This window comes from Nocardia jinanensis, from assembly GCF_014645735.1.
Lineage (GTDB): Bacteria > Actinomycetota > Actinomycetes > Mycobacteriales > Mycobacteriaceae > Nocardia > Nocardia jinanensis.
The window spans coordinates 1-57,671 of sequence record NZ_BMMH01000023.1; the positions used below are offsets into that span (position 1 = coordinate 1).

Here is a 57,671-nt window from a genome sequence, read left to right on the forward strand (position 1 = left end):
CCGCCGTTCAGGCCTCGAAAGCGCATGCGCCGAAGGCGCGAGTCTCGAGGCCTGAACGGCGGGACTGAGGGGGCCTCAACCCCGCGACGCCGCAGGCGGCGCCAAAAACACAGCACCTTCACGAGTGGGCCCGCATCACCACCTTTGCGACAACTCCACCCCTGGCCCCGCATTGCCCACAACTCCACCCCTGGCCCCGCATTGCCCACAACTCCACCCCTGGCCCCGCTTTACCCACAACTCCACCCCCGACCCCGCATGAACAGCCGACCTACCCTCCTCCCACCAGCGCACCTCTCGACGCTGTCCACCCATCAGCGGTTGTGGCCTGTTGCTCTCCCCCGCCCCACCCCGTTGAATGCAGGACATGTCAGAGAGCGTGGTCCGGGAGTTCGATATCTGTGTCGTGGGACTGGGTCCCTCCGGCCGGGCCCTCGCCTACCGCGCTATCGTGGCCGGGCTGCGCGTGGCCGCCGTGGACCCCCGCCCCGACCGCCTCTGGCCGCCGACCTTCTCCTGCTGGATCGATGAACTTCCGGATTGGTTGCCGCACAGTGTGATCGCGAGCCGGATCCCCACCCCCGTGGTCTGGACGACCTCCGAGATCAAGATCGAGCGCCCCTACTGTGTGCTGTCGAAGCCGCTGCTGCGTGACGCGCTGCCGCTGGACGACGCCCGGGTCTATGCGGGGCGGGCGACCCGGGTGGACGCGCGCGAGGTCGAGCTGGCCGACGGGACGGTGATCCGCGCGGCGGTGGTGGCGGATTCGCGCGGTATGCCGGCGCTCGGCAACCGGCGCGCGGCCAGTGCGCACGGGATCTTCGTGAACGCCGAAACCGCGGCGCCCATGGTGGGCGACGGTGAGGGACTGCTGCTGGATTGGCGGCCGGAGAACGGCGCCGGCCCCGATGAGCCGCCCTCGTTCCTGTACTCGGTGCCGCTCGGCGACGGCACCGTGATCTTCGAGGAGACCAGCCTCGGGTTGCGGGGCGGGATGCCGCAGCACGAGCTGCGTAAACGCACCCTCGCGCGACTGGCCGCGCACGGTATCGAGCTGACCGGCGAGGAGCCGAGCGAGGCCGCCCACTATCCGCTGGACACCCCGCCCCCGAAGAACGGCGTGGGCCGGGTGGTGCCCTACGGATCGCGCGGCGGGATGATGCATCCGTGCACCGGCTACAGCGTGGCCGATTCCTTCGCGCTGGCCGATACCGCGGTCACCGCGATACTGGCCGGGGAAGATCCGATCGGCGCGCTGTGGCCGTGGCAGGCCCGCCTCACCTACTGGATGCGGTCGCGCGGACTGTGGGGGCTGGGCAGGCTGACGACCGAGCAGTCGATCGCCATGTTCGATTCCTTCTTCTCCGCGTCACCGCGCGCGCAGCGCGCCCTGCTGTCGTCACACGACGACTACACGGCGCTGGGCGCGGTGCTGTTCAACACGGTCTCCCATACCTGGCCGTTCCGCTGGCGCTACGACCTGGTCGGCTGGACCAATCGCGACCGCTGGGCCGGCTACCCGTTCGCACCGGCTACTTCCGAGACCAGATCCTCCGGATCCCGGAAGTAGCCGACCACGGTCAGCCGCTGTTCTCGGCGGACTTCCGGTAACCGCGGATCGCGGGATAGCCGAACACCACGATGGCCCCGGCCACCCATAGCAGCGTGTCGACGAGCGGTTCGGCGACCGGGCCGCCGTAGGACAGCCCCTTCATCGCCTCGATGGCGCAACTCATCGGCTGGTTCTCCACGGTCGACCGCAACCAGCTCGGGTAGGCGAGCACCGGGACGAACCCGGAGTTGAAGAACAGCAGCAGGTTCATGACGATCCCGACCAGCTGGACCAGCAGCGGACCCTGGGTGATGGTCGCGATCGCGGTGATGAACACCGCGAAAGCGATACCGAACAGGATCGGGATTCCCATGAGGCCGAGCGCGGCCCACGGGCCCTGATCGAAGCGGAATCCGAGGGCGAAACCCACGGCGATGATGATGATCGTGGTGATCGCGATCCGGATGGCCTCGGCGAACAGCCGGCCGGTCAGGCCCGCCGCACGATGGATCGGCATGGTCCAGAACCGGCCGAGCAACCCGGTGGCCTTCTCGACCTTGAAGCCCAGGGCGCTGACCACCGCACCCGTCATCGCCGCGACGAGGGTGATCATCGGGACGGTGCCGTAGATGGCGGGCTTACCCGTGAAACCGGAGATGGAGTCGTCGAGCACGATCCAGAACATGACCAGGGTCAGTGCCGGGTAGACGATGGTCTGGATGGTGGTGGCCGGATCACGCAGCCAGGCTGTCAGCAGGCGTTTGCACTGGATGGAACTGTGCACCGCCCACACCACCGGAGACCGCTCGGACCGTGCGGTCACCCGCGGCAGGTCGAGCGCGGCGATATGCGGCGATTCATCGGTTCCGGTATCCACGGGTCGTTCGATAACGCTCATGCCCGCCTCACACTCGCCCAGACCGCGAACGGCGTGAACACCGCGGCGGCACCGATCAGCCAGAACAACCCCACTCGCAGCACATCCCAGGTCACGCCGTCACCGGCCATATCGCGCAGCGCGTAGGCGAACTGGGTGATGGGCTGGTTGCGCACGAACGGCCGGACCCATTCGGGAAAGCCGGTCTCCGGAACGAAACCGCACGACATCATGCCGAAGATCAACGTCGGCAACGTGAGCGCCTGGCTCAGCGACGCCGGGCTCTTGGTCAGACTGCCCAGCCCGTCCGCGCCGACCGCCAGCACGGTCCCGACGGCGATCGCGAAGGCACAGAACCCCACGGTCTGCCCCCAACCCCCGGTGAACTCGAAACCGATGATGTGGCCGTAGATCAGGGCCGCGATCAGGGAGACGGTCGAGCGGACCAGGCCCGCGGCGATTCGCGAGGTCAGCGGTACCAGCAGGCCGATCGGCATGGTCTGCAACCGGGTACTGAACCCGGTGAGCGCCTCGACCGCGGCCAGCTGCGCGTTGGACATCATGGTGAACGCCATGGTCTGCAGCACCACGATCGGCATGACGAACTGCGCGTAGTCGATGCCCTGGAACTGCATCACATAGCGCAGCGGCAGATAGAAACCGACGGTGAAGACGAGCGGCATCACGATCGCGGCGATCAGTTCGCCCTTGGTCGCCATGGTCCAGACGACGCGGCCGGTGAGCGCCCGCCACTGCGCGAACGAGGACACCCGCGTACGCGAGGACTCGCCGAACAGGTCCGGCCGCGATAGCGCGGGAGCGCGCACGAGGTGCCCTTCGGGCATGGGCGAGGGCCCTGCGTGGTCACGCGTCGCTACCGCCTCACGACCCGACTCGCTCATGCCGGGTCGCCCGGCTGTTCGGCACGGCCCGGATGGCCGGTGATCGACAGGAACACATCGTCGAGCGAGGGGCGGCGCAGGCCGATATCGGCCAGCGCGATATCGGCGGCGTCCAGGCGGCGCAGCGCCTCGGCCAGCGTGGCCGCGCCCTCGGGGGCCGGGATGGACAATCGTTCGGCACCGCCGAGGCTCAGCGCGAGCGCGGGCGGAACCAGATCCCCCAGGGCTGTGGCGGCCCGGCCCACCTGGGTCGGGTCCAGCGGTACCACCTCGCAGTAGCTGCCGCCGGTCTTCTCCTTGAGCTCGTCGGCGGTGCCCTCCGCGATCACCGTGCCCTTGTCGATCACGATGATGTTGTCCGACAGCACATCGGCTTCTTCCAGGTACTGGGTGGTGAGCAGGACGGTGATGCCCTGCTCTTTCAGCGCGCTCACCAGATCCCACACACCCTGGCGGCTGCGCGGGTCGAGACCGGTGGTCGGTTCGTCGAGGAACACCACCTCCGGCCGGACCACCAGGCCGCAGGCGATATCCACCCGCCGCCGCATACCGCCGGAGTACTGGCGCACCGGACGGCGACCGGAGGCCACGAGATCGAATTCGGCCAGCAGCGCGTCTGCGCGCTTACGGGCCGCCGATTTGCCCAGACCCATCAGCCGGCCGAACAGCTCCAGGTTTTCCCGGCCGGACAGATTCTCGTCGAGGGCGGCGTACTGGCCGGTCATCATGATCGACCGGCGCACCCCCGCGGGATCCTTACGAATATCGTGACCGGCCACGACGGCAGTCCCGGAATCGGGGCGCAGCAGGGTGGACAGGATCTTCACAGCGGTGGTCTTGCCCGCGCCGTTGGGACCGAGGATCCCGAGCACGGTGCCGCGCGCGGCGGCGAAGCTCACCCCGCGCAACGCGTGCACATCGCCGAAGGATTTGGTGATGTTCTCGACGCGGACGGCGTGGGTGGAAGCGGTCGCGGCGGGGCCGGAGCCGTTGGTGTGGGCGTACGCGGAAGCCGCTGGTGCGCGGCCGGTCCCGGACTCCGATACGTCCCCGATCCGGGGTTCCGGTGTATCCCCACCGGGCGGGCGGGAATCCACCGAACGAGTCGGCGGGGCATTCTCGCCGGTGACTGTCCCGGCTTCGTTCGAACTCGGCATCAACTCTCCACTTCGGCCGGATGGGGCTGCGGGGTGACCGGCGCACCGGTATCCCCGTGGATGATCCCTGGCGCCGGGCGCGATGTTACCGACTGGGATACGGTGCGCTGGAGCGCCGCCACTACCCCGAGCCGGGTCGAATCAATTGTGCCTTTGCTCACAGCAGCGCTGTGGCCGGTCATCCACCCTGGTCGGCGGTGCAAGGACAGTCGAGGGGCAGTACCGGTGTCTTGTCGGCGCTACGTCACCACCATAATCTGAGTTCCATGGCCGATACCGCGCAGCCCGAGGTGGCGGCGCGTTCGGGAGGATCCGGCCGACCGAGCGTGCTCACATCCCACGACCCCCGCACCGGCGAGGTCGTGGGCAGCTATGCCGTCGCCGGACCCAGCGACCTCGAACGCGCGGTCCACTCCGCACGAACGGTCGAGAACTGGTGGTCGACAGCGGGTTTCGGAACCCGTAAACGATTGCTCTTGGAGTGGAAACGGATAATCGCGCGCCGCGCCGCGCAATTGGTGGAGATCCTCCGCGAGGAGACCGGCAAACCCGAGGCCGACGCCGCGATCGAGGTCATGCTCGCCGTGGAGAATCTGGATTGGGCGGCCCGGAACGCGAACCGGGCGCTGGGCAGGCGCTCGATCGCCTCCAACTGGCTCACCCGTAATCAGCGGGCCTCGGTCGGCTATCTGCCGCTCGGCGTGATCGGCGTCCTGGGCCCCTGGCAGAACCCGGTTTTCACCCCCATGGGTTCGATCGCCTACGCCATGGCGGCGGGTAACACGGTGGTCTTCAAACCGCACGAGGTGACCAGCGGCACCGGACTGTGGCTGGCCGACACCTGGCGTGAGGTCGCCCCGGACCGCCCGGTCCTCACGGCGCTCACCGGCGACGATTCCACCGCGGCCGCGCTGTGCCGGTCCGGGGTCGACAAGATCGCGTACGCGGGGCCGGAAGCCGAAGGCCGCGAGGTGATCTCACTGTGCGCCCAGACCATGACCCCCGTGGTGATCGAGAACTCCGGCAAGGGCGCGATGATCGTGCACGTCGACGCGAAACTCGACGACGCCGCCGACGCCGCGGTGTTCGGGGCGATGGCCAACGCCGGGCAGAACGCGACCGGTGTCCAGCGAGCCTATGTCGCCGCCTCGGTCTACGACCAGTTCCTCGGCCTCGTCACCGCCCGGGCACGCGCGCTCAAACCGGGCGCGGACCGGCGCTCGTCCTATGGGCCGATGATCCTGGAATCGCAGACCGAGGTGGTGCGCAAACAGGTCCGTGACGCGCTGGCGCGCGGTGGCCGCGCGGTCGTCGGCGGGCTGGATTCGATCCGCGAACCGTATGTCGAGCCGATCGTGCTGGTCGACGTACCGGAGGAGAGCACCGCCATCACCGAGGAGGGGATCGGCCCGGTCCTCATCGTGAACAAGGTGCGCGATCTCGACGACGCGGTGACCCGGATCAACGACGCGGGCCGCGGTATCGCGGTTTCGGTGTTCACCCGCGATATCGCCGAGGTCGAGATCTATGCCGAACGCCTGCGCGCCGGGGTGGTCACGGTCAATACGGCCACCACCTATGCCAGTATCCCGGCACTGCCGTTCGGCGGGATCGGTGAGTACGGTCAGGGACACAGCCACGGCGTACACGGTCTACGCGAATTCAGCCGGACCCTGTCGATCGCGCGCAACCGGTACGGGGAACCATTGGGCCTGTCCAGTCTCAACCGCAATGTGCGGCGGTTGCGGCTGGCGCGCACTGTTTTCCGGTTCCGGCACGGCTGACCGCGATCGTCCCGGTCGCTCCCGTATCACGCCTTGCAACAGTGCTGTCCGCCGTCACACATCGGAGCTTCGAGCAAGCCGGGTGAGCCGATCCCAGGCGGGTGAAGTGATACCGATCGAGCCGGTGACCAGACGGAGGAGTTCCGGATCCAGCGGCGGCGGCGTACTGCCCGCCTCACCACTCCGGCCGGCCGTCCAGCACGCGGTACGCTCCGCCAGGTCCGGCAGTCGCGGATCATCGGGCGACCAGTCGAACGCGAGATCGTAATCGAGATACAGAGCGGCGAATTCCGGATCACCGAGGGCATCCAGCTTGTCGGCGACCCAGCCCGCAGCCTGCTCCGGCGCCACCGATTGCAGCAGGATCCAGATATCTCGCTCCATTCGAACGGCTCGCGCGCTCGCGCCCAGTCCTCGCAGCCGATCGAGATATCCGGCGACCTCCGCGGAGACGAAGAGCCGGTCGCCTTTTTCCAACTCGGCGATCCGGGCGCGGGTACGCCGGATCTCCTCGGCGCGTTCGACGAGCGCGGCGTCGATCTCGGCGACCGCGGCGGCGAACTCGCCGGGACCTGCGGCGAGCAACTCCTTGATACGGGCCAGCGGTACACCCGCCTGCGCCAGGGTCCTGATCCTGACCAGCTCGACGGCGTCCTCGGCCCGGTAACGCCGGTAGCCGGAGGAGTCGCGCGGCGGCTCGGGAAGCAGGCCGCGCTCGTGATAGACACGTACGGCCTTGGTCGTGACGCCGGCGTATCGCGCGAGCTGACCGATGGTGATCACGTTGTTCCCTTCCGACGATTCGCCGCGCGATCCGTATCCGTCACCGGGCGCGGGCGAATATCCGGCCGGCGAGGTCGATGGCCACCACCGCACCGGATGCGTCCCGGGTAAAGTACCCGCGCTGTCCGATCAGGCCACCGGCCGTCACGATGTATTCGTCGGCGTCGCCGGGGAGCAGGCCGAGAGCCGCGGGCGGCAGATCGGGCGGCAGCTCGGTATCCGCGGCCGCGCGGACCTCCGGTTTGATGGCACATCCGATCGCCATCGCCGACCCGTCGGTTTCGAGGGTGAGCCGCATCATCTCGTTCTCGTAGCGACCGGTGATCTCCGCCGCCCGCGCCGCGTCGTAGGGCAGCGGTTCCGGATCGTGGTCCACCACACCGAGAAAATGCCGCAGCGCCCACCGCACCGCGCCGCGATCGAATTCCAGGCCCGCGTCCGGCCCCGCGTTGGACATCACGATCACGGCGAAATCCCGCTCGGGCACGATCAGCAGATCGGCGAACTGGCCATTACCCGACCCCCCGTGCCCGATGGTCGCCACACCGTCGATCTCGCGCAGGAACCAGCAGATACCGAATGCGTCGCCCAGCGTGCTCCCACGCAGTTCCACCGTCTGCTGCCGCATCCGGTGCAGCGCTGCGGTGGATATGAGCCGATCGCCGTCGGCGGTACGGCCGTCACCGAGGTGGAACCGCGCCCACCGCAGCAGATCACCGACCGAGGACACCGCACCGCCGCCGGGGTTGTTCGAACGGTTGTCCTTCCACTGCGTGGCCACGGCCGACGTGCCGTCCGCACCGGTGTTGTGGCCCACCGCGAACCGGCGGGTCATCACCTCGTTGTGGGAGTAGCAGCTGCCCGTCATGCCCACGGGTTCGAAGAGCAAGGTGCGCACGGCTCGTTCGAAGGTCTCCCCGGTGATGTTCTCGATGATCCGGCCCGCCAGGTTGAAACCGGCCTGGCTGTAGGACGCCCGGGCGCCCGGTTCGGCCAGCAGCGGTGCCGCCGCGAGCAGCTCGGCGTGCCGGGCCAGAGCATCGTCGCCCTCGCCGGTGTCGGCACCGAGTTTCCATTCCAGTCCCGCGGTGTGATTCAGCAGCTGCGATACGGTGATATCGCGCGCCGCCACACCGGGCGCGGCGAATTCCGGAACATAGCGCCGCACCGGCGCGTCCAGCTCCACGAGTCCCTGATCGACGAGTCGCACGAGTGCGGTCGCGGTGAAGGTCTTGCTCACGGACCCGAGCACGAAGCCGGTGTCCCGATCGACCGGGAGGGGGTTCTCCATACTGGTCACACCGTGGCATGCGAAGTACTCGCGGCCGTCGGCCCAGACGCCCACCGCCACACCCGGCACCCCGAGTTCCGTCGCCGACGCCGCCACGAACTCCGTCAGTTTCTGTTCCATCTCGTTCATGGGCCGATCGTCGAACCTTGCCCCTAGGGCAAGGTCAAGCCCCTGCCCCGAACTTCCAGAACCGATGGGCCGTGATCGGAATACGACGAGGTCACCGACGCGGGCGAATGGACGGTTCGAGCCGAGTCCGGGCCGGCACCCGTTCGGCGACGGGCGGACATCGGACCGTGCGGAGCGGCTCGGCAAGTACCGATCAGACGGCCGAAGGCCCAAGCAGCGTGGCCATCATGAGGGCGTGTACCCGGGCCATGTGCTGGGGCCGGGAATCGAAGCGGATCAACCGGCCCACATCGATGACCTGGCCGATCGCCGAATGCACCCGGAAACGGGCCTCGATCGGATCACCGTCGAGCAGATTGGCCCATTCGTGCACGTTCTGCCGCTGGATGGCCCGGAGTTTGTGCTGTTCGGCCGGGGGCAGATTCGAGAACTCCGCGTAGTACACCGACATGATCTCCGGTGTCGTGAAACTGAGCCGGACATACCGGTCGGCGATCTTGTCCACCGCGTCGGCGCGGCCGCTGGCCTCGGCCAGCGCCTCGGTGATGGCGAACGCCAGCCGGTCACCGGTGCGATGGAAGGCCGCGGCCAGCAGATCGGATTTACTGCTGAAGTACCGGTAGACGCTGGATGCGTTGATCCCGACGGCGGCGCCGATCTCCTCGATACTGGCCTCGTGGTAGCCCCGGCGGCCGAAGATCCGGATCGCCTCGGTGAGCAACTGTTCGCGTTTGGAGGTCACCGGCAGACCCCGCGGGGTGTTGTCCGGTTCACCGGCTCCGGGCGCGGGCGGCAGTTCGGCGCGCACGATCGACCAGGCCATATCGCGCAGCAGCGGAAGGAGTTTGACACTGGACAGCGCGGTGCGATGCGCTGAGATACTGCCGATCACACTGAGTACGGCCGCGGCCAGCAGGGCGATGTCCTCCGGCGGGGCGTCCGGGCGCAGTTGCTCGATCGGCGCGGCGAAGGCGTTGTTGATCTCGTTGTACAGGGTGCGGATCCGGGCCCGATCGGGCTGCTCCAGATATCGGCCCTCCCACCGGTACAGGCCGGCTTCGCGCCGGATCTCGATCGTGTGCTCGGAGACTGCCCGGATCACGGCGTCGAGGCGTTCGTCCGGACTCGCCCCGGGCTCGTCCGCGGCGCGCGCGGCCTCGAGCAGCTGCCGCGCGCCTTCCTCGGCAGCGGCGACCAGCAGGGCGTACTTGTTGGCGAAATGTCGGTACAGTGCGGGACCCGAGATCCCGACCTCGGCGGCGATCTCGTCCACGCCGACCGGGTAGTACCCACGTTCGCTGAAGGCCCGGGCCGCGGCACGCATGATCTGTACCTTGCGGTCCTTGGGCCGGCGCCGCCCGCCCTGGCCGTTGCCACGGTCGGCCGGACGCACGCGCACCGGGTCCACCCGGCTGCTATCCGCGACCATGCATTCTCCGTTCCGTCGGCGGCGCCGCCGGTGTTGACAGCGCGCGACAAGTCAACCTAAGTTAACCACAATTCGCAACGTTAACCGCTATTCGCCACCCGGTTGGCACCGGACCGCACCCGATGGAGCGCGCATGGTCGACACAGATTCCCCCACAACGCAGCCGGCGGGTTTCTCCGCCGTGCAGGACGGTCGTGTTCTGCGGGTAACCCTCACCAAGCCCAAACGCAAGAACGCGCTCGACTACGACTCCATGGTCGCATTGGGCGATACCTTCCTCGCCGCCGCACAGGACAAGGCCGTGCGAGTGGTCGTGCTCACCGGTGAGGGCGGCGATTTCTGCACCGGCGCCGACCTCGCCGCCAGCGCCGCGGAAGGCGCCCGCGGGATCACCCCCGACCAAGTGATGGATGCCGCCAACCGGCTCGTCCGCGCCATTGTCGACCTACCGGTGCCGGTGATCGTCCGCCTGCGCGGCGCGACCGCCGGGGTGGGTGTCGGGATCGCGCTGGCCGCCGACCTGGTCTACGCCGAAGCCGATTCCTACCTGCTGCTGGCCTTCATCAATATCGGCCTGATGCCCGACGGCGGGGCCGCCGCCCTGGTCGCCGCGGCAGCCGGTCGCCCGCTGGCGGCCCGGATGGCACTACTCGGCGAACGCCTGCCCGCCCCTGCGGCGCATGCGGAGGGACTGTTCACCGAGGTCCTGGCGAACACCGAGGACCTGGACACCGCCGTCGAGGCCGCCGCCGAGAAGATCTCGCACGGTCCGCGCCGCGCCCTCGAACTCACCAAGAAGGCGCTCAACCGGGCCACCCTGACCGCCCTCGACGCGGCGCTGGCCGACGAGAAGGCCGGGCAGGTCGAACTGCTGCAATCCCCCGATTTCTTCGAGGGCGCCGGCGCCATGCTCGGCAAACGCAAAGCGGTCTTCGCGGAGTAGCCACGAACACCCGCGGCACTCCCGACCGGGCAGGATCGGACTTGCGCGAGGACCTTTCGGCCCGAATGATCATCGGGTCGAAAGGTTGCGCCGATGACCCAGATACTCAGCCGCCGCGCGCTCAACCGCGCCACCCTCGAACGCCAGTTGCTGCTGCGGCGCAGCGAGCTACCGGTCGCCGACGCGGTGGAACATCTGGTCGGGCTACAGGCGCAGACCCCGCACAGCTGGTACGTGGGTTTGTGGTCACGCCTGGCCGGATTCGTGCCCGGCCGGGCGGGCGGCCCGCTCACCGAGCGGACCCTGATCCGGATCGCCCTGATGCGTTCGACGATCCATCTGGTAACCCCACGGGACGCGCGCGCACTACGCCCCCTGATCCAGCCGGTGCTCGATCGCGACCTGTATCGCAACCACACCCACGGCAAACCCATCGCGGACCTGGATATGGCGAAGCTGGTCGCCGACGGGATCGAACTGCTCGCGCCGCGTCCGCTGACCAACAAACAACTGGCAGAACTGCTGGGGCCGCGCTGGCCGGGCCGCTCCCCCGCCTCGCTGGTCTACGCGATCCGCAACCAGGTGCCGCTGGTCCAGGTGCCGCCGCGCGGTGTCTGGGGCCGCAGCGGGCCGATCGCCCACACCAGCATCGACGCATGGCTCGGGCCGGCGGCTACCGAGCCGGTATCGCTCGAGCAGATGATTCTGCGCTACCTGGCCGCCTTCGGACCGGCCGATGTGAAAGACGTGCAGATGTGGTCGGGACTGACACGGCTGCGCGAGATCGTCGAACCGATGCGGCCGGACCTTGTGGTCCTCACCGACACCGACGGCCGGGAACTGTTCGACCTGCCCGACGCCCCGCGCCCCGACCCCGAGACCCCTGCTCCGCCCAGGTTCCTCTACGACTTCGACAACCTGTTGCTCTCGCACGCGGACCGGAGCCGGGTGCTCACTGAGGCACACGGCAGACAGGGCTATCGCACCCAGCGCCCGGCTCCGCAGATCCTGCTGGTCGACGGGTTCACCGCAGGTGACTGGACCATCGACCGGGCCGGTGCGTCGGTGACGATCACAGTGCGCCCCTACGATCGGCCGCTGTCCGCCCGCGATGCCGAAGCGGTCGCCGCGGAGGCGAGCGCGCTGCTGCAATTCACGGACCCCGGCAGCGAGAAAGCGGATGTCGTCTTCGCCGCGCCCGCATCCGGCGCGTGAAGCGCGGGGTGTGAAAACGCCCGTGCCAGGGCGGCACATGGCCGCCCCGGCACGGGCGTGCGAGAAACGGGCGGGATCAGACTCCCAGACCACCGGCCAGGACCGGCCAGGAAGCCTTGAACTCGTCTTCCCAGTAGCCCCAGGAGTGGGTGCCGGAATCACGGAAGTTGAAGGTGGCCGGGATACCGAGGGAATCCAGCCGGGTCTTCAGGTTGTGTGTGCAGTAGTTGGTGCCCGCTTCGATGACACCGCCGACGAGGACCTGGTTGGCGAGGCCGTAGGCGCCGGGCAGGGTGTGCGGGCCGTTCAGGGTGTCCCAGCGGCCGGGCAGGCCGTTACCGGTGGAGACGTAGAGGCCGAGACCGCGCAAACCCTCGGCGTTGACGTATGGATCGTTCTCGACCCATTCCGGCGAGCCCTGCGGACCCCACATGTTGTCGGTGTTGCCGCCGCCCCACGTGTTGACGGTGAGCTTCACGAACTCCGAACCGACCGGGTCGCTGGTCTGGGCGCAGCCGCTGTAGGCGGCGGCGGCCTTGTAGAGACCGGGCTTGGCGATCGGCAGGGCCAGCACCGTGGTGCCCGAGGTGGACAGACCGGCGATGGCGTTCACACCGTTGGTGCCCAGCGCGCCGTCGACCAGCGGCGGAAGCTCCTCGGTGAAGAAGGTCTTCCACTTGTTGCGGCCCAGGGCCGGGTCGTCCTTGATCCAGTCGGTGTAGTAGCTCCAGGAACCGCCGATGGGCTGAACGACATTGACGTTCTTGTCGGACAGGAAATCGAGGGTGTTGGTCTGTGCCTGCCAGGAGGCCGAGTCCTCGCCGCCACCCGCGCCGTTGAGCAGGTAGAGCGTCGGCCGCGGCACCGAAGCATCGGCGGGGCGCTGGACATCGACCACGATGTCCTTGTCCATTGCCACCGAGTAGACGTAGAGACGCAGGCTGCGGTCGTCCTTGTACTCGGCCTTGACGATGCGTGACCCGTCGGGCGCGGTGGGATCGGCCAGCAGGGTCTTGGATTCGATGATCGGGTCCGCTCCCGCGGTACTACCGCCGAGCCCCGTCATCACACCGGTCAGCACTGCTGTGGCCGCGACCATCGCCGCGGCGCGCCTACCGCCACGCCGGGTGAGTCGACGTATCAATTTCGCACCTTCGCTTCGTCTCGAATTTTCATCCGGGTTCATTCCCCGCCGCAATTACCGGCGCCAGGACCCGAACGCCTCACAGTAGCCGGGCAGGTTTCACCCACCCCGGCGGTTCTGTACCTGTAGTCGTACTTTGCGGACATATCGTTACCGTAGCGTTGCCCGCGCATCTCGTTCCGGTCGAGTGGATCGCGGCGACGCGGTACGAACGCGCGCCCGCTCGGTGATTCCGAACGCTCCGGTCCGGGTTCAATCATGCCCGGCCCGGCGGGAGCCGCTCATGAGCGACCCGCCGACGCGCTCGACACGCCCGACATATTCCAACACACCGTCCCGTCGGCGGACGAGGTCGCCCGTCCGGTACAACCGTTTGCCGCCACCGGTGGCGACGAACCGCGCCGCCGTCTCTCCGGCGGCGGCGTGATAGCCGCGGGCCAGCTGCGGACCGCCGATGTACATCTCCCCGACCGTGCCCGGCGGAACCGGGCGCAATTGCTCGTCCAGCAGGTGAACCCGGTCGTTGGTCACCGGCCGCCCACCGACCGAGCCCACGGTGATGACACCGGTCTCGTTGTGGCCGTACCAGATGACCAGTTCCGCGCCGGGCAACAGCGTCATGAACCGTTCGACGCCGCCGGGCGGGAGCGCCGCACCGTCCACGACCAACCGGCGCAGGCTCGGATGCGCGGCACGGCCGCCACCGTCGGTCACCGAATCCAGGAAGCGGTCGAGCAGCGACGGGACGACGTGCACGATCGTCACCCTGTTCGCGGCGATCGAACGGGACAGATCGGCGGCCCGGCCCGGATGATCGGGCATCAGGATCTGGGCGCCGTGGTGCAGCGGCCGGAACAGCTCCCACAGTGTGATATCGGCGACGGTCGGCGCCGCGTGCAGCACCAGATCGGCCGAATCGTAGGGATGACTGCGCTGGGCCCGCCGCAATCGCTCGACCAATTGCCGGTGCGTACTCGTGACACCGGCCACCCCGCCGGGGACATACCGGATATCGGCGAGATCGTCGGCGACGACGAACGGGTCCGCGGCGGGATCGGTGGGCAGGTCCAGATACAGCAGATCGATGGCGACGACCGAGATACCGGTGCCGGTGGTGACCCCCTCGTCCGAGGTGCTCAGGACGCAGATCGGTGCCGCCGTTGCCAGCAACTCGTCGAGTTCCCCGGCCGGACGACCGGGATCGACCGGTACATATGCGCCACCGGCGCGCAGTATCGCGCAGACCGCGACCACCAGGTCGATACCGGGACGCATGGCCACGGCGACCGCGGTCTGCGCCCCGACACCGAAGCGGATCAGCTCCGCGGCCAGTGCCCGGGACTTACGGTCCAGTTCGCTGTAACTGAGTACCCGCGCGCCCTGGCGCACCGCCGGGACCGCGGGCGTGCGAGTCACCTGTTCGTCGAACAGCGACAGCAGCGTGCTCTGGTCATCGCGTGATCCGACGTCGACGACCGGCGACATGTACGCGGTGGTCTCCACATCGGGGATCGGCCGCAGCAAGGTGGTGGGCTCCGGATCGGCGGTGAGTTCCGGCTCCGGCGGTACCGCGGGCTGCGAACGCTTCAGGGTCCAGTCCCGGGGTCCGTCCGACGCCGTCTCGTCCCGGAGAGGTTTCGGACGACGCCGCGGCAGCGCCGCCGGCATCGACTCCGCCACGGGCTCCGGATCCGTCTCGCCACGGGTCCCGCGCGGTGGCAGCGGAACGGGACTCGGGTCGCGTACGAGGTCGGCGGGATCATCGGCTTCGGCCGTGGGGCGGGGTTCGCGGCGCGGCAGGCCCGGCGCCACCGAATCGGAACCGAGGCCGGTGGCCGCGACGGGCGGGGCCGGATCCCGCCGCGGTAGCGGATCCGCGGGCTCCGATGTGGTCGCCGGGGGTTCGGTATCGCGCTGCTCACCGAGCCGCGACCGCCGCTGCGGCAGCGATACCGGCGAGGGATCGGCGGCCTGCGGCGACGGCTCAGCGGCGGACCCGCTGTCGAGCCGGGAACGGCGCTGCGGTAGCACACCCGGCGTCGCGGCGGGGGCCTCGGCCGACTCCGCGTCCGTACCGGCCGGCTCCGTGACTCCGGAAGTGCCGAAGCGGTGCCGGGGCAACTCGGCCGGCGACCGCTCGGCGGTGGCCGGCGGCTCCGATATCGAGCCGCCCTCGCCCCCGGCGCGCGGCCGGGACGCCGGGATACCGGGGCCCTCCGCCGGAACCGGATCGGCCGCGGACCCGCCGTCGTACCGCGGCCGGCGCCGCGGCAGCACGCCGCCCGACGCCGATGGCTCCTCGGCCGCGGGGACCGGAGCCGAATGCGATTCGGGCTGCGGACGGCGCTGCGGCAGCGAGACCGGGCCCGGATCCGATACGGGGGCTGGGTGAGTCTCGGGTCGCGGATGGCGCTGCGGCAGCGACGGCGTCGCGAGTGAATTCACCTCGAGCTCACCCAGGGCCGCCGCCGGGGCCGTGGTGCCGTGTGACGGGAGCGAGCGCGCTTCGGGCCGTGCCCGCGCATCCGGTTCTGCGGGCGATCCCGCCGGGTCGGTGGGCCCACGCTGTGGCAGACCGGTGGAAGCGGACGCACCGGCCTCGGACTCCGTGGCCGGAGCGGACTCGGCGGACCAGGACCGGCGCTGCGGCAATCCACCGGCGGCAGGAGCACCCGTGGCGCCCGGAAGCCGATCTCCGGCTGCTCCACGCTGCGGTAGCGCGCCCGACGCGGAACCCGCCGCATCCGGAAGCGAACCTCCAGCGGATCCGCGCCCCGGCGACGTACCGGGCACAGAACCCGCTACATCGGAATGCGAATCTCCGGCGGATGAGCGCCGCGGTAGCGCGCCGCGTTCCGGCGCGGGCTCGGCGGCACCGGGTAAGTCGGTGACCGGACGGAGTAGTGAGGTGACTTCCGCGTCCGGGACCGGCTCGGGTTCAGGCGCCGGCGCGGGCGCCGGTTCCGCGCGACCGATCCCCGGGCGCAGCCCGTGTTCGGCGAGACCACCCAGAGCGCGGACCCAGTGCTCGGCGAAGGTCTTCACATCCTCGCTGGCGAACATCTCCGTCGCGTAGTCGAATCGGCACAGCAGGCCGTCGTCGGTGGAGTCGACGGTGAGCACCAGCGGTACACCATCGGCCGGGCCGTCGGTATGGACCCGGGCGGGGCGCAGATCCCGGTAACGCAGAGTGAACCGGCCCGATTCGGCGGCGGCGAATTCGGCGGTGGTCTCCGGGTTCAGGTATCGCAGCAGCGCGTAACCCGCGCCACCATCGGGGACGGAACGATACAGATCGCGGATCTGCTCCAGTGCGGCTCCCGCCGCGGGACCACCGACCAGCGCTTCGGCGGTATCGATATCGAGAATTCGAACCGACAGGGGAAACTCGGTCGCGAAACCGCCCACCAGATCGCCGGTTCCGCTGGTGAACGAGCGGGCGTCGGCGACGCAGCGCACCAGCGACCCGATCGCGCGGGCCACCCTGCCCTGTTCCCCGGTGCGCAATGCGATGGCGACGGCGGTCAGCAGCACTTCGGGCACGGTGGCCTGATAGGCGTCGGCCGCGACGGTCACGGCGGAGGTGCCCTCGGCGGTGATGGCCAGCGAGACCCGGCGCCGGGGCCGCAGATCGGCGGTCCCGAGCGGGGTGGCGATCTGCGCGCCGGCCAGATTGCGCCGCCACCAACCGGACTCGTCCAGCAATTCGATGGAGCGGGCGCGCGCGTCCAGAGCGTGCGCCAGCTGTGGCAATTTACTCTCCGGCGCGGCCGCGCCGAGTTCGGTGGCGGTCCAGCCGGCGACCAGTTCGTCGACGACGATCCGCCACGACCGGTCGTCGACCGCCAGCCCATTGGCCACCACTACGAGCCGGCGCTCCGGCTCGGTACCGGTGACGACGAAATGGATATTGCGACCGGACGCCGGGTCGAGCGCGTCGGCCGCCGCCTGCACCACATCGTCGGTGGCGACCGTGTTCTCCCCGGATTCCGGTCCGAGCCACCAGTACTGGCGTTCACCCCGCTGGTCCCGTGGCGGGATCCGCAGGATGAGCGGCCGATCGCCGGGGTCGAGCCGGGCCGATAGCATCGGATGCCGGGCGACCAGGGACCGCACCGCCGCCTCAGTACGGCTCAAGGGCTGGTCGGCGGGCAGATCGAGGACGACCGACCGGATCTCGACACCGGGTACAGGATTGTCCAGCAGCCGAGCAGCGGTCGGAGTCGCGGGAATTTCACCGGCGGCCTCCGCTGCGATACCGGCGAACGATTCCACCGGGGCACTGCTGGAGATCCCGGTCGAGGAGGTAGCGGCCATCGCCGGATCCGCGGGCGGCGCGGACTCCCCGGCGTCCACGGCAGCGGTGGGCCCGGCGGGAATGTCCCCGGCCCACGGGCCCGGGTCCGGTGGCAGCGGCGCGACGCTGTCGGGATCCGGTAGCTGCGTGCGGTCGGGTTCACCGGTGCCGGTCAGCGGGATCCGCTCGACCGCGCGGAAAGCCGCGGGCACCGACTGCACGGATATCGTCCGCGCGAGCGCGGCGCGGGTTGCGGTGAGATCCGGCTCGATCCCGGCCTGCTCCGGCACCACATAGGCGACCAGGCGCGCGCCGGGGCGCGCGGCTGACGATACGGCCGGACCCGTGCTGCGGGTGAGGACCGCGGCCTCGGCGATACCGGGCAGGGCGCGCAGGGCGGCCGCGATCGCGGCCGGCCGGACCCGATGACCCCGGTACCCGAACTGGTCGTCGGTACGGCCCAGGTGATCGAGTCGCTGCGGTGTGGTGGCGGTGGCCTCGTGCCACAGCACCATGTCCCCGGTGCGGTACATGCGCTGGCCGTACCCGAACGGATTGGCCACGAACCGGTCCGCGGTGGCACCCGGCCGGCCCGCGTACCCGCGGGCGAGCTGGTCACCGGCCAGATACAACTCACCGGGTACCCCGGGCGGGACCGGCCGCAGTCGCGAATCCAATACGTACACTCGGGTGTTCCACTGCGGCAGCCCGATCGGGACCGAACGTTCCGCCGATCCGGCGGCGGGCCATGATGTCGCCGATACGGCGATCTCGCAGGCGCCGTACAGATTCTGCGCTCGCGCACCGCACCGTTGCCGCACCGTCGCGGCCGTATCCGGTGCCAGCGGCCCACCGGTCACGAACACCTCGCGCAGACTGCGCACCGGACCCGGGTCGGCATGACCCGCGAAGGCGGCGAGTTCATCGGGTCCGAAATCGGTGACCGTGACCGCGCGCGCGGCGATCGTCTCCGCGATCCGCTCCGGATCCCGGGTTCCGGCCGGGGCCAGTGCCAGTTCCGCACCCGCGCGCAGCGGTAGGAAGGTCCCCCACAGCGAGGTGTCGAGGGTCGGCGGGTTCTGCTGGAGGTAGACGTCGGTGAAACCCATCGGGTGCTGGGCGAGCATCAGGGTTACCTGATTGTTGATCGCACTGTGCGAGAGCACGGCCAGCTCCGGCCCGTCCGGCGAGACCGATGCGCACAGCAGGTAAGCGGCATTACCCGGGCGCACGGGACGGAGCAGTTCCTCAGGGCGCACCGGGTCGGCCGAGTACTCGGCGAGATCATCGGCGTCGATCACCAGAGTCGGTATCGTCCGTTGCGGCCCGGTCGTCTTCGACGCCGCCGCCGCCAGTCGCTGTTCGTCCGCCCGGCCCACCAGGACACAGGCGGGGTCGGCGGTGTCCATGACCCGCGCGTTCCAACCGGCCGGATCGTCCGGGTCCAGCGGCAGGCATGCCCCACCGGCGGTCAGCACCGCGTAGATCGCCACCAGCAGGTCGGGCGAGTTCCGGATCGCTATGCCCACCGGCGTTTCGGTTCCGACACCAGCGGCGACGAGTCGCCGGGCCACCCGGTTGACCCGAGCGTCGAATGCCTGATAGGTCAGCTCCGATTCCGCGTCGGCCACCGCCACCGTATCGGGGCGGGTGGCGACGGTGCGGCGGTAACCGTCGAGCAGCAGATCGGGCGCCACCGGGTACCGGGTGTCGTTCCAGACCACGAGTAACCGGTCGAGATCAGCCCGCGACAGCAGATCGATATCCCCGACCGGCCCGTCCGGGTCACCGCCGGCGACGGTGAGCACCCGCTGCAACCGGCGCGCGATTTCGGCGACGGCGGTGGCGTCGAACCGATCGGCGGCGTAGTGGAATGCCGCCGCGATCCCGTCCGGCGAGCCGTCGGGCGCACGATGCGGGTCGATGACCAACCGCAGCAGGCACTCCGCGGACGCGCTCGCCGTATCGATCGGCTCGGTGGCCAGGCTCGGCATCTCCAACCGCGGAATATCGTTGTGCCGCAGCGATATCGCCATATCGAACAGCGGCGCACCGGCACCGATCGCCGCGTCCAGGATCTCGAAGGGCAGATCCGCGTGGGCGAAGGCCGCGCGATCGGATTCCGCCACCCGCGCCACCAGGTCGAGGAAGGATTCCGCCGGGTCGATCCGGGTACGCAGCACCACGGTGTTGGCGTAGGGCCCGATCGCATCGTCGAGTTCGCGTTCGTCGTGGCCGCGCACCGAGCTGCCGAGCACGATATCGGTGACCGCCGCCGAGCGGGCCAGCAGCACCGCGAACGCCGCGCGGACCACGATGAACTCCGATACCTCGCCGCGGCGGGCGATATCGGCGATCCGCCGATGGGTCCGGGTGCCGATCTCGAAACCGTGCACGCCGTAACCCGTGGCGCCGGAGCGCGGGGCCGCGGCGGGAATTTCCAGCCGCGGCGGCAATCCGGCCAGGTATTCCCGCCAGAACACCAGCCGCCGGGCGGCGAGCGAGTCCGGTTCGGTGACCTCGCCGAGTTCGGCCCGGCGGCGCAGGAAATAGTCCAGGTACTGCACCGACAGCGGCTGCCACAGCGGCCGCGAGCGGTTACGACGGCCCAGGAACGCGCGCAACAGATCCCGCAGCAGCAGCCCGGCCGATACCTCGTCGGCGAGGATGCGGTGCACGACCACCGCGACAACGTGTTCCCGCGGACCCGTTTCGGCGAGCGCGAACCGCACCGGCACCTGTTCCGGGTCGGCGGCGTCGAAGTCGGTCTGCGACAGCGCGGCCAGCCATCCCGCCAGTTCGGCGGGGCCGACCGGTTCGGCGACCACTTCCGGCACGGCTTGTTCGCGTGGCAGGACGACCTGATGGGGTACGCCGCCGACCTCCGGATACACAGTGCGCAGCGTTTCGTGCCGGTCGACCACATCGGCGACGGCGGCCTGCATGGCCGCCGCGTCGAGAGTGCCGGTCAGCGTCATCGCGGCGGTGACGGTATCGGAGCCTTCTTCGGGGGTGAACCGGTTGCGTTCCCACAGCCGCAACTGCCCCGGGGAGAGCGGGATGGATTCGGGGCGTTGTACCGCTGCCGTGTGCTCGCTCGGTGCCGGATCCGGCACTGGAGATTCATCCGCCCCGGCCACAGGGCCGCCGGGACGCGGCCACAGCGGGCTCGGGGAGTTGGTTTCCCGGGCGCCGAACGGGAAGTCGGAGGCGTGCGATTCCTCCGGGCGCACGGCGGGCCGCGGTGCCCGGTTGACGGCCCCCGGCGACTCCGGGCTTTTCGGCGTGTTCTCGTAGAACGCCAGCGCGTCACCACCGACCGGCGGGAGCGAACCCCCACGAGTGGTCTGTGAATCGCCCGGTGACGGCAACTGGTAGCCGCCGCTGAGCCACGCGTCGGCGGCGGGCTCCCGAGACCGCCTCGCTTCCGGTTCCGCCGCGGCGGGCGCGGGCGGCGCCGGTGGTGGTTCCGCGGTCCGGCCGCCGCGACCGCCCAGCGGCTGCTGGCGGTCGGGCATTTCCAGGTAACCGCGGCCGGGCAGCTCCATATCGCGCTGTTCGGAGGCGAGTCGGCTGTTGGTCACGGGACGGGCGGGTAGCCCGGCTACGGCATCGGGGCGTCCGGATTCCTGCGGGGACAGGGCGTAGCCGCCGAAGGTATCGTCGCCGGCCGGCCGCTCCGGTTCGGTGGCAGTGGGGCCCGGCTGTTCGGCAGGCGTCTCGCGGATCGGCAGACTCTGTTCGAAGTCGGCCGGTGGTTCGGCCGGCACCGCCGCCGATTCGGCGACGAGCTCCTCAGCGGGCGTGTCCGCGGTCCCGGCCCGCCACAACGCGACATCCGGTGGTACCGGCTGCGTGGCCGGCAGTTCTATCCGCCCCACGTATTCCATCTCGCCCTCGCCGCCCCCGGTGCGGCACACCAGGTCACCGGTGCGGAAGAGCCGGGACCCGTCGTCGGCGTACGGATCCGCGATCAGCAGTTGCGCGGTCAGCCCGGGCCGGCGGTGATAGCCGCGCGCGAGCTGCGGCCCACCGAGGTAGAGCTCACCCACCGCGCCATCGGGTACCTGCGCGAGTTGTTCGTCCAGGATATGCGCCGTCACGCCGCGGATCGGGGCACCGATGGTCGCGGGCATACCGGGGGCCAGCGCGGTGCTGATACTGGTCATGACGGTGGACTCGGCCGGACCGTAACCCTGGTACAGAACCCTGGTCGAGCCCTCACCGACGGGAATCGCCCAGCGCGACACCAGTTCGGGCGGGCACGGCCGGCGCCCGGTGATCACGATGCCCAGCTCGTCCAGCCCAGCCGGATCGATCACCTGCAGGGCATCGGGAGTCAGATAGGCGTGGGTGACCCCGGTGCGGCGCAGCAGTTCGGTCAGTTCGTCCGCCGTGGAGACCAGCGGCGACACCACCACCATGGTCGCGGCGCCACCGAGCGCGAGCAACAGCTCCAGTACGGACGAATCCGAGGGAAGCGGCGCGAAGTTCAGGGTGCGGTCCTCGGGTTCGACCCGATAGCGACCCTGCTGTTCAGAGCACAGACCGGACAGACCGGCCTGAGTGACGACGACGCCGTCCGGTGAGCTCTCCCCGTCGCTGGCGTAGCTGACGTAGGCAGGATGTTCGGCCCGCAGCGGGCGGATCCGATCGGCGTAGGTGACGGGCTCGGCGGAGAACTGTTCCAGCGCACGGGCGGCGCCGACCGTGTCGACCTGTAGCCATTCGATCTCGTCGGGGAGTTCGTTGCGGACCCAGGAGACCGCCAGGCCATAGACGGCGCCGATATCGACCAGCAGATGCGCGATCCAGTTGGGCGGATAGGCGGGATCGATCGGTACGAAACCCGCGCCGGTCTTGGCGACCGCCCAGACCGCCAGCACCGCGTCCAGCGAACGCGGGATGGCCACGGCCACCAGGTCCTCCGGACCGATACCGCGCGCCATGAGCGACCGGGCCAACCGGCTGGACCAGGCATCCAGATCGGCGTAGCTGACCTGTTCCAGCGGGCCGGTGCCGTCGGCGAGGACGAGTGCCGCACCGTCGGGATTGGTCTCGACAGCGTTCGCGATCAGCTGCGGAAGGGTGGTCACGCGGGGCCGCCGGGTTCGGTTGGGCCGGGTCCGGACTGGCCGCGTCATACCGACTTCGCCCTCCGGAGGTGGTCATACCGCTGACCGACTACCGCATCCATCTGTCCGCCTCGCCTGCCTGTCGCACTTCACCGCCGCGCCCTACCGTGGCCGCAGCTTGGACAGCAGCCTGCCACAATGCGCCGGTACCCGGTATGGCACCCGGCAGGTTACCGGGCGGGGACGCGCACAGCTACATTCCGCGGAACTCGGCAGTAGTTCGATGCCGGTTCCTCAGCCCAGCAGCGTGGGCAGATCCAGCACTGTTCCGATTCCCGCCCAGGCCGCGCCCGGTTGCCCGTGCTCGTCCAGGACGAGCGCGAGCAGATCCTCCAGCGCATCCGGGTCGAGCGCGTCCAGGCTCACGCTGTCGGACCACAGATGAGTGACCCATTCCCCGGCTGGGGTCGCGTCCGGTTCGGCCTCGGGAATCAGCACCATGGAAGCACCCGCGGCGCCGGCCGCCACGGTTTCCAGCAGCCCCGCCGGACTGTCGCCGCGGCCGGCCCGGTAGGTCCGTGCCTCGTAGGTCAGGTCCGTGGCGGAGTGCACCCGGGTCACCGCGGCGGCCAACTGGTCGTAACTCACCAGGCTTCCGGTGCCGTCCACCACCGCGAGATCGCTGCCGCGCAGCGGTCGTGCCCGATCCGCGTAGGTGACCGGGCGCGGGGATTCGGCGGCGACCTCCCCGGCGACCACCGGATCGTCGAGCAGCAGCCACTTCACCGGTGGCGCGTCCGGTGCCGGACCGACGATCAGCCCGGCCTCGACCACCAGGTCCGCGGCCGCCGCGACATCCAGGGCGTCGGCGGGCACCAGTGTGGCTCCGGCCTTGAGTACCGCCCAGACGGCCACCACCGCGTCGACACCGCGATCCAGTGCGCTCACCACGCCGGTGCCCGGCCCGTAGCCGCGAGCGATCAGTACTCGCGCCAGTCGCGAGGACCGGGCGTCGAGATCCTGATAGGTCACCGCCGCCTCGCCCCACACCACCGCCGGGCCGTCCGGATCGTCCTCCACCGATGCGCTCAGGCTCTGTGTCAGCGCGGTGCCCGCCGTGGCGGCCGGCGCGACCCGGTCGGTGGGAACGGCTCCACGCTCGCGCACGGCGATCTCCGGGATATCCAGACCGCCCACCGGAAGTCGGGGATCCGCGGCGACGGCGGTGAGGATCCGGGCCAGCCGCCGGCCGAACAGCCGCACGGTCGGCTCATCGAAGAGGTCGGTGGCGAAGGTCAGCGTGATACGCAGATCACCGGGTGCGTCGTCGGCGTCGCGACGGGGGTCGATATCGATCCGCAGATCCGATTTCGCCGCGAGCGCACCGGGATACGGTGCCCGCACGGTGAGCCCGGGCAGGTTCAGGGTGGCCTGCTCGGTGTTCCGCACCGTCAGCACCACACCGAACAGCGCATCGTGCGCGACCGCCCGGTCCGGTGCCGCGATCTGCACTACCTGTTCGAACGGGATATCGGCGTTCGCGAACGCGTCCAGGTCGATTTCCCTTGCCCGGTCGAGCAATTCGGCGAACGACAGGCTCGGTTCGATCCGGGTTCGCAGCGTGATCGTATCGGCGAACATACCGACCAGCTCGTCGAGCGCTCGCTCCGCACGGCGGGCGACCGGGGTCCCCACAGCGATATCGTCGGCACCGGTCACCTGGTGCAGGAGCACGCTCACCGCGGCGTGCAGGACCATGAAAAGGGTCGCGCCGCGGTCGCGCGCCAGCCGGTCCAGTGCCTCGTGCACCTCACCGGATACCGCGAAACCGGTGGTGTCGCCACGCATCGAGGGCCGGGCCGGGCGCGGGCGGTCCAGCGGGAGTCCGGGTTCCCCGGGCAGGTCCCGGAGGCGATCCCGCCAGTACGCCGATTGCGTTGCCGCGACGGAGTTCTCGTCGGTCTCCGCACCGACCACCGCGCGCTGCCAGATCGCGTAGTCCGAGTACTGCACCGACAGCGGCGACCAGCGCGGCGACTCCCCACCGACCCGGGCCCGGTACGCGATCATCAGGTCCCGTGTCAGCGGCGCCAGGGACGCCTCGTCGGCGGCGATATTGTGGACGACCAGCGCCAGCACGTGTTCGTCGGTATCGGTGGTGAGCAGCAGGCCCCGAATCGGCGCCTGGGCGACGATATCGAAACCGGCCGACAGCATTTCCCCGATCCGGCCGGGCACATCGCCGGTGGTCACCGATTCCAGTCCGCCGCGCAGCGCCTGCGCCACCGGCAGGCTCTCCTGGTACGGCATTCCGTCCGGATCCGCCGGGTAGCGGGTGCGCAGCGGCTCGTGGCGTTCCAATACATCGAAGAGGGCGTAGCGCAGTGCGGAGATATCCAGCGCACCGGTGAGTCCGATGGTGAGCACTACATTGTCGACCGCGGAATCCGGATCGGTCCGGTGGCGCAGCCACATCCGATACTGGGCCGGCGACAGCGGAATCCGTTCCGGCCGGTCGGCGCGTACCAGCGCGGGCCGCTCCACCTCGGCAGGGACCCCGGGCACCACCCGGGCGGCCAGCGCGGCGACCGCCGGTGCGTCGAACATGGTGCGCACCGTGATCTCCGCGGCCAGCGCGGCATTGATCCGGGCCACCGCGCGGACGGCGAGCAGCGAGTTCCCGCCGAGGGCGAAGAAATCGTGGTCGGCACCGACGCGTTCGGCGCCGAGCAGATCGGCGAAAACCTCGGCCACGACCTTCGCGACCCGGCCCGTCGGCGCGGTGTAGGGCACCTCGCCGGCCCCGGCCGGATCGGGCAGCGCGAGCCGGTCGAGTTTCCCGTTGGGAGTCAGCGGCAGCGCGTCGAGGACGACGACGGTATCGGGAACCATGTAACCGGTGAGGAATTCCGCGACCTGCGCGCGCAGCCGCTCCGGTTCGGGCGCCACGTCGGGATCCGCGGCGGGCACCACATAGCCGAGCAGCCGATCGCCGGTCACCCCGTCGCTGCGCACCAGCGCGACTGCGCCGCCCACCCCCGGACAGCGCAGCAGGGCGGCTTCGATCTCGCCGAGTTCGATCCGGAGCCCGCGCACCTGCACCTGTGTGTCGCCGCGTCCGGCGTATTCCAGACTCGCGCGACCCCCGAAACCGGCCCAGCGGCCGATATCGCCGGACCGGTACATCCGCGATCCCGGGGGGCCGAACGGGTCGGCCACGAACCGGGTCGCCGTGAGGCCCGGGCAGGCGGGATAGCCACGGGTCAGTTGTGCTCCCGCCACATAGATCTCGCCCGGTACGCCGACCGGCGCGGGATGCAGCCGCTCGTCCAGCACGAACGCGTCCAGACCGGGGATCGCCCGGCCGATCACACTGGCCGGGCTGTCCACCAGCTGTTCGTCGAGCGCCAGGAACGAGGCGTGCACCGTGGTCTCGGTGATGCCGTACATGTTCACCAGCCACGGCGAATCGGCCGTGGCACCGCCGTGCCGCTCGTACCAGTGTCCCAACCGGCGCAGATCGAGCGCTTCGCCTCCGAACACCACATAGCGCAGGGCGAGCGCGTCCGCGCCGTCGGGCACGGCGACGCGATCGGCCTCGGCGAGTTCATAGAACGCCGACGGTGTCAGGCCGAGCACTGTGACCTGTTCGCGGATGAGCAGTTCGCGCAGCGATTCGGGCGAGCGGGTGGCCGGATGGCCGACCACCACCACCGAACCGCCGCTGGCCAGCGCGCACCACAGCTCCCACACCGAGAAGTCGAAGGTGAAGGAGTGGAACAGGGTCCACACATCGGCGTCGTCGAATTCGAACAGCAACTGGGTGTTGGCGAACAGTTCCACCACGTTCCGGTGGGCGGCGCCCACACCTTTGGGGACGCCGGTGGAACCGGAGGTGTAGAGGACGTATGCCAGGTTGTCCGGACGCAGCCGACCGCGGCGCTCGGCATCGGTGACCGGCTCGGCGAAGTTGTGCGCGGTGTCCTCGAGCAGGACCACCGGCACGTTCACGACCGGTACCGCGTTCTGTTCGCTACCGGTGGTGAGGACAGCGACCGGGCGGGCGTCGGCGAGGACGAATTCCAGTCGCTGCCGTGGGTGAGTGGTGTCGATCGGTAGGTAGCCGGCGCCGGACAGCAGTACGCCGAGCAGTGCGACCGGCAACTCCGCGGTGCGCGGTATCGCCACAGCCACCAGGCTTTCCGGACCCGCACCGGCTGCGATCAGCGCACGCGCCACTCGATAGGAGCGGCGCAACAGTTCTTCGAAGCTCAGGGTGGTCCCGCCGGATCGCACGGCGGGGGCCCGCGGCCGCAACCGCGCCTGGGCCTCGATGAGATCGACCAGTGTCACCGCCGGCACCCGGACACCGCCGCTGTTCCATTCCCGCAGGACCAGATCGCGCTCCCCCGGGGCGAGCAGATCGATATCGCCGACGACCAGTCCGGGATCGGCGACCACGGCGTGCAGGACCCGCAGCAGCCGGTCCGCGTGGTCACCGATGGTGGGCGCGTCGAACAGATCGCGGGCGTAGGTGAAGGTCAGTCGCGCGTCGACACCGGTGTCGATCAGGTTCACGCGCAGATCCAGGGTGTCCGGCAGTTTCGCGGGTGCGTCGCCGGAAGCCAGCAGTACCCGGAAGGGCGGCCGCCCGGCCGCGGTACGCACCGTACCGATCAGATGTCCGAGCTGTTCGTCCCCACGACCCGTCGGCGCCATTCCACCGGCGGCCCGGGCGGTGGCGAGCAGCGCGCCGAAGCACAGTGCCGGATCGATTCCCGTACGCAGCACCGACAGGCCGGGGGCGGATTCGTGGGTGCTGAACGCGCCGACCGCGATATCCCGGTTCCCGGAGAGCCGGGCCAGCAGAATCGCCAGTGCCGTCTGCACCACCGTGAACGACGTCACATTCTGTTGTGCCGCAATATGATTGAGCGAATCGAGCATATCGAGCGACAGTTCCCGCGACACCTGACCGACGCGACCGGACGCGGTGGCCGGGCGCGGCCGATCAGCGGGCAACTCGCTGTACCCGCCGGGTTGGACGGAGCCCTGCCACCAGCCCTTGGACGGTGCCGACGACGCCGGTGCCCAGGGCACGGCCAGCAACTGTCCCACGAGAGCGTGCAGCAGCACGGACAGGGCCCGGGCGGCCGGTTCGGCCACGAGATCGCGCCGGTACCACAGTCGCAGCACCAGCCGGTCCGCCGATTCCACCGCCAGGGTCACCGGATAGTGACTGAAGGTGCGCGAGATCAGATCCACCACTTCCAGGCCGTCGACTCCCCCGGCCGCTGCGCGCAGTACCTCGGCGCCCACCGGACGGTCCTGGTAGATCACGAGAGTGTCGAAGAGTCCTGCCGCGCCGGGCGCGAGATCGGCCAGGCCCAGATAGTGGTGTTCGACCAGGGCATCCTGTTCGGACCGGAGACGGGTCAGCAGGTCCCGCACGGTCCATTCGGCCTCGAATCGCACCCGCACCGGAATCGTGTTGGCCAACAGACCGGTCATCTCGCCGGCCCCGTTCAGTCCGGACGGACGCCCGGGGACCACAGCCCCGAATACCACATCCTCGGCGCCGGTCAAGCCCGCCAGCAGCACCGCCCACAAGGCCTGCACCACGGTATCGGCCGTCACCCCGGTCGCGGCCGCATAGGCGGCCATGGCGGCGGCCTCGGTCTCGCCCAGCGCGAGTTCGACTTCTCCGATACCGGTTTCCGGTTGTTCGGGCGGCGCCAGCACCAGCGCCAGTTCGGTCGGCCGGGCGCCGAGCAGTACCTCCGACCAGCGGGCCCGGGAGTCCGCACTGTCCCCCTGCGACACCCGGTGCAGATAATCGCGGTAGGCGGGAGCCGGAGGCAGCGCCGACAGATCCCCGTGCCGGGCGTAACCGGTCAGCAGATCCCGCATGAGGATCGGCAACGACCAGCTGTCGAAGAGCAGATGGTGGGCGGCCAGTACCAGATGGGTGCGCCCGGAAACCGTGCGGTACAACGTGATCCGCAACAGCGGCGCGGTGTCGAGGGGGAACAGGGTGAGCCGCTCGGTTTCCAGCAGTTCCGGGATCTCGTAGTCGCCGACATCGGCGACCACTCGCCACGGCACCTCGACGGCCTCGATCACCAACTGCACCGGCGACCCGTCCGAGGCCGTCACGAACGCGGTGCGCAGCACCGGATGCCGATCGAGAAGACTCTGTGCGGCGAGGTGCAGCCGATCCGGATCGATGACGCCGCCGAGTTCGGCGGTGAAGAGCATCACATACTCGCCGGGCTCGTCCGCGGTGAACTGCGAACGGAAGTACAGCCCTTCGCCCAGCGGCGACAGCGGCAGTACCTCGGTCAGGCCCGGGTAGTCGGTGCGCCAGGTATCGAGCTCGGGCTGCCCGACCCGGACCAGCGGCAGATCCGACGGCGTCAGACCGCCCGCCGCGGGATCGGTGGTGTGCCGGGCGATGGCGTTGACGGCGGCCAGCCATTCGTCGGCCAGTTCCCGGACCGCCGGCTCGTCGAGGATATCGGTGGCGTAGGAGAACGACAGGGTGATCCCGCCGTCGGGCCGGGCGGCGGCGCCGGTATCCACCACCATCTCGGCCGGCATGTCCCGGTCGAACTCGGTATCGAATCCACCCAGCTCACCTGCGGGGAGCCAGGACGCCTCGCCGGTTCCGGCGGGCGAACCGGCGAACGCCCGATCCAGGTAGTCGAATCCTATCTGCGCCACGGTGCCGTCGAGTTCCGCGGCGATTTCCGGTGTCTGCCGGCGCAGCAGCCCGAAACCGACGCCCCGGCCGGGCACGGCGGCGAGTTGTTCTTTCACCGAACGCAACAGCGCGGCAGTCACCGGGCCCGCGGCCAGCGCGGCGCGAGGGTCGATGGCGGCGAGATCCAGGGCCACCGGGTAGGCCGAGGTGAACGAACCGACAGTACGGGTGAGGTCCGCCCCGGGCAGTACCGATTCCGTGCGCCCTCCGCCGTGGACCCGGATTCGGGTGGTCGCACAGTCCACGCCGCGCCGGGACCGCCAGTTGCGCACCGCCAGGGCGAGGGCGGCCAGCAGCGGTTCACCGGCGCCCGTCCGGTACAACGCGGGGACCTCGGTGAGCACGACCTCGGCGATATCCGCCGGAATCTCCACCGTGAACCCGCGCACCGAGGCACGGGTATCGGTGGTGGGATCGAGCGCGCGCGATCCGAGCAGCGGGTCCGGGGTGGCCAGTACGCCACGCCAGTGGCCGAGTTCGTTCTCGGATTGCGCCGCGGCTTCGGTCACCGCGTGCGCCCACCGGCGGAACGAGGTGGCGACAGCGGGTAGTTCGGGGCGCCGCCCCTGGATCACCTGGGACCAGGCCAGCGTCAGATCGGCGAGGATGATGCGCCAGGACGCGCTGTCCACCACATAGTGGTGCACAGCGAGCAGCAGCGCGTCACGAGTGTCCGGGCGGCGCAGCCAGGTCGCCGCGAGCATACGACCACCCAGCGGATCGAGTTGCGCCACAGTGGATTTCATGGCAGATCCGGTGACCGCGGTGAGTTCCGCCGGTCGCGCACCCACCGGCGCCTCCACCTCCGAGACCCGCACTCCCCCCGCGACAGGTCCGGTATCGGGAACCTCGAGCCGGAACCGCCCGTCCTCGGCCACCAGCTGAGCTCGCAACATATCGTGGCGGCTCACCACCGCACCCAGCGTGGCGGCCAGAGCGGCGCGATCGATTCCCGTCGGCAGCGCCAGCGCGACGGTCTGCGCGAAACCGGAATGCACTCCCCCGGCCAGGTACTCGGTGAGGATCGAAGTCGGCGGGACCTCGCCGATACCACCCCCGGGCAACTCCGCCGGAACTGCCGCGGCGGCAGCCCCGAACACCGCGACCTCGGCGAGCCCGGCGACGGTCCGGCACTCGAACACATCGCGCGGGGTGAACCGGATCCCCGCCGCACGAGCCCGCTCCACGAGTCGGACCGACAGTGCGGTATCACCCCCGAGGGCGACGAACGAATCGTCGGCACCGATATGGTCGAGCCCGAGTACCTCCGCGAACAACGCGGCCAGCCGGACCTCCGGCTCCCCGGACGGCGGCCGCGAACCGGCCCGCTCGAACACCGGTTCCGGCGAGATTTCGCGATCTCCCCCGACGGGGCCCACCGCCCTGCCCCCACGCGGCAGCACATCGGACACCGGGCCGGGCGGGACCGGTGTCCGATGAAGCGCGACCGAGCGGTCCACGGCGGGGTACCGGGTGAGTGATTCGTCGACCGCGAAGGGTCGCGTACCGGAACCACGCACCTGCACAGGCGAATCGGCGCGGCCGAGATATTCGATCTCTTCACCGCGCGATGTCCGGATCCGGCGCACCAGAACACCGGTGCGGTACATCCGGGTCCCCGGCCGGCCCGGATCCGTGCCGAAGGGTCCGGCCACGAAACGTTGCGCCGTAAGTCCGCGCCGATCGAGGTAACCGTGCGCCAGCGCCGGCCCGGACAGATAGAGCTCTCCCGCCGTACCGGGGGGCACCGGCCGCAGCCGGGTGTCGAGTACGAAGGCTCCGACCCCGTTCAGCGCGGCACCCACGGTGATCGTCTCCCCCGGGCTCATCGTGCCGGTACCGGTCGCGATGATGGTGGTCTCGGTGGAACCGTAGGAGATGAAAACGCTGCGCCCGTGCGCCCAGCGGCGGACCAGTTCCGGGTCGAATTCGGCGGCGATCGCCGCGACGCCCTCCAGATCGGTGAGTCCCACCGGGTCCACGGATTCCAGCGCGGCCGGGGTGGTGATCATATGGGTCACTCGCTCCCGGGCCAGTAGCTCGGCGACGCCGTGCCCGCCGAGCGCGCCCGCGGGGACTATCACCAGGGTCGCGCCGGTGGTGAAGGTCAGCAGCAGTTCCAGAACCGAGATATCGGAGTCCGGGGAACACATATGAGTCACCCGGGAATCGCTGGTGATCCCGTAGAGGTCGGTGGCCGCGGCGACCACCGGGGCCAGCCCGCTGTGGGCGACCACCACGCCCACCGGCTCACCGGCCGAGCACGAGGTGTGAACGATATAGGCGGGGTGACGCTCGTCGAGCATCCGGACCCGGTCGGCGTAGGAGATCGGATGCCGCGGCCGTCGCGCGATCCGGGCGGACTGCACGGGGTCGTCCAATTCCATCCAGTACAGGGACCGCCCGAGCGCGGACCGGTGCTTCGAGGTGGTCAGGCCGAGCGTGGCAGCGGAATCGGCGGCGATGCGGTCGATCCGGTCGGCGGGGAGTGCGGGGTCGATAGGCACATGGGCGGCGCCGGTTTTCGCGATTGCCCACACCGCCAGCACCGATTCCGGGCTGCGCGCGAGCCCGATCGCCACCACATCGCCCGGTCCGATTCCGCGTTCGATCAGTTCACGCGCGAGCTGGGAGGATGCTTCGTCGAGCTCCTGGTAGGTCATTTCCCGCTGGTCGCCGGGCCGGCCCGTCGGGTTGTAGCGGATCGCCACCTCGGCGGCCGCGGATTCGACCGCGGATGTCAGCAGCTGTGCGAACAGCGGACTGCCCGAACGGCGCCGTCGGGTGACACTGAAAGGACGGCGGGCAGTTTGCATTCGGGTGGGTTCACCTCTCGCATCGAGCCGGGACCCGGCCTTCTGCGTGCCCTATGGGGGCGGAAGGGCATATCGATCGGGCCGGCGCGGTGTGGCCATCATATTCGGGAGTGCCCCGGACCGCCGCCCGGGCAGCGAGCCCGGCCGGTACCGCCCACACCTCCTGCGGAACTGCCACCGGATCGGGTCCGGGTTACCCCCGGCGAACCGGCGCGGGCGTCGCCACCCGCGCCGGGCGCGCGCACCACTTCACAGCCAGCCGCGACGGATCGCCTGCACACCGGCCTGGAACCGGGTACTGGCCCCGAGCCGCTCCAGCAGCCGAGCCGTACGCCGGACCACGGTGCGCCGCGACATGCCCAGCCGGCGGGCGATCGTATCGTCGGTCGCCCCCATTCCCATCATGGTGAGGATCGCGCGGTCGCGTTCGTCGAGTTCGTCGGCTTCCGGCTGCACCGAAATCGGCGCGGACAGCGTCCACAACACATCGAAACTGCGGATCAACATATCCAGCAGCGGCGACCCGTTGATCCGCAGCGCCATCGGATCGGGACGACGTTCGTCGGTATGCAGCACCAGGCTGGCACGTTCGTTGTCGGCGATGATGAGTTTGAACGGCGGATCGGGCAGCGTTCGCGCCTGCGCACCACGGGCGTTGGTGGCCAAGGTGTGGCGCAGACGGTCGGCGTCCTGGTAGATCGTGTCCTGGTAGAGGATCCGATATCGCACGCCCTCGGCCATCCGGGCCTGTTTGAGCTCGGAGATGCGGCTGTCGCGTTCTGGGTCGCTCAGGTGTGGGCTGCGCTCGACCATTTTCACCGAGCCGTCGGCGTTCGCGTGCAGCGATTCGAAATCGGCGAGCAGTTCGGCGCGTTCGAACACCGGGGAGATCAGGCCGTTCCAGCCCTGCGAGCGCCGTACGGAACGGAAGGTCTCGCTGAGCCGCGCCGCGGCCGCGTGCATGGTGCTGATCTCCTGGCGCCGACGCCGTGCCTCGGCTTCGGACAGCGATTCGGGTGCGTGCGCGTCCCAGCGCGGGGTGCCGTCCGGGTCGGTGAGCCGGATGACGGCACGCAATCCGCACAGTTCGTCGAGCGCGTTCTCGACCTCGGTCTCGGACAGGCCGGTGTGCCGCGCGATATCGGCGAGACCCGAACGCGGTCGATGCACCAGAGCCGCGTAGACGCGACCGTGGATCGACTCGGGTTCGAAGATATCGGCCAATTCGGTCACCCCGGACGCCCGCAGTTCTCCCTGCAACCCAGCAGGGGTGGCAAGGATCGGACGGTCGATCGATTCTGTCGATCTCAGTGCGAGGGTCCCCACTCCAGTGGCACCCCCTTGGACACCATCCAGGTCATCGGATCGATTTTGTTGCCACCCTGATCCCAGATTTCCAGATGCAGGTGGGGACCCGTGGATTGACCACGGTTGCCCACGGTGGCGATCACATCACCCGCGTTCACCCGTTGTCCTTCGCTGACGTAGATATCGTTGACGTGCCCGTAGACGCCGGTGGTGCCGTCGTCGTGCAGCACCCGGACCCACATTCCGAATCCGGAGGCGGGACCGGCCTCGATCACCGTGCCGGAGGCGACGGATTTGATCGGCGCGCCGAGTGTATCGGCGAAGTCGATACCGTAGTGCATGGCGCCCCATCGGCTGCCATAGGTGGAGCTCACGACACCGGCCACCGGCCGGACCGCGGCCGCCGGGGCGAACTGCTGATGCAGTTGTTCGAGAGTCTGCTCGGCCTGGGTCAGTGGGGCGGCGACCTCGGGCGGCAGATTCTGGAGACCGAACGGCGCGGCGACGGGCGCCGGCGCGGCGATCGGCGCGGCCTGCACCGGGGCGGGCCGCGGATCGGCGATCGGCGCGGCCTGCGCCATCCGCTCGGCGACCGTGGCCACCGCACCGGAAACAGGAGCGACCGGCTCGGCCTTCACCGCTTCGTCGTTTCCGTTGCCGGGCAGCAGTGGTGCGGCGTAGGCGATGGCGGGGGCGATCTGGGAGGCGGTACCGATCAGCGCGCCGGCCGCGACGGCGGCTCCGGCGGCGGCGCGGACCTTTTCGGCCGCGGTGGCTTCTGCGCGATGGCGCCGGGGGCGGACCTGCACCTCGTCACCGATCAGGCTCATAACGGTGATGGAGCTGGGGCCTAATCGATGGTGCGCCAAAGGTCCGTCCTCGCTATCCGATCATCAGGTTCACGAACGCCGCACGCGGATCCAGCTACTCGAGCCGGGTAAACGTAACGTTTCGGCATCCGTTGTGACGGTAACTCTACCGGCCCGTGACCATATCGCAACCTTTTCGGTAAATGCCCAGTTCAAACGGGTAATACAGTTCGCCGGCCAGGTTGTGAACACTGCCTTTTTCGTAATATTCACGAGCCGCCCGAGTGAACCGCGCATCACCGGGACACGCCCCGGCAACCTCGCACCACAGCGACAGGACGGCAGCGAGAGCAGTTGCTCCGCCCCCGGCCATCGCTCCCCCCGATCACCGGAGCAATGGGCCCGCTATTCCGAAACCTTCGCGCTTCGAACGGCTTTCACGGCCAATCCACTGCTATTGACAACCAATTTCGATTAGACTCGGCCCGGCAGATCTGCACGCGGGTTTCCGCACCATCAGCCGAAGACGAAGTTGACCTCAGGAGGTCGCCGTGTCCTTAGATGTCCCCACCGCTCTGCTGGAACGTGCCGAACGCGGTGATGTCACCGACGCAGAATTCGTCGAATGTGTCCGTACCTCGCTGCCCTACGCCTGGGAGGTCGTGAGCCGGGTCGCGAGCGAACTGGGTTCCGGCACCGCTGAATTCGCCGACAACGAGGAGGCCCCGCCCGACGAGACGGCGCGCGGTCAGCTGCTGCGCGCCTTGGCCTCGGATGCCATCCGGGGCGGTCTGGAACGGCATTTCAGCGTGAAACTGGCCTTCCAGAACTGCCACCGGGTGGCGGCGTTCCCGCTGTCGTCGGTCGGCGGCGAGACCTACAGCCGGTTCATCAGCCCCCGAAACCAGTTGCTCAACCAGAGCCCGGAACTGCGCAACTGCTGATCGGTGCGATCCCCGGCGCGATACGCGCCGGGGATCGCCCGCCGGCGGATATCAGCCGACGACCGTCACATCCAGTTCACCGTCCGCGTGCTGCGCCCGCAGACGCTTCTTGTCGAACTTGCCGACACTGGTCTTGGGCACCTCCGCGATGAAGGTCCAGTATTCGGGCAGTTGCCATTTCGCGAAGCGGTCCGCGAGGAATTCCCGCAGTTCCTCCGGTGCCACCGTCGCGCCCTCGGCCACTACGATCGCCACCAGCGGGCGTTCGTCCCATTTCTCGTCCGGGATACCGATCACGGCGGCCTCGGCCACGGCCGGATGCCCCATCACCGCGTTCTCCAGGTCCACCGAGGAGATCCATTCGCCGCCGGACTTGATCACATCCTTGGACCGATCCACCAGGGTCAGATAACCGTCCGGGCTGATCTTGCCCACATCCCCGGTACGCAGCCAGCCGTCGTCGAACTTGCTCGGGTCCACCTCCGCACCGTCGGGCGAATAGTAGGAGCCGGTGATCCACGGCCCCCGGACCTCGACCTCACCCAGCGAATTACCGTCGTTGGGCACCACTTTGCCGTCGTCACCGACCAGACGGGCCCGGACCCCGGCCGGGAACCGTCCCTGCGTCACGCGGTAGGCCCAGGCCGCCTCGCCGGTGACTCCCTGCGGCGGCTGCGCCACGCTGCCCAGCGGGGAGGTCTCGGTCATCCCCCAGGCGTGGATCACCTGCACACCGTGCTTCTCGTCGAAGGCCTTCATCATCGCCGGCGGCGCGGCCGCACCGCCCACGACCACCGAACGCAGATGAGTGATGTCCTGTGGACTGGCGTTCAGGGCGGCCAGCACCCCGCCCCATATCGTCGGTACCGCCGCCGCGAACGTGGGCTTCACCGCGGCCATTATCTCCAGCAGGGGCACCGGCTGCAGGAACCGGTCCGGCATGAGCATATTCGCGCCGGACAGCAGCGCCGCGTACGGCAGACCCCAGGCGTTGGCGTGGAACAGCGGGACGATGGCGAGCATGGTGTCGTCGTTGGTGATCCCCATCGACGAAGGGGTGGTGGCCTGCATGGCGTGCAGCCAGTTGGACCGGTGGGAGTAGACGACACCCTTCGGATCACCGGTGGTGCCGGAGGTGTAGCACATCGAAGACGCCGTGCGCTCGTCGAGCACCGGGAAGTCGTATTCGGCAGGGTATTTCGCCAGCAGCTCGGCATAGTCGTGCACGGTCACGCCCTCGGGAGCGGACAGTGCCGCGACGTCACCGTTGACCACGATCACGTGCCGGACCGTTTTCAGATGCGGCAGATACTGAGCGAACATCGGCAGCAGGCTGCCGTCCACCAGCACCACCTGATCCTCGGCATGGTCGGCCACGAAGATCAGCTGCTCGGCCGACAGCCGGATGTTCAACGCGTGCAGCACCGCCCCCATGGCCGGAATCGCGATATAGGCCAGGAAATGCTCGTTGTTGTTCCACATGAAGGTGCCGACCCGGTCGCCCTCTGCGATCCCGAGGTCGGTCAGCGCGTTGGCCAGCCGCGCGGAATCCGCGCCGACCTCGCGATAGGTCATGGTGCGTACCCCGTCCCCGGTCCAGGTGGACACCGTGGAATCACCGACGAAGGTGGACGCGTAGCGCAGCAGCGTGGCCAAGGACAGCTGGTCGTCCATCATGGTGCTCAACATCGGAAATACCCCTAACTCATCTGGCGGCGGGACGGTCGTGCCGTGGCCGGTCACACCCTGTGAGACACAGGAACGGACATGACTCACATCACACCGCCGAACACTACCGTGGAGTAGGCAGGCGCGGGGCGGGTCGCGGGAAACCGCCGGGCGGCCAACCACACACAGGCCGGCGGGATCACGCGGTACCGGGCTCGGGCCGGCTCGTGATCGGGTTCAGGAGGAGTGACCGAGGCGGTCGGTGAGGTCGGCGGGTTCTCACGGGAGCCGGCCCAGCCGCGCGTTGTGCGGGTCGGCCGGTTCGAGGCGCTCGCCGAGTCCGGCGCAGCGGGACGACGGTTCGCTCTCGATCGGCGGCCGCCGAACCGAAGCGGCGGCGCGGTCGGCAGAGGAGGAACCGGCCGACCCCTCCCCTCCGGATCCGGGATACGACGGGAAGCGACGTCGCCCGGCGGTCTCGGACGGCGGGACGGGACGCAATGCCCGCGACGCCCCCTGCGGGCCACCGGCACTGCGCCATCGCCGCCGAGCACATCACCGTGATAGCGGGAAATCCGGCCCGCCGCCAAGTCAGATAACGAAATGACATCCAAACGAGACACGAGCCGGGTTCGTGACCCATTGATCGGACGAGAATTCGCGGCTCCGGAGCCCGCAGACCACCGGTTATGACCCATCCGGACCGATGCCCCGGAAAGGGCGAGCACTCGCTTACATATGCACGCGCACCGCCTCCGGAGTCCGGATTTCGTGGCCGAAAATATCGATTCCCTGTCCGCCGTTCCCTGTGGAGCCAGAGATCACCGCCCCTACTCTGAGAACATGACATCGCCATCGCCGTCGATCATCATCATCGGGGCCGGGTTCGGTGGACTCGGTATGGGACTGGAACTGCTGCGTTCGGGCGTGGAGGATTTCACCATCGTCGAACGCGCCCAGGACTTCGGCGGCGTATGGCGGGAGAACACCTACCCCGGCGCGGCGTGTGATGTGCCGTCCCCGCTGTACTCCTGGTCCTTCGAACCGCGCTCCGATTGGCCCCGCCGCTTCTCCGAGCAGGCCGATATCCACGACTATATGCGCCGCGTGGTCGGCAAATACGATCTCGAACGCAAGATCCGCTTCGGCACCGAGATCAGCGACGCCGAATACGACGAGGCAGGCGCGAAGTGGCAGATCCGCACCACCGACGGTGACCGGCTCACCGCCGACGTCCTGATCTCCGCCGTCGGCCAACTCTCCCGGCCGGCCACGCCGAACCTCCCCGGTATCGACACCTTCACCGGCCCCGCCTTTCACTCGGCCGAATGGGACCATTCCGTCGACCTCACCGGAAAACGCGTCGCCTGTATCGGCACCGGCGCCAGCGCCATCCAGTACATCCCCCGCATCCAACCGATCGCCGAACACCTCACCCTGTTCCAGCGTTCCGCCGCCTGGGTCCTACCCAAAGCCGACGCCGCCTATGAACCCCGCCACCACGCCGTGTTCAAGTACCTCCCGCCGGTCCGCTGGGCCGAACGTTTCGGCTGGTGGATGTTCTTCGAGGTGATGGCCCTGGCCCTCACCGATATCCAGAGCATCCAGAAACCCGTGGTGAAGGTCGCCGACGGCCACCGCGCCCGGCAGATCCCGGACCCGGTCCTGCGCGAGAAGCTCACCCCCGACTACGCCCCCGGCTGCAAACGCGCCCTCTTCTCCAACGACTACTTCCCGGCCCTCGCCCGGCCGAACGTCACAGTCGAGACCAACGCCATCACCGAGATCACTCCCACGGGCGTCCGCACCGCCGACGGTATCCACCACGAAGTAGACGTCATCGTCTACGGCACCGGTTTCAAGGGCACGGAATTCCTCGCCCCCATGAACATCTACGGCACCGACGGCCGCAAACTCGCCGACACCTGGGCCGCCGAAGGCGCCCGCGCCTTCCTCGGTGTCTCGGTACCGAAGTTCCCCAACCTGTTCATGATGTACGGGCCGAACACCAATGTCGGGTCCGGCTCCATCGTCTACATGCTGGAATCACAGGCCCGCTACATCCGCCAGGCCATCGACTACCTGCGCGTCAACCCCGGCCGCGGTGTCTCCGCCCGCGCGGAAGCCGAACAGCACTGGGACGATTGGCTGCAAAAACGCCTGAAGGACACCCCCTGGAACTTCTGCTCCAGCTGGTACCGCAATGCCTCGGGTCGCATCACCAACAACTGGCCGGGGGCCACGATCCTCTACCGCTGGAAAACCCGCCGCTTCGACCCCACCGACTACGAACAGTCCCGCGCGGCCTGACGCTCACCGGGGCCGTTCCCCACGATGCGGCCCCGGGCCGGCCGACCCGGTAGACTCCTGCCCACCGGCCACGGCCCGGCCCTCGTAGCTCAGGGGATAGAGCACCGCTCTCCTAAAGCGGGTGTCGCAGGTTCGAATCCTGCCGAGGGCACAAACCTGCGCATCATTTGCGCAGTTCAGGGCCATTTTGACAAGAGACGAAAACCGGGCAAGACTAAGAGGTTTTCTTACGTGGGTGTAAGGCACACAGTGGAGACCGGCTCGGCCTCCGCACACCGAGGTGCCGAGCTCGACCCACGCCGAGAACTCATCCTCGGGTAGCCCACGCCGGGATTTCGAGGAATGCAAGGGTCTCGGAGAATGGTCACTTCAACCGATCGGCTGTATCGAGTCCGCCCACAGTAGTACCCGTAGACGGCTTCCGGGCGTCGGGTACTGCGGTACCACTCCTGCCGACGGGAGTGTTCTGGCTCGGCCTTCAGTAGATCAGCCTGCTTTCGAGCCAGTTCTGCCATATGCGGTGATGCCTCGACCGCTTGCATCTGGATGTCCGCGAGTACCTGCCGACCTCGACGTGCCCTGCGGGAACTTCGACCAATATCTGAATGTTCGAATACGCCGCCGGCCAGTCACCTTCCCGGTCAGGTTCACCGACCCGAGCAAGCAAAGATCATCGGCGAGACAGAGCTTCGCATGCGGTCGCGGGCACAACGCGATATGCAGCCGTTGACAGAACGCTCCCCTGGCACCGGAGTTCGATGCCAGGCAAGTGCGGATAGGCGGTCATCGGAGCGGCTGAGAGACCCGGGGTGAAGGGGGGGCGGTGGCCGTCGCCATGACGTGTTCGAGCAGGCGCACCAGCACGAACTTCGCAGACTGTCGGTCCCGGACATCGCACAGCACGATGGATACGTCATCGCCGAGATCGAGCGCGCCGCGGACCTCCTCCTCCTCGTAAACATCGGCGCCGTCGAAGCAATTGACGGCGATGATGAACGGGATATGTCGCGACTCGAAATAGTCCACCGCCGCGAAACTGTCCTCGAGGCGGCGGGTATCGGCGAGGACGATCGCGCCGAGAGCACCGACCGACAGTTCCCTCCACATGAACCAGAACCGGTCCTGGCCGGGGGTGCCGAACAGGTAGAGCACCACTTGCGGGTTGATGGTGATTCGGCCGAAGTCCAGCGCGACGGTGGTGGTGGTCTTGCCCTCGACCCCGGTGAGGTCGTCGACATCGGCGCCGATTTCGGAAAGCAACTCCTCGGTGCGCAGCGGGGTGATCTCGCTGACCGTGCTCACCAGCGTGGTTTTACCGACACCGAACCCACCGGCGACCAATAATTTGACGGCCTGCATCGAATCGAAGTTGAGGCTGCCGGGCGCGTCAGAGTTTACGAATGCCATCGAGTACCGCCTGTAGAAGCATGGGGTCTGGTCCGCTCACCGGCGGTGGCGGAGATCGGAAGATAACGTGGCCGGACTCGATCAAATCACTGACCAGCACCTTGACCGCAGCGATGAGGAGCTTCAGATGGGCGGCCAGCTCGACCAGCGATATCGGCCGGCTCCGGCACAATCTCATGATCTCGCTGTACTCGCGATCGAGGGTGGCCATATCGGCATCGGTCCGCACGGCCACCACCAGCGTGAGGATATCCAGCTTGTGCAGATCCTTGCCGACCCGCCCGCGGGTGACCGCGAAGGGCCGGACCAGCGGACCGGGATCGTCCTCGTAGCCCCAGGGCGGCTCGTTGTCGTGGTAACTCATGGCGTGTAGCGGGGCTGGGCGCCCGGTGCCGTTCTGGGCATCGCCGCGAGCTGGTCGCGGACCTGGCCGACAATGACATTCATTTCGTAGGCGACCAGGCCGAGATCGGCATCGATCTTGGTGAGCACCGCCAGGCAGGCGCCCTGACCGGCCTCGGTGACTATCAGGTAGCCGCCGGCGAGTTCGATCACGGTCTGCCGCAACTGGCCCTTGTCGAACCGGCTGCCGACCCCGCGGGCGAGACTGTGCAGTGCCGACGCGATGGCGGCCAGATGTTCGGCGTCCTCACGGGACAGACCGGAGGATCGGCCCACGGCCAGGCCGTCGGCGGACAGCACCACCGCGCGTTCCGAACCGGGGACCCGGTTGATGAGACCGTCGAGCAGCCAGTCCAGGGTGGTGCGGTTGGGCTCGACCGACGCTTTATTGTTCATGTTCCGATCGTCCATTCTCAGTAATCATCATGGGGGCCGGCTTCGCGGCCCTGGCGCGTTCCCCGCTGGAAGGAACTCATGGAGCTGCGGATATCGTCAACGGGCCGGGCGACTTCCGCGAGGCCTTCCGGTTCCACCGCCCTTTGCTCATCGTCGATTCGCAACTCCGGCACCAGGTGCGTCTGCCGGTGGCGCTGCGGCAGTGGTGCGCGGGTGCGCGACGGCGTACGTTGCCGCCAGCCTGCGCGGGTGTGTGGACCGCTGCCACCACCGGTATCGCTGTGCTGGCCGGGGAGTTCGCCCAGCTCGAGCGATCCGGTCAGGGGCTGCGCGGCGGGCTCGGTGCCCGGCCACGGGGGCAGCTGGAGATTCCGGTCGGCATTGGGCCGGGGCACCGGGCGCCCGGTGACAGCCTGGAATTCCTCTATGGTGCGATGGCGTCCGGTTGTCGTTGCATCGAAGGAGCCGTCGTCGCCCCGGGGGTCCAGCAGCGTGGTTGGGATCAAAACGATGGCCTTGACGCCGCCGTAGGCCGAATCTTGCAGGCTCACTGTGATGCCGTGCCGACCGGACAGCTGCGCGACCACGAACAGGCCCAGGTTACGCTGGCCGGCCAAGGCCATCTGCTGGAAGTCCGGCGGATTGCTCAGCAGGCTGTTGAGTCGTTCACGTTCGTCGGCGCGAATACCGAGCCCCTGGTCCTCGACCTCGACGACCACGCCCCGTCCGACCAGATTGCCGTGTACCGAAACCAGGGACTGCGGCGGCGAATACACCTGCGCGTTCTCGATCAGCTCGGCGAGCAGGTGGATGAGGTCGGCGACCGCGTTTCCGACTACACGGGTTTCGGGCACCCGGATCGCGCTCACCCGGGTCAGATCCTCGGTTTCGGAGACGGCGCTGCGGACGAGCTCTTCCAGGGAGACCGATTCGCGCCAGCGTCGGCCCGGCTGCCCGCCACCGAGAATCAAGAGATTCTCCGCATTGCGGCGGGCGCGGGTGGCCAGGTGATCCAGCTGGAAGAGAAGTTCGAGATGTTCCGGATCTTCCTGTTTGCTCTCCGCGAGATCGAGAACATCCATCTGTCTGCGTACGACAACCTGACTCCGATAGGCGATATCGAGAAAGACCTTGTTGAAACCGGCCCGGGTGCGCGCCTCGGCAGCGGCCTCAGTCATGGCCACTCGCTGCGCGACGCCGAACGCCTCGGCGACCTGCCCGATTTCGTCCTGGTGATCGTCGAGCATCGCCGTTTCGGTGTCGATGTCGACCTCCTCGCCTTCGTGGATCCGCTGGACGATGGACGGCAGGGTGTTGTTGGCGAGTTCGAGACTGTGCGACCGCAACCTCCGCAACCGGTTGACGAGCAAGTTGGCCTGCAGCACGGCCAGCGCCAGCGCGATGAGCGTAGTGGTAGCCACGCCGATACCGGCCCAGGTGGCGCGGTCCGACGAGCGGCCGGCGGCCTGGGTGGCCAGCGTATTCGCGTACCCCATATGGTCTTTGACGATACCGAGCAGTTCGGTGCCCACATGTTTCTCGGCCGCTTGCCAGTCGGTCAGCGGCATCGGCAGCGTGCCGGAGAGACCGAGCTCGTCCTCCGCGCGCACGATCATCTGCCATTCGCGGCTGCTGGTGAGCGCATCCATCCGCGCGGTTCCGCCTTCGGTCAGCCGGGCCGACAGCGCGCTCACCTGGTTGCGGTAGGAACCGACCAGTTGGGCGACATCCCGGCGATCCTCAGGCCGCAGCTGCCCGTCGTCGCTCCGCATCAGGGCACCCGAAGCGAGACCCAGTGCGCGGGATTGGAGATCGGCCATACGCATCAGGTCCGCCGCGGACACCTGCTCCGCGGCGACCTGGGAGTCCGGGGTGTAGAGCGCGAGACCTTCAAGGCCCATGGCTATAACACCCGCGAGCTGCGTGTAGAAGGCGTCCACCTCGGGGAAGGTGGCACGGCGCAGATCCACACCCTGACGGATCAGCGGAGCCTGCGGCGCGAGCACAGCGAAGGCGGGATTGGATTTCGCGACGGCGTCGGGATGGAGTTCGCCCATCTCCGGAGCCAGTACGGCGATCTGACCGAGTGAGGCGTCGGTCGCGCTGCGGGCAGTTTGCAGCTCGGCCACCGCAGCCGGATTACCGGACAGTGCCATCAGACTGGCCGTCCGCTCGTTCTGCGCCGCAGTGACCAGTGTGACCAGCGGGTCCAGCTGCTTGTTCAGGAACACCGACCAGCGCTCCGCGTATCGAGCATCGTTGAACAGGATCACGAAAGTCGTCACACCGGTGACGAGGAGAGCGAGCGTCGGAATGAGCGCGATGGCCAGAACGCGGGTACGGATTGTGCTGCTGCCTCGCCGATGCAGCAGTGCGGGCCACCGGATCCGGCCGGAACCGGTGCTCGCGGGCGATCTTCCGCTCCGCCGTGTCGCCTCGCCGGTCGGCGGGGCCCCCGGTTGCGTGTTCGTCGGTTGTGCCGGGTGCGCATTCGGAGGCTGCGCAGGGTACGAGTGGCTGCCGTTCTGCTGTTTTGTCGTTGGATGCACCGAAGAGCCCTTCTCAGATGTGCAGGAGGAGCCGGAGGGCAGGTTTTGCGCGCTGGATGGTTTCGACGTACGACATCGGAAAACCCCATTGCGCCCACGGGATGGGCGACGCGATCTGTGGTGTTGCGGACCGCCCGGACAGGTGGCGAATCAATCGTGCTTCCTCGACTAGAGGTTCGACCGTGCGGTGACTGCCGCACAGTCGATCCGTGGCATGCTGGGAACGAACGGCTACCAGCGAATCTGTTTGCCAGCGTGCGAATTCACCGGTGAACTCCGCGTGCGAACGCACGGTAGCGACCACCTTCCTTGCTGTCAATCGTGAAACCAACCAATGCGGATCCGATAGAGGCTGCGACTTTCCCGGACCATGAAGTGGCCGCGGTGCCGAGCCGGGGCACGCGGCCCGCGCCGCCCGTTCAGGCGAGAACAGTGACGGTTCCGGCGTTGCCGTCGAGACGAATTCGGGCACCGTCAGCTATCCTATGGCTACCGTTTTCGGTGCCGCAGACACACGGTATTCCAAGTTCGCGGGCGACGATCGGGCCGTGGCTGAGCAGGCCGCCGTGATCGGTGACCACACCGCCGGCCACCAGGAACAGCGGCACCCAGCTCGGATCGGTGACCTCGCAGACGAGGATGTCGCCCTCGTCCAACTCGGTTTCCGCCGGATCCCGGACCACCCGCGCCCGGCCCTCGACCACACCGGAACTGGCGGCCACCCCGGTGACCGTACCGTTCACCGGGAGCGTCTGCGCACCGTGCCCGTCGGCCTTGATCAGTTCGGGCATCCCGCTCCAGGCCTGTGGCAACCGGTAGCCCAGGCGTTCGTTGTAGGCCGCCCGGCGTTCGGCAATCAGATCCCGCTGGTCGCCGGTGATTCCGGCGCACAGTTGATCGTAGGAGAGGTGGAAGATGTCCTCGGCATCGTCGAGCACACCGTCGGTAGCGAGCAGCGCACCCTCCCGGCGCATGGCGGCGCGGGCCACATCGTAGGTCAGCAGGTATCCGGCCTTGCCCTGTTCGCGCAGCGCTAGCCAGCGGCCCACCATCCGCACCTGCCAGCCGGTGATACGTCGCTTGTATCCCGGTAGTGCACGCAGGAATTGGGCCAGGGCCTTGTCCCGGGCCTCGACCTGTGCGCGACTCCGGTTCCGCGGCGCGCGCGGGCTCTCCGCGGGGATCGTGCGGTAATGGTCGAGCCGCTCCAGGATCGGCGCCGGGTTCTCGCGCCAGGAGACACCGGACAGCTGGCCCTCTTCGACACCGTGGTATCCGTGCCGGTCGATGAATTCCCGGAGGCCGAACTCCTCATGCGCGAGCGCCCACAGATCATGGGCCACCTCGTTCTCGTCCGAGCCCACACCGGAGAGGATATCGGCCTCGAGGCCGCCCAAGTCCAGTGCTTTCAGCGTGGTGGAAACGCCCTCGGCCAGAGCGGAACTGACGAACGCGACGATCAGATGTTTGATCATGATGCTCTGGAACCGGTCCCGGGCGTCACCGAGCAGCGCGACCAGGCCGTCGTGGTCGAGTGTGTCGATCTCGGCCAGCCGGTCCAGACGCCAGCGGCGCAGTTCGGCGAACTCCGCGTCGTGGCGACCGGGCAGCTGCAGCACAAGGCCCGGCGCCTTGGTGAGGATCGCCGGGTAGCGGCGCACGCTGTTCTCATCCACCGTCTCCGGACGCACATAGCCGAACAGTTGCTGTTCGATGGCGGTGGCCGAGGTGCCGGGGGTGATACTGGCGATCTCGCGGAACCGGTCGATATTGGCGGCTGCCCGGCCGGCGAATAGGGTCCAGAACATGTCCTCGACCTGATCCGGTATATATACTTGTCTACGCGTATATACCCCCATACTGAGAAACATCTTCCGGAATGCAAACTCCATCGGCTCGCTCATATAGGTGAAGCCGAGGGTGGTGAACACACCCGGAAACGCCTCGGCGACATTGCCGGTCGTCCAGGTGAGCGCCGAATCGATATCGGCGTTGTCGAGTGTCTCCTCGACGGCTGTACGGCTACTCAACGAATTTCCTCCACAGTGGATCGGCACAGCATCTCCAGGAGGGAATCCGAAACGTTCTCCCTGGATTCGGCTTGCGCCCATTGGTTCAGTTGTATGAGATCCGGATCGTCCGGGGCGGCAGCGGGCAGGATGTCGACAGCGCCCGGATAGACTGCACCGCGTGCGGCGTCCACGGTGACGGTGCGCCCGGCCAGCGGCATGAGCGTTCCGGTACCGCATCCCACCACGCAGGGCACCGCCATCTCCCGGCAGACGACGGCGGCATGCGAGGTGGACCCGCCGAGTTCGGTGATCACCGCGGCCGCGATCGCCATGGCCGCGACATCATCGGGATCGGTGGTGGGCCGGGCCAGGATCACCGCCTCGCCGCGGTCCGCTCGGGCCTCGGCATCATCGGCGTCGACGGCTACGACGCCGGTCGCGATGCCCGGGCAGGCCGGTTTACCGGAGACCAGTGGTGCGGTCACGCCGGCGGGGTCGAGGCGCGGCGACAGCATGGCCCGGATATGTTCCGGCTGCACCCGGGCCAGCGCCTCACCGGCGGTGATAATTCCCGCACGCTGCAATGTCACTGCATGGCGGACGACCGCTTCGGGGGCACGGGTGGCCACCCGCGCCTGGAGCAACCACAGCACACCACCCTGCACCGTGTACTCGATGTCCTGCACATCGCGGGCATCGGCCTCCAACCGGGCCGCCGCCGCCAGCAGCTCGGTATACACCTCGGGCAACGCCACGGCCAGCTCGGACAGCGGACGCGCGTCGGCACGGCCGGACACCACATCCTCACCCTGACCGCGCGGCAGCCATTCGCCGTACGGTTCGGGAGCACCGGTGAGGGGGTTGCGGCTGAACAGCACGCCGGTGCCGGAATTGTCGTCGCGATTGCCGAAAACCATGGCCTGCACGGTCACCGCCGTACCACCGTCGTGAGGCAGGCCGCGGCTGTCGCGGTAGGAACGTGCGCGCGGCGAGTTCCACGAATCGAGAACGGCCAGCATCGCGCAGCGCAGCTGCTCCCACGGGTCGGCAGGGGGCGGGTAACCGACGACCTTCTCGAACTGTTCGAGGAAGCGGCGGCGGGTGTCGGCGGCGTAGGCCGGGTCACCGCTCTCCGCGGCGAGCGCCTTTTCGACCTCATCGGTCATTCCGAGGTCGAGAACGGTGTCCATCATGCCCGGCATACTGGTCGCCGCGCCGGAACGCACCGAAACGAGTAGCGGGCGCTGTGCCACTCCGAAGCGGCGGCCGGTGGCCGATTCCAGTTCCGCCATGGCGGCGGGGATTCCGTCCCAGATCCCGGCGGGCAGGGCGCGGTCGGCCGAATGGTATCGACGGCAGACCTCGGTGGTGAGCACGAAGGCCGGCGGCACCGGGATCTGCAGAGTGCGCATCCGCTGGATGCTCCACGCCTTACCGCCCAGCACCTCTCGTCCAGCGGCGGTACGGCCGTCCAGCACCAGAATCGACGGATCTGCCGGTGTGGTCACTCTGCCCTCCCGGCGGCCGCTTCCTGCGCCCGGGACAGGCCCGACAGGCCGATCAGCTCCTCGTGCAGTTCGAACCAGACCGTGTGATAGCTGTCGACCATCGGCCGGGCCAGCCAGGAATGATCCCCGGCCCGCACCTTGCACAGGGCCGCACCGAACCGTTCGCGATAGCCGGACAGACGCGAGGCGAAACCGACCAACCGATCGAGCAAGGGAACCAGCTGCTGATGCAGCTCACCGAGCCGGAAGACGATCGCCGCGTCGTAGGCCGTATCGCTGTGATCGTTGGGGCGGGTGCCGTCGATCAGCTGCCAGTCGGTGACCAGCTGTTTGAACGTGGTGTTCAGCGCGTCGAATGCCTCGTGGTAAACGCCTTTCAGCGCTTCCTGATCGACAGTTGCGCGTTCGGCGGCCAGCAGTCTGTCCAGTTCGGCACGGCCGGGAGGGGTGAGTTTCAGCCGGGATCCGGCGCGGTCGAGGGCACCGGAGTCGACGAGTGCCGCGACGGTCGCGGCGGCATCGAGACCGCCGGCGGCGAGCAGATCGGCTTCGCTCGGCCGGCCCTTCAACTTGGCAGTCTGCAGAAGGATCAGGAGATCGGATGACTCGGATGACTCGGATGACATTGAAGAGATCTCGTACTTTCGATGAACTGGACGGCGGGTATTTCGCATACTCAAGCGACGCGGTGGACGACGCCCTGCTCGGTGAAGCCACCGCCACGGGCACCGTCATCGCTTTCGAGTGTCAAGAAATCGTCGTAGGCGCCGAAGGCCGGGCCCTCGGTCTCGGCCGGGCCCATCGGCACCCAGAATCCGCCGTGTCGCTCCCGGGTGTGCAGAGTGCGGATGCTGCCGTCGGCGAGGTCGAAGCGGATCCACAGCAATTGGGCGGCGGCATTGCGCGCGAGGTGCAGATCGGTGATCGGGGTGGCGGTTGTCTCCTCGACGAGGAAGCCGTGGCCGTTCTGCGTGCCGTCGATGCGCAGGAATTTCAATGCCGAGATGAAGTATGTATCGGTGACCGCAACGAAGGTGGCGTATTCCGCCCACTGAGCTGATTCTTCGCGAAAACCCGAGCTGCGGTCCCGCATTCCGCGCGCACTGATACGAGTTGCCGTGCCGTCGATACGCACTACGCCGGTCACGGACGCGGCCTGCTCGAAGTGCTGGAACGGCTTACCCGGGACCAGTGCAGGGATGAGGTCGACCGTCGAATAGTCGAGGGGGATGAACAACGGGGTGGTGCTGAATTCGGCCTGTACGGCCGCGTTGTCGACCGTGAAGTTGCCGTCGAGCCCGAAATCAATGCTCTTGCTGCGGAAGGTGCCTTCATCCAGCGGTTCCACAATTTCGGTAGTACGCCCGGCCACCGAGACGCTGAACCGGGCCCGGCGGGCGCTCGGCGCATTGGGCGAGGTCGATACATGAAGGGAACCGAACACCTGAGATTCGCTGTCCCAGAATGCCAGGAAGGCATTGTCTTTCCACACCGGATCGTCCGCGGCGGCAGCGTCGGCGGGAATCGGCTCGGCCAGTCTACCCCACGGATTTTCGGTAGATGCAGAGACTGTCATCGATGAGCCTTTCGACAAGCGGGTGGCGGCGACCGTGGACCTTGTTCCGGTGGCGCGGACTCCGATGTGCGCGCCTCGCCAGGTGTTTCGCCGGAGCAGATTACTCGAAATTACAGATCCGTGCCGACCAACGTGCGAGCACGATGTGCGAGCGGCCGGTTCGAAGCGATGTTTCCCGCTGCCCTATGTGAGACGCCGTGTTGTGAACGACACTGGTGCGGCCAGCAGGCGTCTGGTTACTGGCGGTCCGGCCGAGACGAGCGCAGCCGACTTCGCGGCAACCACGCCGCCGTCTACCACAGCACGGCAAAACCATGCAAAGCCGGCAACCGATCCAGTCCCCGGTCCAGGACCGGGTCGACGATCCCCATCACCTCGAACAACTCCAAGGACCGCGTGCACGGTGAATGCCCGAGACGTGGTGACCGGGGGCGTGGAGTGTGTCGATCACACAGTCACGTCTATGGTGTCGGGGTGACCGACCGCCGCAACCCCACTGGGATCTGGAACTCGTGCCGCGATCGGGTGCGCTGATCGCACCCTGCGAATGCGGCGAGGACGACCCTGCCGCATTCGACAAAGCCGCGATCAACAAGAACCGCGCGGGACTACGCCGAAAGGCTGAGCCACCGACAGCACCGAACGCTCTTCGGGCCACACGATCCGAAAACCGAGACGCCGCGCGAAGCTCGCCACCCGCGCCCGATCCCACCCGGGCGCAGCGCTCACATCGTCGTCGACCCAACCGAACGGCGCTGATCAGCAGTCGAGTCTACCCAGCCAATTGTGCGTTCCAGTCGCCCTCGTCCGGTGCACGATCGAACAATTGCGGGTTGGGGAGCCGGTTGGTCGGGCCGTATCTCCGATACAACGCTCCCGCGGCGCCGTCGATCGCGCCGATGCCGTTCAGCGCCCAAAGATCCCACATGTCACGTGATGCGCGCCGGTTGTGCCATGTTGCGGTCTTCCCTGCAACGAAAGCCGGCAATGTGGGCACGAGAAGTTCGGCTGATGGCACGTCACTGTAGCGCTGCTCGAGCTCGCGGAGTTCGGTCGGCCACACCGGTCTGCCACGTGCCGACAGCAACTGGATCTTGACAGACACACCGGATGCGGAGCGAAGATGCGCGGCTCCAGTATCCGGGACATTGCTCAACGACGGTGCCCATTCCAGCCGACCGGCGACGAACGAGTCGATATCCCGCGTGCAACGACTCACTTGGCGGCTGACCGATACACCGGTCGGCTAGAGATCATCGGGCAACAGGCGGAACGCGGCATCACCGGTGAGCGGGCTGATTGCGCGGAAAACACGTCGGTCGAGAGTCGATACCGCCACGGTTTCGTAGCGTTCGGCCAATGAAACATTGGTGGCATCTGTGAGATCCAGGCGCAAGGCCAGGTATCTGTTCTGCACCCTGCGTGCGACCCGCAACAAGTCCACCGAGACCGTGGGCACTTCGATGCGTCCGGTGCGCTCTTGGGCCAATAACCAATCATTCACCGCATATGCGGCTCGGCGATCGAGATTTCGGGTGGTGATGTGTTCGACTTCGAGCAACACGAGTGGAGAGACGATGGTCAGCGCCGCCTGCTGCAGCGCTGCGCGCGCGCAGACATGCTCGGGATCCGCGGAGTTGAAAGCGGCGACCAGACCCGAGGTGTCGCCGATCACGATCATCCAGCATCGGATTCGGTGTCGGTGATCGCTTCTCGTACAGTGCTATCGATCTCATCCGCCGACACCGAATGCCCGTAGTCGAGTACGGGGATATCCCACTCCTCATCCCATCGGCGACTGCGTATCGCGGCCAGATGAAAAGCTTCACGAAAATACTCGGACTCCGGCCGCCCTTCACGTGCCGCGGCCATCTTCACCAGCGCGAGGTCGGCCTCGTCGACCATGACCGTCGTCTTCTTCAGACCCATAAGGTTATGGTACCCGCACCATAACATCGTGGGGAGCGCAACATATCGCCCGCGCTCCTCAGATCCGGTATGAACCCACGATGACCAGGCGTTTTCCGGTTGCCCATGTTTTGCGCGTCCTACCGAGGGCAAGCGACGCATTTCTGCAGTTCAGCGCTTCTTTTCTGATCCATGGATTGTTCTGAATCGCCGACGAGACGGAAAATCTGCAGGTCGAACTGTTGTCCGGTGCGGGAATGGCAGCGATTCCGCCAGTGGCCGCCGGCGGCGCCCGGGTCGCAACGCCGCCGCACGGATCGTGACAGCGGACCCAGCCACGCCGCCGGTCGCAGCGGTCCACAGCACAGGCAGGACCGGAACAGGCACGAACGTTTCGTATCGGGTGGACGTTGGTGACGGTGGTGCGGCGCGAAGTGTCTCGGTGGGCAACGAATCGGATCCTCGCAGGGGCTTGCGCCTCTGCTCTGCTGCTGCGGAGCGTTCCAAAGTGGCGAGGTCGATCTTCTTCATCGACTCCAATGCTTTGTTGACGCGGTCTGCGCGGGCGGGGTCGGCGGGGCGAATCAAAGGCGGCACCGGTGCGGCCAGGCAGACAGTACGGCCGGCAGACTGGACCCGGCGGTGACCGGACGCAGCCGTTTCGATCCACTTGCCTGCCGCTTCGCGCGCCGCGGCAGCGGTACGCTGCCGATCATGGCAGCCGAATCGAGCCCGTCGGCCGATGGGGGTTTTCTTCGGCCGGCAATATGGGTGGGTGTCGGGCTCGTCATCGCCACACTCGGTGCCCGCACCCGTCCATTCGATTGGGCGGCAACGGCTTTGATCGCCGGGATTGCCGGTGTCCTGCTCGCGCGGGCGGTCCGTAGTCCGTCCGAGCCAGTCTCAGCAGATGCACGCTTGCGTAACGGCTTATTGCTGTGGTTGGGCCTGCTACTGGCAGTTTCGGGCTGGGAGCTGTTCGCGCTGTCGCGGCAGGAGTCCTGGGACGTACCGGATCCGTCCCATCCCACCTTGTCCACACTGCTGGATCCGGCGCTCGACCAGGGCCCGGGCCGCTGGGCCGGATGGCTGATATGGCTGGCCCTCGGGTGGCGGCTGCTGCGATGACCGGCCGGACACTTGTTCTCATCGGGTTCGCAGCCCTCGCCATCGCGGGGGTGCTGGCCGAGCTCACGGCTCGCCGCCACCCACAACGCTTCACGACTCTCGGCGAAACCCTCCACCTGCTGCAACGATCCCGCATGCTGCGAATACTCACCATCCTGGTGTGGGCCTGGCTGGGCTGGCATTTCCTGGCCCGCTGAGCGTGCGCCCGAACCACCTCGAGCTGCGCTGATCATCGCTCGATCCGGCCAGCGCCTGGTGGTAGCGTTCTTTTCATGACCGTCACGGTCCTGCTCGGTGGTGACGTCATGCTCGGCCGCGGCGTCGATCAGCTGCTGCCACGACCTGGGCACCCGGAATTACAGGAAGCGTGTGTCCGGGATGCCCGGCGCTACGTCGAACTGGCCGAACAAGCCAATGGGCCGATTCCGCGACCCTACGGTTTCACCCGGCCCTGGGGCGAGGTGACCCATATCCTCGACGAACTCGCGCCCGACGTGCGGCTGGTCAACCTGGAAACCGCCATCACCGCGGACGGCAGTTTCGCACCCGGCAAAGGGGTCCACTATCGGATGCACCCCGGCAATCTCCCGGCGCTCGCCGCACTCCGCCCCGATGCCTGTGCACTGAGCAACAACCATTCCCTCGATTTCGGTATCCGCGGACTGGCCGACACTCTTCACGCACTGTCCGGTGCGAATATCCGCGCCGTCGGTGCGGGCGCGAACCTCGCTGCCGCACAGCAACCGGCGGCAGTACCGGCCCCGGGTGGGCGCAGGGTACTGATCGCGTCGTTATCCACCTTGTCCAGCGGCGTGCCCGCACACTGGGCCGCGGACAGCGACCACCCGGGTATCTGGCTGATGGACCATCCCTCCGTCCGGCACGCCGACGAGGTGGCCGCCCGGTTCTCGCTCCGGTTCCGCAGCGGTGACCTCACCATCGTGTCGGTGCACTGGGGGCCCAACTGGGGATACGGAACCGGCCTGAGCGAGCGGCAGTTCGCCCACCGGCTGATCGACGCCGGCCTGGATATCGTGCACGGCCATTCCGCGCACCACCCCCGCCCGATCGAAATCTACCGGGGCAGACCCATCCTGTACGGCTGCGGCGATGTCATCGACGACTACGAGGGCATCGGCGGCCACGGGTCCTACCGGCCGGAGCTGCGGCTGCTGTACCTCGTCACCCTCGACGCCAGCGGACCCGCCGCAGTGCGCATGCTGCCGCTGCGTATCCGGCACTTACAACTCGAGCGAACCGGGCCCGCCGATACCCGGTGGCTACGAACCATGCTCGGCGATATCAGCCGCCGGTTCGGCACCCGGATCACCACCGGACCCGACGATCTGCTGACCGCCTACCAGTAGCCGCCCCGGAACATGCGGCCGGTACGGCCCCGCAGTCGGTCATCGGCATACGATCAGAAGCACTGGGCAACAGAGGGCTGATAAACCGACGCCGGCACGCCACCAGCCGCCATCGATCCATCCACGCCACCGCCGACACCGGAGCCGACCATCAGTGATGGAGCAGTCAGCTGCGGCCCGGGGTTGTCGACGTGAAAGTATCGGCGCAGCGGCATTCGGCCGAGGACACCGAGGGGCGGTTGCGGTTCACGGAGTGGCGCGGCCCTCCCAGTGGAAACCTTCGAAGAAGTCGGCCGGGCTCACGCCTTCCGGCAGATGGCGAGCGATTTCGGCGGGAGTCGGATAGCGGTCGGTCAGTTCGTGGTCGAGCTCGTCGAGAATCCGCACCAGGGCCGGGGACATCGGCGCCGAACCCTGGGTCAGCGCGAGGCGAGAACGGATGTGGGCGCTCAACGCACGCATGCTCCGGCCGAGAACGCGCCGATCGGAGTAGTCCCAGTCGATGTCGTGCTCGATAGCGGCCGCGGCCCCGCGACGGCCGCGGACTGTGACGGTGAAATTCTCCACGTCCGAACTTCGGAGGTAGGCCCGCAGCGGCGGAAGGAAATCGCGGGCGCATCCGGTGGAGCCGTACCAGGGCTCGGTCCACAGCTCGGCGAAGCGGGCGGTGAGATCGCCGTTCTCGTCGAATTCGATACGCAGATCCAGATCACCCGCTTCGACCGGCTCCTGGCGCCGCAGAATGAAGACACCCCGGATCCGGATCCCGGACACAGGCGACGCGGGGTTGTCGCGCAGGTATTCGACGCGGGTCAGCTTCAGGTCGAGGTCGAGCCCGTACTGCTGTTGCAGCCCCGACAGTTCGGACAGTAGTTCGTGCTCGGCGGGGAGCCGACTGAGAATATCCGGAATCTTGGGCACCCCGGACAGATCCGGCCGTGGAGCCGTGCGCGCCCGCGGAGCCACATCGGGACCGGCGGCGAGCAGATCGGGCCGGGGCACGCTCGGGTCGACGGCGTACATCATGAGCTCGTGCACCTGCTCGTAGCTCAGAGGCTGCGCACCGCGCGAGGCCCACAGACCCCTGGCGTGGGCATAGTCCCACAGCCAGCGGTAGTCGGAGTAGAAACGGCGGACGAGGGTTTCGGCCGTGCGTCGATCGCGGCGGATCTTCTCCACGAAGTGGTTGGAGTCGCCATAGAGCGAGTCGAGCACCGCCATCGCACGCAGCCGGAGGAAATCCTCGACTCCGGATTCACCGTACTGTTCCCGAATTTCGTTCACGACAAGCACTTCGACACGACCCAGCACTTCCGGCGGCCACGGATTCCAGAATATCTGTACGTAATCCCAGCGCTTGTGGCGGACGCCGGCGAGGTTCCAGTTGTCCAGCAGCACCTCGCCGCCCGGCCGGACCCACAGGTTGCGGAAGGTCGCGTTGCCGTGGCTCAGGCCCGCCTCCAAGGAGCCTTCGCCCGGCACCCAGATCTCGTGCGGCTTCGGCAACAGTCGATCCAGGACGGACTCCCGTTCGTCGTACTTGGTCCGCTGCTTGCTCAGGTACAGCCCCTCCTGTTCGGGCACGGACCGGACGACCAGGTCGGCGGGCAACACAACGGCCTGTAGGCGCCGCAGCTGCTCGAACAGGCCGCGCAACGTCTGCTCCCAGTCCGGATCGTCGGTGGTGGGGACGCGGCCGGCACCCATGCTGCGGAACGAGCGTTCCCCCGCGCGGGCCAGCGTCGTCGGCACCAGGACGCCCGCCTCCCGGGCCAGTTGCTCCGCACGTTCCTCGCCCAGCTCGATGCGGTGGAAACGCCGGTCGTCGCTGAGCAGTTTCGAATGAGTCGGGTTGGCCGCGAGATCCTTGCCGCCGGGCTCGGCCACTGCGCGGCGCACCTTGACCGCGTTTCCGCTGTCGTCGACCTCACACCAGACCAGCACGTGGTAGCCGGATACGTCGGGGGAACGCAGCTCGGCGGAGATCAGGATCCGGGTGGCCTCGCTGAGTTGCAGGCGGCGGCCGTCCAGCGGCGTGGTGAGGTCCCGGAGCAGATCCCGGAGCAGGTCACTGCCCTGCGCGCGGCGCGCCGGCTTGCGATGCTCGATCGGCGTCGGTGATATCGAGGGGTCGGCCAGGTCCTTGGCCACCCAGCGCCGGCTGAACATAGCGACCGCCCCGCCACCGCTGACCGTCGCCGCGGATGTACCGGGGACACCCGGCTCTCCCGGCACGGCTCCGCCGAAACCGTGCCGCGCCGCCCGGACCGCTGCCGCACCCGAGACCTCGGTCTCGAACACGTCGGCACCCATCCGGCGGGCCAGGTCCTCGGCCGGGCCGAGCAAGCGCGGACCGCCGTAGTCGTCGGCCAGACGATCGAGTTCAGAGGTGGCGGGGTCGAGCCTCGCGGTGATCCGGCCCGCCCCGTCCAGTTCGAAACGAACCGTCGTCTCGCCGTATTCGCGGAGGCCGTCCATCAGCACGGCGCGGATCCGGATGCGACCGCGGACGTCCCCGTCCATGTCGCCGAGTGGTTCGTACTCGGCCGTCACCGGTTCGAGGCGAGCGGGACCGTCGGCACATCTCAGCGCCGCGACGGCGGCCTGCAGGGCCTGTTCGGCGTCCGTACCGGGTTGCCCGATACCTGCCCGCAACTGCTCTCGTATCGCCAGGCGCGGCAACTCGGCCGACGCGCCCGGTTCCGATCCCGCCCGGGCCGGTGCCGGTTCACTCCCGTCCGGCACCGGCTGGCGCGACCATCGCAAAAGCAGGTCCCGCACCTGGGACAACGACGGCCCCTGCCGGTGTGCCGCCGCGAACACGATGCCGAGGTTGCGGTGCAAGGCCTGTGCCGCCTCGTCGAGGAAATTCGGGTCACGAGCCACCAGCAGCGGCAAGCGGAAACTATCTCCTGCGACAGACTTCCACGCCTCGAGCACGATATAGCGGTCGAAATCGGCGGCCGCGGCTTCGCCGTAGAAGCGCCGCAGCCGCTCTCGGCACCAATCCATGACGGCGCTCCGGTCGTCATCCGAGGCCCATCCGTTGCGCATTACGTAAGCCACGTAATCCCACACCGCCGGACCCGCCTGGGCCAGTTCCAGATCGAGCAGTGCCAGTTGTTCCGCTCCCTCGGCCCCCAGGAAAATGAGATTTCCGAAGGTCGGATCGCCGTGCAGCGCCCCGAGTGGTGCGTCGCCGGCATCGGCGGACCGGACCTCGAATACCTCGTAGAGGCCCGGCAATCCGAGTTCACCGCCCAGCCGATCGTGTTCGTCGAACTCCAGCCGGATCCGCGCCACCTCCCGCGCCATCCGCTGCTCCCATTCGACGCGGGTCGTGGGTGGTGACTGCTCGAGTTCGAGATCACGCCAATCGGTTTCGTGCAAGGAGTGCAGCCGATCGAGCGCGCCGAACACGGCCTCGGCCGTCTGCAGGAGCGGGTCCTGCGGCGTCGGGGAGCGGCCGTCGAGGTACTCGTGGATCATGTAACGCTCCGGGTAGGCATCCTGCGCACCGCTGTGCAGCAGGTGCGGTACCCGGACACCCGCCCTGTGGCACAGCGATACCGCGGCCTCCTCCCCGAAGACCAGGCCGATACGCGGGTCGAAGTTGGGATTCGGCGTATCGATCTGCACTCGGACGACGACCGTGCGGCCGTCCGGCAGCGGGACCACCCAGACCCCGTGGTGGTTTCCGGCGAAATCGGCTCGGTCACGGACCAGCGTGGTCAGCAGGTCGATCTCCTGCTCGGTCAATGTGGAATCCTCGACGGCGAAAGGCCGGCCCGCCAGCCGGGTCATCGGCCTGGGATCGGTACCTGCAGCGGCTGGGCCACCGGCAGCCGGCGCACCGTCCAGCACGCCCCACCACCGGCGGTTCTCCGGCCAGTCGTGCGGCAACCGATCGAAATATCGCGCCAGTTCGGCGAAGGTGGGTCGCGCCTCGACGGGGCGGTCGAACCTGTCGAGCATCGGGTCGGCGACCGTCCCGCGCGGATCGGCGTTCAACAGCTGTGTCGTGCTCTCCCGGGTCTCGGCCAGATGTTCCGGATCCGCATCCACCCGCATACCGTGCCGCGCGGCCATCCGGAAACCCGCTGGGCCGTGGACGGGTAGGACGACCCGGCCGTCCACACCGACGCATTCGCGCAACCGTGGGACGAAATGCTGTACGAAACGAGCACCGGCGAATGTGGTGGCGATCTCGAGATGGTCGAAC

The 57,671-nt window shown here is 68.3% G+C and carries 33 protein-coding genes and 1 tRNA gene (1 of these 34 running past the window's edge); 10 read left to right on the forward strand and 24 right to left on the reverse strand.

Annotated elements, in window-relative coordinates; genetic code table 11:
• The first annotated feature begins 367 nt into the window (after positions 1 to 367).
• Complete coding sequence (locus tag IEY68_RS30560; RefSeq protein ID WP_058856171.1) at positions 368 to 1,570, forward strand: lycopene cyclase family protein; 1,203 nt, start codon at positions 368 to 370, stop codon at positions 1,568 to 1,570.
• A 10-nt stretch (positions 1,571 to 1,580) separates the two neighbouring features.
• On the opposite strand, the gene IEY68_RS30565 is transcribed toward IEY68_RS30560, so the two are convergent.
• From IEY68_RS30565 to IEY68_RS30575, 3 genes are read right to left on the reverse strand one after another with little or no spacing between them, the layout of a single operon-like run.
• A complete protein-coding gene (locus tag IEY68_RS30565; protein WP_058856166.1) occupies positions 1,581 to 2,450 on the reverse strand; it encodes an ABC transporter permease in 870 nt (289 codons plus the stop codon).
• Positions 2,447 to 3,274 (reverse strand): ABC transporter permease, encoded by an 828-nt coding sequence (locus IEY68_RS30570; protein ID WP_229719134.1) that lies wholly within the window; start codon positions 3,272 to 3,274, stop codon positions 2,447 to 2,449. The genes IEY68_RS30565 and IEY68_RS30570 overlap by 4 nt, the downstream gene beginning before the upstream one ends.
• Before the next feature lie 53 nt (positions 3,275 to 3,327).
• Positions 3,328 to 4,488, reverse strand: coding sequence for an ATP-binding cassette domain-containing protein (locus IEY68_RS30575; protein WP_229719135.1), 1,161 nt, complete (start codon positions 4,486 to 4,488; stop codon positions 3,328 to 3,330).
• Between the two features lie 266 nt (positions 4,489 to 4,754).
• On the opposite strand from IEY68_RS30575, the gene IEY68_RS30580 reads away from it, so the two are divergent.
• The gene (locus tag IEY68_RS30580) at positions 4,755 to 6,272 is read left to right on the forward strand and encodes an aldehyde dehydrogenase family protein (RefSeq protein ID WP_082681546.1); all 1,518 of its coding nucleotides are present in this window, start codon (positions 4,755 to 4,757) and stop codon (positions 6,270 to 6,272) included.
• Between the two features lie 54 nt (positions 6,273 to 6,326).
• Here the strand turns inward: IEY68_RS30580 and IEY68_RS30585 are convergent, their stop codons facing one another.
• From IEY68_RS30585 to IEY68_RS30595, 3 genes are all read right to left on the reverse strand, one after another.
• Positions 6,327 to 7,055 (reverse strand): MerR family transcriptional regulator, encoded by a 729-nt coding sequence (locus IEY68_RS30585; protein WP_058856168.1) that lies wholly within the window; start codon positions 7,053 to 7,055, stop codon positions 6,327 to 6,329.
• A 40-nt stretch (positions 7,056 to 7,095) separates the two neighbouring features.
• Entirely contained in the window at positions 7,096 to 8,475 is a 1,380-nt protein-coding gene (locus tag IEY68_RS30590; protein ID WP_058856164.1) for a serine hydrolase domain-containing protein, read from the reverse strand.
• A gap of 193 nt (positions 8,476 to 8,668) precedes the next feature.
• A complete protein-coding gene (locus tag IEY68_RS30595; RefSeq protein ID WP_082681545.1) occupies positions 8,669 to 9,904 on the reverse strand; it encodes a TetR/AcrR family transcriptional regulator in 1,236 nt (411 codons plus the stop codon).
• A gap of 133 nt (positions 9,905 to 10,037) precedes the next feature.
• Between IEY68_RS30595 and IEY68_RS30600 the strand changes: the two genes are divergently transcribed.
• Together IEY68_RS30600 and IEY68_RS30605 are read left to right on the forward strand one after the other, a co-directional pair.
• Positions 10,038 to 10,847 (forward strand): enoyl-CoA hydratase-related protein, encoded by an 810-nt coding sequence (locus tag IEY68_RS30600; protein WP_058856163.1) that lies wholly within the window; start codon positions 10,038 to 10,040, stop codon positions 10,845 to 10,847.
• A gap of 93 nt (positions 10,848 to 10,940) precedes the next feature.
• Complete coding sequence (locus IEY68_RS30605) at positions 10,941 to 12,062, forward strand: winged helix DNA-binding domain-containing protein (protein ID WP_058856162.1); 1,122 nt, start codon at positions 10,941 to 10,943, stop codon at positions 12,060 to 12,062.
• Between the two features lie 76 nt (positions 12,063 to 12,138).
• On the opposite strand, the gene IEY68_RS30610 is transcribed toward IEY68_RS30605, so the two are convergent.
• The 5 genes from IEY68_RS30610 to IEY68_RS30640 form a co-directional block, all read right to left on the reverse strand.
• On the reverse strand, positions 12,139 to 13,161 hold the full coding sequence (locus IEY68_RS30610) for an alpha/beta hydrolase (protein WP_058856161.1): 1,023 nt from the start codon (positions 13,159 to 13,161) through the stop codon (positions 12,139 to 12,141).
• Between the two features lie 297 nt (positions 13,162 to 13,458).
• A complete protein-coding gene (locus tag IEY68_RS30615; RefSeq protein ID WP_063000445.1) occupies positions 13,459 to 22,599 on the reverse strand; it encodes an AMP-binding protein in 9,141 nt (3,046 codons plus the stop codon).
• Positions 22,600 to 22,872: 273 nt separating this feature from the next.
• Positions 22,873 to 32,157 carry a non-ribosomal peptide synthetase gene (locus IEY68_RS36525; RefSeq protein ID WP_058853006.1) on the reverse strand — a complete coding sequence of 3,095 codons (9,285 nt, stop codon included), beginning with the start codon at positions 32,155 to 32,157 and terminating at the stop codon, positions 22,873 to 22,875.
• 249 nt (positions 32,158 to 32,406) lie between these two features.
• Entirely contained in the window at positions 32,407 to 33,417 is a 1,011-nt protein-coding gene (locus IEY68_RS30635; RefSeq protein WP_229719136.1) for a LuxR C-terminal-related transcriptional regulator, read from the reverse strand.
• A 47-nt stretch (positions 33,418 to 33,464) separates the two neighbouring features.
• Positions 33,465 to 34,295 (reverse strand): M23 family metallopeptidase, encoded by an 831-nt coding sequence (locus tag IEY68_RS30640; RefSeq protein WP_063000443.1) that lies wholly within the window; start codon positions 34,293 to 34,295, stop codon positions 33,465 to 33,467.
• Between the two features lie 530 nt (positions 34,296 to 34,825).
• On the opposite strand from IEY68_RS30640, the gene IEY68_RS30645 reads away from it, so the two are divergent.
• On the forward strand, positions 34,826 to 35,218 hold the full coding sequence (locus IEY68_RS30645) for an SCO5389 family protein (protein WP_063000441.1): 393 nt from the start codon (positions 34,826 to 34,828) through the stop codon (positions 35,216 to 35,218).
• Positions 35,219 to 35,269: 51 nt separating this feature from the next.
• On the opposite strand, the gene IEY68_RS30650 is transcribed toward IEY68_RS30645, so the two are convergent.
• Positions 35,270 to 36,907, reverse strand: coding sequence for a long-chain fatty acid--CoA ligase (locus IEY68_RS30650; RefSeq protein WP_063000440.1), 1,638 nt, complete (start codon positions 36,905 to 36,907; stop codon positions 35,270 to 35,272).
• Between the two features lie 822 nt (positions 36,908 to 37,729).
• Here IEY68_RS30650 and IEY68_RS30655 point away from each other — a divergent pair.
• Positions 37,730 to 39,196, forward strand: a complete 1,467-nt coding sequence (locus IEY68_RS30655) for a flavin-containing monooxygenase (protein WP_063000449.1) — start codon at positions 37,730 to 37,732, stop codon at positions 39,194 to 39,196.
• A gap of 78 nt (positions 39,197 to 39,274) precedes the next feature.
• Positions 39,275 to 39,347: transfer RNA gene (locus tag IEY68_RS30660), tRNA-Arg, on the forward strand.
• Between the two features lie 632 nt (positions 39,348 to 39,979).
• Here IEY68_RS30660 and IEY68_RS30665 read toward each other — a convergent pair.
• From IEY68_RS30665 to IEY68_RS30715, 11 genes are all read right to left on the reverse strand, one after another.
• On the reverse strand, positions 39,980 to 40,603 hold the full coding sequence (locus tag IEY68_RS30665) for a GTP-binding protein (protein ID WP_189094576.1): 624 nt from the start codon (positions 40,601 to 40,603) through the stop codon (positions 39,980 to 39,982).
• Positions 40,584 to 40,967, reverse strand: a complete 384-nt coding sequence (locus tag IEY68_RS30670) for a DUF742 domain-containing protein (protein WP_063000434.1) — start codon at positions 40,965 to 40,967, stop codon at positions 40,584 to 40,586. Before IEY68_RS30670 ends, IEY68_RS30665 begins: the two co-directional genes overlap by 20 nt.
• A complete protein-coding gene (locus IEY68_RS30675; RefSeq protein ID WP_063000447.1) occupies positions 40,964 to 41,401 on the reverse strand; it encodes a roadblock/LC7 domain-containing protein in 438 nt (145 codons plus the stop codon). Before IEY68_RS30675 ends, IEY68_RS30670 begins: the two co-directional genes overlap by 4 nt.
• Before the next feature lie 17 nt (positions 41,402 to 41,418).
• On the reverse strand, positions 41,419 to 43,686 hold the full coding sequence (locus tag IEY68_RS30680; protein ID WP_063000432.1) for a sensor histidine kinase: 2,268 nt from the start codon (positions 43,684 to 43,686) through the stop codon (positions 41,419 to 41,421).
• Positions 43,687 to 44,369: 683 nt separating this feature from the next.
• On the reverse strand, positions 44,370 to 45,980 hold the full coding sequence (locus IEY68_RS30685; RefSeq protein WP_063000431.1) for a PEP-utilizing enzyme: 1,611 nt from the start codon (positions 45,978 to 45,980) through the stop codon (positions 44,370 to 44,372).
• Positions 45,977 to 47,470, reverse strand: a complete 1,494-nt coding sequence (locus IEY68_RS30690) for a pyruvate, phosphate dikinase (protein ID WP_063000429.1) — start codon at positions 47,468 to 47,470, stop codon at positions 45,977 to 45,979. The genes IEY68_RS30685 and IEY68_RS30690 overlap by 4 nt, the downstream gene beginning before the upstream one ends.
• Positions 47,467 to 48,039 carry a hypothetical protein gene (locus IEY68_RS30695; protein WP_229719137.1) on the reverse strand — a complete coding sequence of 191 codons (573 nt, stop codon included), beginning with the start codon at positions 48,037 to 48,039 and terminating at the stop codon, positions 47,467 to 47,469. Before IEY68_RS30695 ends, IEY68_RS30690 begins: the two co-directional genes overlap by 4 nt.
• 107 nt (positions 48,040 to 48,146) lie before the next feature.
• On the reverse strand, positions 48,147 to 49,046 hold the full coding sequence (locus IEY68_RS30700) for a DUF7064 domain-containing protein (protein WP_063000425.1): 900 nt from the start codon (positions 49,044 to 49,046) through the stop codon (positions 48,147 to 48,149).
• Positions 49,047 to 49,818: 772 nt separating this feature from the next.
• Complete coding sequence (locus IEY68_RS30705; RefSeq protein ID WP_229719138.1) at positions 49,819 to 50,151, reverse strand: nucleotidyl transferase AbiEii/AbiGii toxin family protein; 333 nt, start codon at positions 50,149 to 50,151, stop codon at positions 49,819 to 49,821.
• A 141-nt stretch (positions 50,152 to 50,292) separates the two neighbouring features.
• Positions 50,293 to 50,727 carry a PIN domain-containing protein gene (locus tag IEY68_RS30710; RefSeq protein WP_063000423.1) on the reverse strand — a complete coding sequence of 145 codons (435 nt, stop codon included), beginning with the start codon at positions 50,725 to 50,727 and terminating at the stop codon, positions 50,293 to 50,295.
• On the reverse strand, positions 50,724 to 50,975 hold the full coding sequence (locus IEY68_RS30715; protein ID WP_063000421.1) for a hypothetical protein: 252 nt from the start codon (positions 50,973 to 50,975) through the stop codon (positions 50,724 to 50,726). Before IEY68_RS30715 ends, IEY68_RS30710 begins: the two co-directional genes overlap by 4 nt.
• Positions 50,976 to 51,668: 693 nt before the next feature.
• On the opposite strand from IEY68_RS30715, the gene IEY68_RS30720 reads away from it, so the two are divergent.
• The 3 genes from IEY68_RS30720 to IEY68_RS30730 all read left to right on the forward strand — a co-directional run bounded on the left by IEY68_RS30720 (position 51,669) and on the right by IEY68_RS30730 (position 53,449).
• Complete coding sequence (locus IEY68_RS30720; RefSeq protein ID WP_189094579.1) at positions 51,669 to 52,082, forward strand: hypothetical protein; 414 nt, start codon at positions 51,669 to 51,671, stop codon at positions 52,080 to 52,082.
• A complete protein-coding gene (locus tag IEY68_RS30725; protein ID WP_063000417.1) occupies positions 52,079 to 52,279 on the forward strand; it encodes a DUF6186 family protein in 201 nt (66 codons plus the stop codon). The genes IEY68_RS30720 and IEY68_RS30725 overlap by 4 nt, the downstream gene beginning before the upstream one ends.
• Positions 52,280 to 52,354: 75 nt before the next feature.
• On the forward strand, positions 52,355 to 53,449 hold the full coding sequence (locus tag IEY68_RS30730; RefSeq protein ID WP_063000415.1) for a CapA family protein: 1,095 nt from the start codon (positions 52,355 to 52,357) through the stop codon (positions 53,447 to 53,449).
• 246 nt (positions 53,450 to 53,695) lie between these two features.
• Here IEY68_RS30730 and IEY68_RS30735 read toward each other — a convergent pair whose 3' ends face one another.
• Positions 53,696 to 57,671 carry the final stretch of a LuxR C-terminal-related transcriptional regulator gene (locus IEY68_RS30735; protein ID WP_229719139.1) on the reverse strand. 17,015 nt of this gene lie beyond the right edge of the window, so 3,976 of the gene's 20,991 nt are visible here — the last part of the coding sequence; the start codon falls outside the window, past its right edge; its stop codon occupies positions 53,696 to 53,698.

What these genes read in the sequence shown, in the direction of transcription:
- IEY68_RS30560 (WP_058856171.1), top strand. Translation starts at nt 368, where the DNA reads ATGTCAGAGAGCGTGGTCCGGGAGTTCGATATCTGTGTCGTGGGACTG.
- IEY68_RS30565 (WP_058856166.1), bottom strand. Translation starts at nt 2,450, where the DNA reads ATGAGCGTTATCGAACGACCCGTGGATACCGGAACCGATGAATCGCCG.
- IEY68_RS30570 (WP_229719134.1), bottom strand. Translation starts at nt 3,274, where the DNA reads ATGCCCGAAGGGCACCTCGTGCGCGCTCCCGCGCTATCGCGGCCGGAC.
- IEY68_RS30575 (WP_229719135.1), bottom strand. Translation starts at nt 4,488, where the DNA reads ATGCCGAGTTCGAACGAAGCCGGGACAGTCACCGGCGAGAATGCCCCG.
- IEY68_RS30580 (WP_082681546.1), top strand. Translation starts at nt 4,755, where the DNA reads ATGGCCGATACCGCGCAGCCCGAGGTGGCGGCGCGTTCGGGAGGATCC.
- IEY68_RS30590 (WP_058856164.1), bottom strand. Translation starts at nt 8,475, where the DNA reads ATGAACGAGATGGAACAGAAACTGACGGAGTTCGTGGCGGCGTCGGCG.
- IEY68_RS30595 (WP_082681545.1), bottom strand. Translation starts at nt 9,904, where the DNA reads ATGGTCGCGGATAGCAGCCGGGTGGACCCGGTGCGCGTGCGTCCGGCC.
- IEY68_RS30600 (WP_058856163.1), top strand. Translation starts at nt 10,038, where the DNA reads ATGGTCGACACAGATTCCCCCACAACGCAGCCGGCGGGTTTCTCCGCC.
- IEY68_RS30605 (WP_058856162.1), top strand. Translation starts at nt 10,941, where the DNA reads ATGACCCAGATACTCAGCCGCCGCGCGCTCAACCGCGCCACCCTCGAA.
- IEY68_RS30610 (WP_058856161.1), bottom strand. Translation starts at nt 13,161, where the DNA reads ATGGTCGCGGCCACAGCAGTGCTGACCGGTGTGATGACGGGGCTCGGC.
- IEY68_RS36525 (WP_058853006.1), bottom strand. Translation starts at nt 32,157, where the DNA reads ATGCAAACTGCCCGCCGTCCTTTCAGTGTCACCCGACGGCGCCGTTCG.
- IEY68_RS30640 (WP_063000443.1), bottom strand. Translation starts at nt 34,295, where the DNA reads ATGAGCCTGATCGGTGACGAGGTGCAGGTCCGCCCCCGGCGCCATCGC.
- IEY68_RS30650 (WP_063000440.1), bottom strand. Translation starts at nt 36,907, where the DNA reads ATGTTGAGCACCATGATGGACGACCAGCTGTCCTTGGCCACGCTGCTG.
- IEY68_RS30655 (WP_063000449.1), top strand. Translation starts at nt 37,730, where the DNA reads ATGACATCGCCATCGCCGTCGATCATCATCATCGGGGCCGGGTTCGGT.
- IEY68_RS30665 (WP_189094576.1), bottom strand. Translation starts at nt 40,603, where the DNA reads ATGGCATTCGTAAACTCTGACGCGCCCGGCAGCCTCAACTTCGATTCG.
- IEY68_RS30670 (WP_063000434.1), bottom strand. Translation starts at nt 40,967, where the DNA reads ATGAGTTACCACGACAACGAGCCGCCCTGGGGCTACGAGGACGATCCC.
- IEY68_RS30675 (WP_063000447.1), bottom strand. Translation starts at nt 41,401, where the DNA reads ATGAACAATAAAGCGTCGGTCGAGCCCAACCGCACCACCCTGGACTGG.
- IEY68_RS30700 (WP_063000425.1), bottom strand. Translation starts at nt 49,046, where the DNA reads ATGACAGTCTCTGCATCTACCGAAAATCCGTGGGGTAGACTGGCCGAG.
- IEY68_RS30710 (WP_063000423.1), bottom strand. Translation starts at nt 50,727, where the DNA reads ATGATCGTGATCGGCGACACCTCGGGTCTGGTCGCCGCTTTCAACTCC.
- IEY68_RS30715 (WP_063000421.1), bottom strand. Translation starts at nt 50,975, where the DNA reads ATGGGTCTGAAGAAGACGACGGTCATGGTCGACGAGGCCGACCTCGCG.
- IEY68_RS30720 (WP_189094579.1), top strand. Translation starts at nt 51,669, where the DNA reads ATGGCAGCCGAATCGAGCCCGTCGGCCGATGGGGGTTTTCTTCGGCCG.
- IEY68_RS30725 (WP_063000417.1), top strand. Translation starts at nt 52,079, where the DNA reads ATGACCGGCCGGACACTTGTTCTCATCGGGTTCGCAGCCCTCGCCATC.
- IEY68_RS30730 (WP_063000415.1), top strand. Translation starts at nt 52,355, where the DNA reads ATGACCGTCACGGTCCTGCTCGGTGGTGACGTCATGCTCGGCCGCGGC.